Source organism: Streptomyces sp. NPDC059499, assembly GCF_042749285.1.
Taxonomy (GTDB): Bacteria; Actinomycetota; Actinomycetes; order Streptomycetales; family Streptomycetaceae; genus Streptomyces.
In genome coordinates, this window is the sequence record NZ_JBHYTT010000001.1 from 979892 (window position 1) to 1035569 (window position 55678).

Below are 55678 nucleotides of genomic sequence, written 5' to 3' on the forward strand. Positions count from 1 at the left end.
CGGGATCACTCGGCGGGAGGCCCCTACCGGCCCGAGGCGCTGTTTACCCGCCCGCCCCCTGGATCCCCAGCATCTCCAGCCCCAGCTCGGTCAGCTCCGCCGACACCTCTTCCGGCCGGGCCCTGCGGGGGCGGCGGCTGTGGTGGGCCATCAGTTCGTGGACCGTGGCGACCATCACCATCACCACGACCCGGTGGTCCCGCTCCTCCGCCTCGCCGCGCACCGCCGCCCGCTCGGCCTCGCCGGTGAGGAAGTCGGCCCACAGGTCCCGCCACCGCTTGCAGTGCTCGTCCACCGCCGTGCTCACCCCGAGCACCTCGACGAACGTCACCCGCGCCTCACGCAGGTCCCGGGTCACCGCGGTCACGTACGCGTCGAAGAGGATCCGGAACCGTTGCGCCACCGGACAGTCCTCCATGCCCTCCGAGAGCAGGGCGCGCTCCGCCGCCCGCAGACCGTTGGTCGTCACCTGGTTGTGCAGGGCGATCAACACGCCCTCCCGGGAGCCGTACTCCTCCCAGAGCACCTCCTCCGGCACCCCCGCGACCTCGCACAGCGCCTGCTCCGACGTCTCCGCGTAGCCGTAGACGCCGAAGAGCTCCCGCCCCGCGTCGAGGAGATGCCCACGGGCCCGCGTACGCACTCTGTCGACCGTGCCGGTCAGCTGATCCACCGAGACATCCATCACGGGTCCTCCTTCGTCTGCCACTTCTCCGGCTGTAGCGGCGGCGGCTGAGCGGGGTCGCGAGCGCGGGAAAGGGCTTCTTCACCTCTCCATGGCGCCACCGCCATTCTTCTCACCCCACCGGCCGGGTGAGCCCTTCGCCGCGCCATTGCCGACTAAATCAGCTTAAGGACAGGGCTGTTGATCCTACGTTCGGTTCGGATGCGGGGTCACAGCCGCGAAGCGTTCACGCCAGGGCTGGGGGTCCGGGATCGATTCCGCCCACACCCTCCGTGCCGCCCACTCCTTCCGCGCCTGTTCCCGTCGGCACTCGCCGCAGTGCGTCTCGCCCTCCACCGACCTGAAGACGTGCTCATCACCGGGCCCGGCACAGGCGACCGGAGCGGCGACCGGCGGACCCGCCGGCCGCACTTCGGCCTGGGGACGCTCCTCCGGCATCTTGTGCACGAGCCGGTACCGCAGGAAACCGACCGCCGACCGCACTCCGCCCTCCGGCAGTTCACTGGTCAGCACCTGCCTCAGCTGCGCGGCAGTGATCCCGCGCAGCAGCCACTGGGCAGCCAGGCCGGCGAGAGCCCTGGCCTCCCTGACACCGAGATACAGCTCCCGGCGTACGTGCCGCAGCGAGAGCAGCACGCTCTCCCCCTCCGCCGCTTCCGGTGACTCCGGCTCCGGTTTCGGCACCGGCTCCGCTTCGGTGGGTGGGTGGGGATAGTTCTTCTCCTGTTCTTCGTCTACCGGTAGTTGACGACCGACCATCCGATTCGCTGGCGCACCGACCATCGGAGGCCGTACAGCCGGAGGCTCGTCGTCGGGATCACCGTCGGCGCGGAGCCCGGACGCCTCCTCCGGGGTGAGCGGAACGTTGGACAGCAGCTGCGCCGTGGACCAGAGCCCGCGCACGCCCTGCTCCCGCTTCTCGTGCAGGAAGCCGTGCACGACCAGCAGTTCCTTGGATTTCTGGTACGCCCGGCCCGTGATCCCGAGCTGCCGCGCGAGCTCGCTCAGCGGCTTCTCGGTCTGGTCGTCGGGGAGACCCTGCACGTAGAGGAGAAGGATCTTCGCGTCGCTGGTGAGACGCGGATGGCGTACGACGTCGTGCGCGGCCTTCGTGAAGCGCCGAGAGGGCGCGATAGCATGCCGGATCATCTCAGTGGCCGTTTCCACTCGTAGGTGAAGGCCCTCGGGCGGGTGTTCACAGCACCTCCGGGGGCCGCCCTGCGCACGCGTGCGCACAGAGCGTAATGACACGATCACGTTACTGCAGGGCGCCAGCACCCAGTACGCATATGCCGCGGGCACACAGATTCGATCAACCACCCTTCAGGGCAAGGCCCGCCAACTCGTGCAGCAGCCCGGCATCCACGAACGGCGCCTCCCGGGTGGGCAGGGACCGCCAGTCCAGCGGCCACGTCCGCCCGTCCAGCGCGGGCACCCCGACGAACGCGTCGCACCGCACGTCCCGCCCCATCAACCGCACCCCGGCCGGCCACCTGTACGCGGCTCCACTTTGCGGCGGCAACAGGAAGTACATGCTCCGCCCGCCGATCCCGGACCGCACGATCGGGCCCGCCCGGAAATCCGTGAACTGCATGAGCTCGTACGCCACTTGCTCGCCCAGCAACCCGGCGATGCGTACGGCGTCGAAGTGGATACCCGTGAGCCGGAGCGCATGCCCCCGCGCGGGAACCCAGGAAGGCACCGGGCTGATCGGTGAACTTTTCTGTTCCATGCGAAAAGCCTGACCGTCGGCACGTACCGTGACCAGCACCGCAGAACGACTGTGCACTTCTGTGCACTTGGGGGGTGGAGCTGTGCACTCCAGTGAACAAGGAAGCGGTAACGCGGAGATGTTCGGCGCGTTGCTGCGTTTCTTCCGCGAACGGCTGGGGCTGTCCCAGGAGGCCCTGGGGACGAAGATTGGTTTCTCCAAGTCCCAGGTGGCGATGGTGGAACGGGGAGCGAGGCCGCCCAAGGGGGATTTCGTTCCGCTTGCGGATGAGGCACTGGGTGCACAGGGTGCACTGATCGCGGCGGCGAAGGAGCTGCGGTTCAGCCATGTGCCGTCCTGGTTCCGGGCATTCGCCGACGAGGAAGCCAAGGCATCGGCCCTCCACTGGTACGAGAACCATCTGATTCCGGGACTCCTCCAGACCGCGTCCTACGCGCGGGCGGTCTTCAACTGCCATTGCCCACCGCTGGAGGATGACGAGATCGAAGCGCGCGTAGCTACGCGGCTGGCCCGCCAGAAACTTCTCCAGCGCCGACCGGCCCCGGTCATCAGCTTCGTGTTGGAACTGATTACGGTCACGAGGCCCCTGGGAGGCAGCGCAGTCCTCAAGGAACAGTTGGAACATGTACTCGCAGTAGGGCGCAACCGGAACGTCGAGATCCAGGTCATGCCGCCGGACCGCGAGACTCATGCCGCCCTCAATGGGCCGATGATTCTCCTGGACACCGACGAACGCCGCCAACTCGCCTACATCGAAGGCCAGAGCGGCAGCTACTTCGTGGACGCACAGCCCGACTTGGGAGACCTGTTCGCGCGGTATGGCATTCTGCGAGCCCAGGCACTCAGCCCTGAAGAGTCGGCAAGACTGATCGAACAGGTGGCAGAGAAGCTATGAGCATCGACCTCAGGTGGTTCAAGAGCAGCTACAGCGGCGACCAGGGCGGCGCCTGCGTAGAGGTCGCAAGCTCCCCTCACGCCGTCCACGTCCGGGACTCCAAGGACCTCACCGTCCCGCCCCTCGCCCTCTCCCCCGCCGCCTGGTCCGCCTTCCTCGTGCGCGTGACCGGCAATTCGCTCTGACCGCTCAGACGGAGACCGCGATCAGAGCGACGGCCGACCCGGCGAAGACCACCGTGTTGCGGACGTAGGTCTGGGCGCGCACCCAGCCCGGAAACGCGTTCTCGGCCGCCCGGAGGAAGGGCGCGACCTCGACGCGGGCCAGTTCCGGGTCGCCCTTGCGGCGGAAGGCGGCCTCCACGGACCGCACCGCGGTGAGGTTGCTGTAGACGATCACCGCGTTCATCAACAGGACCGCCGAGGAGAATATCCAGGTCAGCAGCTGGGCCAGGTCGGCTCCGGCGAGGTTGAGCCCGGCGGTGGCGATCATCACCGCGGCCACCGCGACCGGCGCCGCGGTCTCGTGGCCGCCGGCGTCGAACCGGAGCTTGTTCTCCTCCAGCACCTCGGGGCGGACGCCCTGGCGGCGGAGTTCGGTGACGGCGGCGGCCTTCGCGGCCGGGCCGAAGCGGTGGCGGACCACGGGGATGCTGACGAAGGCGGCGGCGACGAGCAGTTGCATCCCGGCAGCGAGGGTGTTCATGAGGACTCTCCTTCGACTTGCACTTAGTTCAACTGACTGGTTGACGCCAACCGTAGCGGCGACTTGAACAACGTTCAAGGCCCTTCTTGAACTTTGTTCAAGCGGGTGCGTACCGTAGGGCCATGTCACGCGACACCCTCACCCCGGACCGGATCGTGCGTACCGCTGTCGAGCTCCTGGACGCCGAGGGCCTCGAAGGCCTCAACATGCGCGCCCTGGGCAAACAGCTCGACTCGGCGGCCACGGCCGTCTACTGGCACGTCAAGAACAAGGACAACCTGGTCCTGCTCGCCACCGACCGGGTGTGGGGCGAGCTTTCGCTGCCCGACCTGGACGCCGTCGACTGGCGCACCGCGGCCACGGACATGGCCACCGGCCTGTACGGGATGTTCACCCGGCACCCCTGGCTGGTGCAGGCGTTCGCGGCGCATGTCGTCTACGGCGAGGGCAAGGCCCGTCACGACGACCACAGCCTCGCGGTCTACGAGGCCGCCGGCTTCACGGGCCCACAGGCGGACCGGGCCGCCGCCGCCGTCTTCACCTACGTCCTCGGCAACGCGGCGGGCGCCGCCGCGACGGCCTCGCTCACCCGGAGGCTGAACGGGGACGACGCCGGTGCCGAGCAACAGTTCCAGGACGCCATGGCCAGGGCCCGGGAGATCGGCATGCGCTACCCGCACCTGCGCACCCGCCTCGAAACACCGGCGGCCACCGACTACGCCGCATCCCCCGACAGCGCCTTCGAGTTCGGCCTCCAGGCCCTCCTCGACGGCCTGGAGCAGAGCGCCCGCCGGGCGTAAATCGGTGGGCACCGCCGATGCCCCGCAGTACGGTCGCGCGATGGATGACGAGGACGGCTACTTCGGCGACCGGATCGCCGCGACCTACGACGACCCGACGGACGACATGTTCCAGCCGCATGCCGTGAACACCGCCGTCGACTTCCTGGCGGGACTCGCGAGCGGCGGGCGGGCGCTCGAACTCGGCATCGGGACGGGGCGTATCGCCCTGCCGTTGTCGGAGCGTGGGGTTCCGGTCCACGGGATCGACATGTCGCGGGCGATGGTGGCGCGCTTGCGGGCGAAGCCCGGCGGTGACGCGGAGTCCATCGGCGTGACGATCGGCGACTTCGCGACGACGAAGGTGGACGGTACGTTCTCCGTCGCCTACCTGGTCTTCAACACGATCATGAACCTGACGACGCAGCAGGCTCAGGTCGACTGCTTCCGCAACGTCGCCGCGCACCTCTCGCCCGGGGGCACCTTCGTCATCGAGGTCATGGTGCCCGAGCTGCGGAAACTGCCCGCGGGGCAGACCGTCGTACCGTTCCACGTGAGCCCGACGCGGTGGGCATTCGACTCCTACGACATCGCCACACAGGCGGTGAGTTCGAACTACGTCAGCGTCGAGGACGGCCGCGGCGCGTACCGTTCCATCCCGTTCCGGTACGTGTGGCCCGCGGAGCTCGACCTGATGGCGCAGCTCGCCGGACTGCGCCTGCGTGAGCGGTGGGAGGGCTGGGCGCGGGAGCCGTTCACGAGCGACAGCGGCAAGCACGTCTCGGTGTGGGAGAAGCCTGCCGGCTGACGGAGGATGAGGCATGGAACTCGACATGGCGGCCGACGAGCTGAAGTCGGTCCTCAACCGGCTGCGCCGGGCCCAGGGCCAGATCTCCGGGATCATCAGGATGATCGAGGAGGGCCGGGACTGCGAGGACGTGATCACCCAGCTCGCCGCCGCGTCCCGCGCCCTGGACCGGGCCGGATTCGCGATCATCGCCTCGGGTCTCGAACAGTGCCTGGCCGAGGACGGGCCAACGGGCACCGACAGGGAGCGGATGCGCGCCCGCCTCGAGAAGCTGTTCCTCTCCCTGGCCTGAGACCGCAGGCCTGAGACCGCCTGGCCTGAGACCGCCGGCCGCGTCACGGGGCAGGTGAAGGGGCCCGGGCCATAAGGCGGTTGCGCGGAGCACAGCCCTGCCCTGAAAATTCCGCCCTGTGACGAACATTGACGAGAACCGGACCGCCGCCCGCCCCCTCGCGCTGATCACCGGCGTGGGCCGCACCGTCAGCATCGGTGCGGGCATCGCCCGGCAACTGGCGGCATCGGGCTGGGACATCGCCTTCACCTACTGGACACCGTACGACCGCCGTATGGCCTGGGGCGCCGAGCGCGGAGCCACCGACGCGATCGCCAAGGAGCTCGCGGAGCACGGGGCGGCCTCCGCGGCGATCGAGGCGGACCTCTCGGATCCGGACGCCCCCTCACGTATCTACGACGAGACCGAGGGCCGGATGGGTCCGGTCACCGCCCTCGTGATGTGCCACTGCGAGTCCGTGGACTCCGGGCTGCTCGATACCACCCTCGAGAGTTTCGACCGGCACTTCGCAGTGAACGCACGCGCCACCTGGCTGCTCATCCGCGAGTACGGGCTGCGCTTCCGCGCCACGCCCGGCACCGGCCGGATCGTCGCCCTGACCAGCGACCACACGGTCGGCAACCTGCCCTACGGGGCGAGCAAGGGCGCCCTGGACCGCATCACCCTCGCCGCGGCCCACGAGCTCGCCCACCTCGGGGTGACCGCCAACGTCGTCAACCCCGGTCCGGTGAACACGGGTTGGATGTCCCCCGAGGCGCAGGAGGAAATGGCCGGGGCCACCCCGCTCGGCCGCCTCGGCACCCCGCGGGACACCGCGCACCTGGTGGACTTCCTGTGCTCCCCGCAGGGGCAGTGGGTCAACGGGCAGCTGCTGAAGAGCAACGGGGGCCTCGGCTGAGGCGCGTCGCGGGGGGCACGTCACCGGTGTACGGGCCGGTCCGGGCCGCTGCCGCGCGCCGCACGGTCACAGGCGGACGACGACCAGGGCGGTGTCGTCCGTGTTGCCACCCGGGGGGATCAGGTCTGCCAGCAGGGTGTCCGCGAGGGTGTCCGCGTCCTCCTGTCCGTGGCGGCCGAGGCAGTCGGCGAGCCGGTTCAGGCCGGTGTCGATGTCCTCGTGGCGGCGTTCGATGAGGCCGTCGGTGTAGAGAACGAGGGTCGCTCCCTCCGAGAAGGCCGCTTCGGCCTGGATTCTCGGAACGTGCTCGAAGCGGGCGCCGAGCGGCGGGTCCGTCGCCCGGTCGAGGAACTCGACGGTGCCGTCGGCGTGCAGCAGGGCGGGCGGGGGGTGGCCGGCACTGCTGTAGGTCACGGTGCGGGCGTCGCAGTCGATCACCGTCTGCAGAGCGGTGGTGGACTCGGCGCCCTCCACCGAGCGGGCGTAGAGGCCGAGAGCGTCGAGGGCGGCCGCGGGGCCGTCGGCCACACGGACGGCCGCGCTGAGCGCACTGCGGAGCTGGCCCATGACGCCGGCCGCGGTCAGGCCGTGGCCGACGACGTCACCCACCGCGACCGCGAAACAGCCGCCGGGCAGTTCGGCCAGGTCGTACCAGTCGCCGCACACGTTCAGGGACCCGACTGCGGGCTGGTAGCGCACGGCGCCACGGCGGCGTCCCAGCGGTCCGGGCGCGGGGAGCATCGCGGACTGCAGGCTCAGGGCGACCTCGCGTTCGCGGGCGTGGGCCCGGCGCAGCCGCTCGTTGACCTCCTGCAGCTCCCGGGCGCGGGTGTACAGCTCGGCCTCCAGGGCCCTGGTCCGGTCCCCGCCGAACCGCCCGCCACGGGCGCGGATCAGTTCGGTGACCTCCTCCACCCGGTGCAGCACCAGCGCCACTTGCCCGTCCGCGTCGACGACCGGGGCGTTGACCGGGCTCCAGTACCGCTCCTCCCACCGGCCGGGGCGGTCGGGGTCCTCGACGTCGTAGCGCTGCAGCGCCATGGCGTCGCGCTCCCCGGTGGCCGCCACCCGCAGCAGCGACGCCTGGAGGTTGCTCGTGCCGGTCGCGGCGGGATCGTTGGGGTTGTCGGGGAACACGTCGAACATGTAGCGGCCGACGATCTGGCCTCGGGTGCGCCCCGACGCCCGCAGATACGCCTCGTTGACGTCTGCGTACACCAGGTCGGTGGTGAGCAGGGCCGCCGCGGCCGGCAAGGCCTGGAAAACCGCCTCGTAGTCGATCCCGGAGTGCTTCACGACGCCCTTCGCCTCTTGTGCACCAGCGGTCCGGCGAAACCTGCCGCAGCGGACACCCGCGGGATTCCGACATGACAGCGGCCGAACGCCCACAGCGTGACCCAGCCCGGCAGCCCGGGGGCTCCATTGCGCCATCGGCGGCATGTCACCTGCCGTCGGTCACCTCGGCGAACTCGTGGGCCGGCGTGCGGCGGGTATCCGCGAACCGGTATATCCGGGGCAACTGTTCCGGACCTCCCTGTGGCCTACAACCAAGTGCGTTCCTCACGAGTCTTGATCTTCCGAGGCAGTCGCACGCTGCCCCGCACGATCAAGACCGAAGGAACGCATGAACCGACCCAGAGGAACGACGGTCGCCACCGCGAGCGCCGTCGTACTCGCCACCGCGGGCAGCCTGCTCACCGCGGCAGCCCCCGCGTCCGCCGCCGTGACCTGTGCCTCGCCCGTCTTCACGCGGACGTTCTACGCGAACACCACCTTCACCGGGACCCCCAAGGGCACGGACTGCGACTCCGTGATCGACCAGAACTGGGGCACGGGGGCGCCCGGTTACAAGGGCATGCCCTCCAACAACTTCGGCGTCCGCTGGTCCATGACCCGCGACTTCGGCTCCGGCGGGCCCTTCACCTTCACCGCGTCCTCCCGCGACGGCATCCGCGTGTACGTCGACGGCGTCCGCAAGGTCGACGTGTGGAAGAACGTCGCCAACACCGTCTCCAAGACCGTCAACCTGACCATCCCGTCGGGCAAGCACAGTCTCCGCATCGACTTCGTCAACTGGACGGGCGCCGCGAACGTCAAGTTCGCGTACACGCCGCGCACCACGGCGACCGTCGACAAGGTCAAGCCCCTGGTGCCCACCGGGACCACCGCCGTCTACAGCACGGCGACCACGTCCACCAAGGTCAGCTGGGCGGCGAACAAGGAGATGGACTTCGCCGGGTACCGCGTGTACCGCCGGCTGAAGGGCGCCGACTACCCCACGAAGCCCCTCGCGACCACGACGGCCACCTCGTGGACCGACACGACCGTCCCGAAGGACGGCAACGTCTACTACTACGAGGTCCGCGCCTACGACAAGGCCGGTAACACCTCCTCGGGCACCGCGGACCTCGGCGTCACCACCGTCGACCGCACCGCCCCCGCCGCCCCGAAGGGCGTCGAGGACAACTGGGCCATGGGGAGCCCCACCAAGATCACCCTGTACTGGGACAGCAACAGCGAGCCCGACCTCGCCGAGTACCGGGTCTACCGCTCGACCTCCCTGCCGGTCGCCCTCACCCCGGCCAACCGGCTGGCCTCCACGGGCGGCGGCTACAGCGGACCGCTGCCGCAGACCGGTGACATCTACTACTACGTCGTCACCGCCGTCGACACGCACGGCAACGAGTCCCCGGCCTCGGGCTCCGCCGAGTACTACAGCGACGACCTGACCGGCCCGGTCGACACCCCGCTCGGCACCCGGGTCACGGAGGGCGAGACCGGCGTCACCGTCACCTGGGACGCCTCCGAGGGAACCAGCTCCGACTTCGCGGGCTGGTCGGTCTTCCGGGCGCTCAAGCCGCGCGCCTCCGGAATCACGGTGTGGGAGATCGCCGAGGGACTGAAGGGCACCACCACCTTCGTCGACAACACCGTGAAGCCCGGCACCACCTACTACTACTGGGTGGTCGCCAAGGACTGGGAGGGCAACCCGGGCACTTCGTCCACGGACCTCCGGGTCGACGTGGCGGGCAACACGACCGCGCCCGCCGCGATCGAGGGCGTCACCACGGTCCCGAAGGCGAACGGCGTCACGGTCTCCTGGAAGGCGAGCGGCGACCCGTCACTCGACCACTACCGGGTGCTGCGCGGCACGTTCGCCGACGGGCAGTGGGACTGGACCCCGGTGGGCGACCGCACCAACGAGCGCCCATGGCTCACCGGGACGACCTGGCACGACGTCACGCCCGCCGACGGCCAGCAGGTGCGCTACGCCGTCGTGGGCGTCGACCAGTACGGCAACCAGCTCACCCCGGACACCGGCGCGACCGTCACCGCTGTCACCGAGCTGGACCTCCGTCCGACCGTGGCGCCCGCCACCGGCTCGCCCTTCACCTGGGTCCGCCCCAACGGGCCGAGGGACTTCAACCTGTACCTCGAGGACACCACGAACGAGAACGGCAGCGAGGCCACCGGGTTCAACGTCCGCCGCTGGAACCCGGCGACCGGGACGTTCGACCTCCTCGGCACGGGCCAGATCTCCTACCCCATGTCGTGGCACGACGCCGACCAGCCGACGTCGACCACGCTCTTCTACCGCTTCACCGTCCTGTACGCGGACGGTACGGAGTCGGGAGCGACCGAGATAGCCGGCGCGATCGCCTGAGCCCGTCGCGGGTGGCCATCTGCTCCAGCAGCCCAATGACGTGCTGCTGGAGCAGACCCACGGTGAGCGCGCGCCCCTAACCGCCTACGCTGTCGCGGTCAGTGGATCGGGGTGCGCCGCCACGTAGTCGCAGGCCGCTTCGGAGAAGGCCCGGACGCGGTTGTTGTCCGCTGCGGAAAGCCAGATCAGGCGCCATTCGTACGCCGGGGCGCCCTTGATCGGGACGAACGCGACGTCGGGGCGGGCGTCGTACACACTCGCGTGGGACGGGACGGGGAAGACCCCGTGGCCTCCGCCGACCAGCGCCCACATCTCCTGGATGCTGCCGAATTCCGTGCTCCGCCCGGAGCCCCGGCCCTCCGGCGCTCTGCCGGGGGCGAACGAGGAATCCGCCTGCCCCGGAGCGAACAACCGCTCCGCGCCCTCGGGAGCGGCCCCTCGGGCCGCCTGTCCCGAGGGTGCCCGCGGCCGCAGCACCTCGTACCGGGCGAGCTCCGTCATTTCCACCGCTTCCCGCCGCGCCAGCGGATGCCGAGCCGAGACGGCGAGCATCGGCGCCTCCCGGAACAGCATCGGGCCCGCGCTGTGGTCGGGTGCGAGCGTCGATACCGGTACCGCGAAGTTGTCGATGAGCAGGACGTCGATCACATCGTCGTGCAGTGGCGCCGTCCCGTCGGCGAAGCGGCTCTCGTGCAGCCGTATCTCGCATCCCGGATGCCGGGTCCGCAGCAGCTCCGCCGCGCGCATCACGAACTGTGCGGTGGCCGTCCCCAGGAACCCGACGCGCAGCACGCCGTCCAGGCCCCGGCCCGAGGCCACCGCTCGCGCGAAGGCGTCCAGGAGCTCTTGGTACGCGGGCTTCAGGTCGTCGAAGAGGCGTCGCCCGATCGCGGTGAAGGCCACCCGTCTGCTGGTCCGCTCGAAGAGGGCCGCGCCGACCGACCGTTCCAGCTTCTGGACCGTCTTGCTGACCATGGCCACCGAGACGTGCAGCCGCTCGGCGCTGCGCCCGAAGTGCAACTCCTCGCCGACCGTAAGAAAGATCTCGATCTCACGCCGCTCCACGACTCCCCCTATCGTCAACCCACAGGTCAACGATCCTTGCAGGAATGGCAGTTGATGGCGATCCCCGGGTGGCCGAGGCTTTGAGCACACCGCAGGAACGCGGTCACCGAAGCGCCATCCACGAAAGCCGAGGCGATCACCATGACTTCTCCCGCACTCACCCTGGTCCTGGGCGGGACCGGTAAGACCGGACGCCGTGTCGTACGGGAGCTGACCGGTCGCGGCCACGTGGTCCGGATCGGCTCACGGTCCGGCGGGATCCCCTTCGACTGGAACGACTCCACGACATGGCAGCCCGCCCTTGCCGGTGTGGACGCCGTCTACGTCTCCTACCAGCCGGACCTCGCCGTCCCCGGCGCCCCCGAGGTGATCGGCGCCTTCGCCGAACGTGCGGTACGGACCGGAGCACGCCGTCTGGTGCTGCTCTCCGGGCGCGGCGAGCCGGAGGCCGAGGCCTGCGAGAAGGCGCTGGCGGCCTCGGGCGCGGAGTGGACGGTCCTGCGTGCCGCGTTCTTCGCCCAGAACTTCAGCGAGGGAGACTTCCTCGGTCCGCTCCTCGACGGGGAGCTCGCCCTGCCGGTCGGGGACGTCGAGGAGCCGTTCGTCGATGCCGACGACATCGCCGAGGTCGCCGCCACCGTCCTCGCCGAAGGCGGGCACACCGGCCGCACCTACGACCTGACCGGCCCCCGACTGCTCACCTTCGCGCAGGCCACGGCCGCGATCGGAGCGGCGGCCGGCCGCAAGATCGGCTACGCCACGGTCCCTGCGGACGCCTACGCCGCCGAACTCGCCGCGCACGGCGTCCCCGCCGACGTCACCGGCCTGCTGACCTACCTGTTCACGAGTGTTCTCGACGGCCGTAACGCGTATCTCGGTGACGGCGTCCGGCAGGTTCTCGGCCGGCCGGCCCGCGACTTCACCGACCATGCCGCCAAGGCCGCGACCACCGGTGTCTGGACCCCCGAGGCCACCTCGTGAAGACGCTCCAGACCGGGACCCTGCTCGCTTCCGTCCTCGCTTCCGGCCTGATGGCGGGGCTGTTCGCAGCCTTCGCCTACGCCGTGATGCCGGGGCTGCGCGGTACCTCCGACCACACGCTCGTGGCGACGATGCAAGGCATCAACAAGTCGATCCTCAACCCTGTGTTCATGCTGCCGTTCATGGGGTCGATCCCGCTGATCGCCCTGGCGGTGTTCCTCGCATGGCGCGGTCACGGGCGGCCGGCGTTGCCCTGGCTCGTCGCCGCGCTCGTGCTCTACCTGGCCGCGTTCGCGGTGACCGTCGCGGTCAACGTCCCGCTCAACGACCGGTTGGAGCGGGCCGGCGACCCGGGCTCCATCGGAAACCTGGCCGCCGTCCGCGAGCAGTTCGAGGCGGCCTGGGTCACCTGGAACATCGTGCGCGCGCTGTTGCACTCGGCGGCCTTCGCCTGCCTGGCCTGGGCCCTGGTCCTGTACGGCGCGGACGGGTTCCCCACCGATCGGGCAGCAGCGCCCACCTCCCACGGGACCGGCGCGCTGCTCCGGACAGACCCCGGTCCCCTTGCGCACGACGGGCACGGGGCCGGCCACTGACGCGGTGTGCCTCCCCTGGGAGAACGTCGGCGCTACCCCGGGTACGGTTCCCCGCAGGCACTGCAGAACCTGGGGTTCCGGTCCGCCGAGAGCCGTCCGCACTCCGGGCAGACCAGGTCCAGCATGCACGGGGACTCGCCGCCCTCGTACGCCGCCGCCGGGGCCCGGACGGCCGGCTTGATCGTCAGCCCCGGACGGCGGCGGTGGACCGTCAGGTACGTCATCCCGTCCGGCCCCGCCTCCAGGGCGCGGCGGGAGGTGCGGGGCAGCCAGGTGACCGTGGTCGGGGCGAGGTCCAGGGTGGCGCCGCCCGTGAGCAGGCTCCCACCGCCCGCGAGGACGACCAGCAGCACGTCCAGCACGTCCTCCTGGTGCTCCCCCACTGCGGCGTCCGGCGGCAGGTGCACGACGTTCGCGTCCAACTCCCGCCCCTGCTCGGCGAGGTGCCACAGGGCGCCGCGTTCGCCGGGGGCGGCGGAGGCGAGCAGATCTTCCAGTACGGCAAGCACCCGAGGTGTCGCGTTCACGCCGCGGCCTCCTCGTCGTACCGCTCCCGGGCCTCCTGGACCTGGTCGAAGTTGGTCTCGGCCCAGGTCTTCACCGCGGACAGCAGACCGCTCAGGCTGTGCCCGAGCTCCGTCAGTTCGTAGTCGACGCGGACAGGCACGGACGGTGTCACGGTGCGCGTGAGGAGGCCGTCGCGCTCCAGGGAGCGCAGCGACTGGGTCAGCATCTTCTGGCTCACCCCCGCGATCCTGCGGCCGAGGTCGCTGTAGCGCATCGGGCCCTCACGCAGGGCGCTGACGATCAGGCTGACCCACTTGTCGCCGAGGCGGCCGAGCAGCTGGTTGGTCGGGCATTCCCTGAGGAAGGCGTCGTAGGCGGATCGGGCCTCCTCGCGGCGCTGGGCCGCGGTGCGTGTAGCCATGTGTCTGCTGCCTCCGGTCCTACCTGTGGGTGGCCTACGCACCTCGGAGTACGTACTTACCGAAAGAGAGTAACTCTTCCTAGGTTTGTGGGGCGGGAGAAACCCGCACCGTTCGCGGGCCGTGTGGCCCGGGGGAATCAGGGAGATCGATATGCGCGCAGTGGTGGTCAAGAGGTTCGGCGGACCCGAGGTGGTGGAGGTCGTGGATGCCTCGCTGCCCGAGCCGGGTCCCGGCCAGGTGCGGATCAAGGTGGCCGCGGCAGCCCTCAACCCGGTGGACGCGGCGTACGGCGGGGGATTCCTCGTCCCGCTGCCGGAGGACGGGCTGCTGGGGCTCGGCTGGGATGTGGCGGGGACCGTGGACGCGGCGGGCGCGGGGGCGCCGTTCGCCGCCGGGGCCGAGGTGGTGGCGCTGGCGTACGGGCCGGCTCCGGCCAAGGCCCAGGCCGAGTACGTGGTGGTGGACAGCACGGCGGTCGCGCCCGCCCCGGCATCGGTGGACGCGGCCCACGCGGCGACCGTGCCGCTGAACACCCTGACCGCCGCGCAGGCACTGGACCTGCTGGACCTGTCCCCCGGGTCCACACTGCTGGTCACAGGCGCGGCGGGTGCGGTCGGCGGATACGCGGTCCAGCTCGCCCACCGGGCCGGGATCACGGTCGCCGGGGTGGCAGGAGCCGCCGACGAGGAGCTCGTACGGTCCTTCGGCGCGGACCGGTTCGTGGAACGCGGTGCGGCGGCGGGCCCGTTCGACGCGGTGCTCGACGCGGCCGTGCTGGGCGCCGACGCGCTGGCGTACGTCCGGGACGACGGTGACTACGTGGGCGTCATCCCGCAGGCGGGCCCTCCGGGCGTGCGGGGCATCCGGGTCCAGGTCGTGGAGGTGGCCGCCGACGGCAACCGGCTCGCCGAGCTGGTGAAGCTGGTCGACGCGGGCGTCCTGACACCGCGGGTGGCGCACACCTACCCCCTGGAGCAGGCGGCCGACGCGTACCGCCGTCTCGCGGAGGGCGGTGTACGGGGGCGGCTCGTCCTGGTGCCGCGAACGGGCTGACTACGCTGTCCCCTTCGCACGCCGTCGAGCCGAGGGGACGCCGCCGTGGACCGCGAGCCGGACGAGAAGTACCCGCCGACCGAGCCATACGACCAGGGGATGCTCGACGTCGGCGACGGCAACCTCGTGTACTGGGAGGTCTGCGGCAACCCGGCCGGCAAACCGGCCCTCGTCGTCCACGGCGGTCCGGGCTCGGGGTCCGGCCCCCGGCCCCGGCAGTACTTCGACCCGGACCTGTACCGGGTCGTCCTGTTCGACCAGCGCAACTGCGGCCGCTCCACCCCGCACGCGAGCGACCCGGCCGCCGACATGCGGCACAACACGACACCCCACCTGATCGCCGACATGGAGCTCCTGCGCACCCGCCTCGGCATCGGGAAGTGGCTTCTGTACGGGGGCTCCTGGGGCTCCACGCTGATCCTCGCGTACGCCGAGCAGTACCCGGAACGCGTCTCGGAGATCGTGGTCGCCGCGGTGACGACGACCCGGCGCAGCGAGATCGACTGGCTGTACCGGGGCGCGGGGCAGATCTTCCCCGAGGCCTGGGACCTGTTCCGGGCCGGTGTCCCGGAGGCGGAGGGGCCGGACGGCCTCGTCGCCGCGTACGCCCGCCGGATGGAGAGCCCGGACCCGGACGTACGGGCGAGGGCGACGGCCGACTGGTGTGCCTGGGAGGACGCGGTGCTGTCCATGGAGGCGTACACCGGTCCGGCCCCGTACAGCGGCCGGCCGGACCGTGCCCAGGAGGCCTTCGTCCGGATCTGTTCGCACTACTTCGCCCACGCGGCGTGGCTGGAGGAGGGCCGGCTGATCCGCGACGCGGGCCGCCTCGCCGGTATCCCCGGCGTCCTGGTGCACGGCCGCTTCGACCTGGCCGGGCCGCTGACCACGGCGTGGGAGCTGGCCAAGGCGTGGCCGGACGCCGAGCTGAAGGTGATCGACACGGCGGGCCACCTGGGCGGCCGGGCGACCAGCCGCGCGGTGCTGGCGGCGCTGGACGGCTTCGCGCGGCGGGGGTGAACCGAGTACGCCGCGGGCGTACGAAGGCCGCCGCCCACCGGAGCGGGCGACGGCCTTGATCGTGCCCGGTCGATCACCAGGCGAAGGCCTCCGGAGACGGGCCGGAACCCGGGAAGATCTCGTCCAGGGACGCGAGGAGCTCCTCGCTCAACTCCAGTTCGAGGGCGCGCAGCGCGGAGTCCAGCTGCTCCTGGGTGCGCGGGCCGACGATCGGGCCGGTCACGCCGGGCCTGGTCAGCAGCCACGCGAGGGCGACCTCGCCGGGCTCGAGGCCGTGCTTGTCCAGCAGGTCCTCGTACGCCTTGACCTGCTCACGGACCTCGGTGCGCTCCAGCGCGCTCGCCGAACGGCCGTCCTTGCGGCGCTTGCCCTCGGACTCCTTCTTGAGTACACCGCCGAGCAGGCCGCCGTGCAGCGGCGACCACGGGATGACGCCGAGGCCGTACTCCTGCGCGGCCGGGATGACCTCCATCTCCGCGCGGCGTTCGGCCAGGTTGTACAGGCACTGCTCGCTGACGAGTCCGACGCGGCCGTGCGCCTTCGCCAGCTCGTTGGCCTGGGCGATCTTGTAGCCGGGGAAGTTGGAGGACGCCGCGTAGAGGATCTTGCCCTGCTGGACCAGGACGTCGATGGCCTGCCAGATCTCCTCGAACGGCGTGTGCCTGTCGATGTGGTGGAACTGGTAGATGTCGATGTAGTCGGTCTGCAGGCGCTTGAGGGAAGCGTCCACGGCCCGGCGGATGTTCACCGCGCTGAGCCGGTCGTGGTTGGGCCAGACGGTGGCTCCGTCACCGGCCATGTTCCCGTACACCTTGGTGGCGAGGACCGTCTTGTCGCGGCGTCCGCCGCCCTGGGCGAACCAGGTGCCGACGATCTCCTCGGTACGGCCCTTGTTCTCACCCCACCCGTAGACATTGGCCGTGTCCACGAAGTTCAGACCTGCGGAGAGGGCGGCGTCCAGGATGCCGTGACTGGTCGGTTCGTCTGTCTGCGGACCGAAGTTCATCGTGCCGAGGACGAGTCGGCTGACTTTGAGTCCGGTGCGTCCGAGCTGCGTGTACTTCATGGGTCACAAGCCAACTGCTTCGAGCCCACTCCAGGCAAGTGCCGCCGTGCGCCGGCGCCTCATGGGCGCGGCCCGTCCGGTGGGGGACGGGCCTGCCTGCCGGTCACACACGATCTGCGGATCGTCTACGACCTCTGGCGATCATTCACAACAAGGCGCCTAGGACCAGCCGTTGTCGTCCAGCAGGGCCGCCGGGCCGGGAGCGGACCAGCCGTTGTCGTCCTGCGGGGCCGCCGGGGCGGGGGCCGACCAGCCGTTGTCGTCCAGCAGAACCGCCGGGCCGGGGGTGGACCATCCGTTGTCGGCAACGGTCCGGGAAGGGGTGGACTCCAGGACGGACTGACCGATAATGAGCGCCAGGGCCGCGGCGAAACCAGAGACGATCAGGGCGATACGAGCAGAGAACGACTGCATGTGGAGTGTCCTTTGGTGAGAGTCCTGAAAAAGGGCCGGACGGGGCGTCGCTGTGCTTCGAAGAGCGGCTGTGTCAGGTTTGGCCGAGTTCCGGCTGCCTTCGACAACGTCAGCTTGCCGCGATTGCGGCCTGCTCGGCAGGGCATCTGACCCGGGTTATTCACGCCTGTCGCAAACACGAAGGGTGGAAGGCAATGCAGCATTTCGAGGAGGGAGCTCCCGATGCGGAGCTGACTCCCGACGGCCTGAGGCTCTATGAGTACGCGGCCGGGGTTCCCTCGTTCACCCCGTCCGAAGCCCGGTGCGCGCTCGGCATGGACGAAACGGAGCTGGTCACGGCCGTGAAGCGGCTGGAGGCCCTACGGCTGCTGCGGCGGGACGCCGACTGTCCGGACCGGCTCACCGTGGTCTCGCCCCAGTTCGCGGCCGGCCAGCTGCTGTGGCCGATGGAGCATCAGATACGGCAGCAGTCGGAAAGCGTCGACCGGATACGGACGGCCCTCTCGGCGTTGGGCCCCTGCTACCAGAACGGCCAGCAGCGGCAGCAGGCCAAGGAGGTGGAGCTGCTGACCGACATCGCCGACGTACGGCGGCTCATCGACCAGCTGACGGACAGCTGCCGGACCGAGGCGCTCCATGTGCAGCCGGGAGGCGCCAGGGACCCCGAGGCGCTGCTCAAGGCGCGGGGCAGCATGGAGCGGTTGCTGGAACGCGGAGTCAGCAGCCGCTCGATCTACCAGCACCCGGCCCGCTACAGCCAGCACACGGTGGAGTTCGCCGAGTGGATGATGGAGCGCGGGGCCGAGGTGCGGACCCTGGCGGACGGCCCCGACCGCATGCTGATCTACGACCGCAAGGCGGCCGTGGTCAGTGTGCAGGGCGACTCCGCCCACGCTCTCGTGGTGTACGAGCCCAACCTCGTGGCGTTCATGGTGTCCTCCTTCGAGACCGCCTGGCGGGCAGCCGAGCCCTTCCCGGTCGGCTTCGACCGCGAGTGGGCCAAACAGGTCTCCGAAGACCTGCGCCAGTCGATCGTCCGGCTGCTGACCGAAGGGCTGGACGACAAGGTCATCTCGCGGCGGCTGGGCATGTCGGTGCGGACCGTGCAGCGCCACGTCGCCGAGATCATGCGCTCACTCGACGCGAAGAGCCGTTTCCAGACCGGCTATCTGATCGGTCTGGACAGGGGCGGTTCTCCGCCCGCGTGACCGGGGCGGAGAACGGCGGGCGGCTCACCACGGCGCGGCGGCCCTGCTCGTGGGCCGGCCGACGCCCCGACGGCTGTATCCGACGGTCATCGCGCGGACCACGCTCGGGGTGATCCGCTCCGCGAGCAGCGGCTCCAGGACGGCACCGAGCGCCGTCGCGAGATGCAGGTTCTCGTCGTCCTCGGCGTGTGCCGCGGCCCGGGCGGCCGCCAGTTCCACCCAGGCCAGCCCGGCCGGTGGGTCGCCGGCCAGGGTCATCACGTACTCGTACTCGGTCTCGTAGGGACCGCTGTCCGGCGACCGGATCCACCACGGCGGTGGATACATCGGGGCGGTCACCCCGGCCTGCCCCAGCGGGGGCACCGGCGGGGCGACCAGGCGAGGGGTCCGGCCGGTGAGCCGGGCAACGGCCCGCAGCGCCGCGTCGGCCGGGTCGGTGTTCCCGGGCCAGTCCTCGCCGGGCAGTTCGAGGCCACCGCCGGGCAGGACGCCGAGGAGCCAGGGCTCCTGGCCGTCCGGCCCGGAACCGGGGCCGTCGCTTCGGGCGTAGACGAAACAGCGCAGGCCCTGCGCGAGGGTGGCGGGGTCGACGGGGATCACCGGGTCGGCAGCCGGTCGGAGAGGCCGAGCACCAGGAGGGCCAGATTGACCCCTGGCCTGCCGAGTTCCTCGCTGTAGCGGTCGATGGCCGCGTTCTCCTCGGCGAGTGAGGTCCGGGAGTTTCCGGAACTCACGCGGGCGTGGGTCTGCCTCCGGGCGGCCTCCGCGCGGCGGCCGACGAGGTGGATGATCTGCTGGTCGAGAGTGGCGATGTCGTCGGACATTGAGTGCTCCATTTCCGGTGCGTCGTCTTCGGGTACGTGGTCTTCGCGGTGCGGCCGGTGTCGGTCAGCCGGCGGGTACGAGACCGGGGTCCGTGGGGGCGGAGGTGGTGGTGCGGGTCCTGCGGCGCAAGGTCGTGAGGGCGACGAGCGCGCAGAGCCCGGCGAGCGGCAGCCAGACCCAGGCCGCGTGGTCCAGGGAGATCAGCGCGACGCCGATCGAGGGGCCGAAGAACATGCCGACGCCCATCATCGAGTTGCACAGGGCGCTGGCGCGGGTGAGCTCGCGGTCGGGGACCTTGGAGATCAGCCAGGGGTGGAAGGAGCAGGAGTACGCGCACTCGCCGACGGCGAAGAGGACGGCGTACGCCAGCAGTCCGGTGAGCCGTACGGGGCCCGGGCCGAAGGCCGTGAGACCGGCCACCAGGAGGCCGGCGGCCCACAGCGCGACGGCGATGCGCAGGCCGTGCTCCTCGGGGCGCTTCTCCAGCAGCTTGGTGATCGGCCGCTGGGCGGACACGATGACCACGACGTTCAGGGTGAGCATGACGGAGATCCAGCCGATGCCCGTGTCCATGAGGTGGTCGGCGACCAGGGGGGCGGTGGCCTCGAACTGGCTGTAGCCGATCAGGTAGGCGCCGAACTGGAAGAGTGCGGCGCCGAGGGCGGCCTTGATGAGCATGCCGGTGCCGAAGGCGTGGACGGCCGCTCCGGTGGACTTCCCGGCCGGCTCCCCGTCGTCGGTTCCCGTGGTCCCACCCGCCTCGGCGGTCTCCGTCGGCTCCGCGATCTCGGGGACCTTGCGGGCCAGGCCGAGCGCGAGGGCCACCGGCAGGTACCCGACCGCGTTCGCGACGAGCAGCCAGGTGATGGCGTCGCGGGAGAAGACGGTGAGGACGAGGCCGGCCAGCAGTGAGCCGCCCGCGAGGGTGGCGTTGAGGATCTGGTAGCGGCGGGCGAAGACCTGACGGCGCTCCTCCGGCGGTACCAGGGAGTTGACGATCGGGATGATCGCGGCCATGAAGCAGCCCTGGCCGGCGCCGCCCAGGACGGCCGCGGCCGCGGCGGTGACGAGGTTGTCGCCCTGGGTCAGGAGCAGGAAGCAGCTGAGCCAGAGCAGCAGGCCGGTGATTCCGAGAGCGTGCCGGGGGAAGCGTACGGCCGCCGAGGCGAGCAGCAGCGAGACGGCCAGGTTGGCGAGGCCGGAGACGCCGTAGTAGACGGCGACCCCGGCGGTGCCGATGTCCGGCTGGGCCGCCAGGTGGATGCCGATGAACGGGAAGACCATGCCGTAGCAGAACGACGACAGGCCGTGCAGGACCAGGATGCGGTTGACCGACCTGCGGCGCAGCGCGGTCAGGCCGTCGGGCGTCCGGAGCATGGGCGTACGAACCTTCCTTGGGATCAGCGGGATCGGCGATCAGCGGGACACGAGAGCGAGCACCCGGGCCGGGCTGCCGGAACCGCCGACGATGGGCAGCGGCGCGGTGATCAGCACGGCGCCCCGGGGAGGGAGCCGGTGCAGGTTGCGCAGCTGGGTGATGCCGTACTTGTCCGCGCCGTGGAGGTACCAGTGGCAGGGGTAGGGCTGGTCCCCGAACTCGCCGGCCTGGCCGGCGTCGGTGCCGACGGTCTCCACGCCGACGCCGATGATCCCGGTCTCCTCGGCCAGCCATCGGGCGCACTCGGTGGAGATGCCGGGTGTGTGCCGCCCGTTGAGGAAGTCGTCCTGGGAGCCCTGCCGGGACTCCCAGCCGGTGCGGTAGAGCAGCCAGCCGCCCGGGATGAGCGGGCCGTGCTCCTCCTGCCATGCCTCGACGTGGTGGCGCTGGAGCAGGAAGTCGGAATCGGCGGCGGCCTCGGCGGAGAAGTCCAGTACGCACGCGGGGGCGACCAGACGCTGCGGCGGGACCTGGGACACGTCGTCGAGGTCCTTGCCGGTGACCCAGTGGATGGGGGCGTCGAAATGGGTGCCGGTGTGCTCGGAGAGGCGGATGTTGTTCCAGTAGACGGTGGGTCCGGCCTCGTCGTAGTGGCTGATCACCTCCCGTTCGAAGGCCCACGGCTGACCGCGCTCCGGCGGGAGCTGGATCAGTGGGGTCTCCTCGTTGAGGGGTGACGTGAGGTCGACGACTTCCACGGAGCCGTCGAGCAGGCCGGCGAGCAGGGGGGCCGTCGGGCTGGTGGGCCTGGAGTCCACGGAGACGGAGGAGGTCATGTCACTTCTCCCCGGTGGTGTGGACGATGGTGGACCAGTGCCGGTAGTCGGGGTGCTGGCCCCGGACCACCGAGTCGTACAGGTCCTGGAGCTTGCGGACCATCACGCCCGGGGTCCCGTCGCCGACCGGGATGCGGTCGAGGCTGGTGACGGGGGCGACCTCGGCGAGGGTGCCGGCGACGAAGATCTCGTCGGCGGTGTAGAGCTCGGTGCGGTCGATCTCACGGCGCTCCATGGGGATGCCGAGTTCCTTCCGGGCGAGCTCGCCGACCGTGGCGACGGTGATGCCTTCGAGGACGCCGCTGGTGCCGGGCGGGGTGACGAGCTTGCCCTCGTGCAGCATCGCCACGCAGGAGCCGGGGGCCTCGGAGACACTGCCTCGCTGGTTGAGCAGGAGCGTGGTGTCGTAGCCGTTGCGGATCGCCTCGTGGTGGGCCAGGCGGCTGTTGTGGTAGTTCGCGCCCGCCTTGATGCGCGGCGGCATGGAGTCGTCGCTGATGCGGCGCCAGGAGGAGACGGTGGCGGCCAGACCGCCGTCGAAGCCCCGGCCGCGCGGGGCGCGGGTGGAGGTGATGTGGACGCCGGCGTCGTCGGTGTGGCTGAGCGGATCCGCGTTCGGGCCCATGTTGAAGTACGCGACGACGCAGATGTGTACGTCCTCGTCGAACGCGTTGGCCTTGAGGACGTCGAGTACACCGTCCTTGAGCTCGTCGTCGGTGTACGGGATCTCCATCCGCAGGCTCTTCATCGAACGGCGCAGCCGGGCCAGGTGCTCGTCGATGCGGAAGACCGCGAGACCGCTCTCGCCGGGGCGGCGGTAGGCGCGCAGCCCCTCGAAGACGTTGGCGCCCCAGAACGCGCCCTGGGAACGGGCGTGGACGGTGCACTTGTCCCAGTCGACGACGGCGCCGTTGAGCCACGCGTGAGTGGGGAGTTGGGGTGTGGTCACTTCGTACTCCTGATGCGGGATACGGGAAGAGGGAGGGGTCAGGCAGCGGCTGCGACGCGCTCGCGGGCCGGGGCGGTGGCCGCGGCGCAGCGGGCGAGTGCGGCGGCGAAGAGCTCGGGCCGGGCGGTGTCGGCCAGTGCGCCGATGTGTCCGTCCGGCCGGACGATCAGGCAGGTGCCCTCGGGGGCCAGGTACGCCTCGCGGAGCACGCTGTCGCGGTCGCGGAGCACGGTGACGCCGTCGGGCATGTCGGCGGCGGGGCCGGCGGTCGGGACGGCGAGCTCGCCCTCGCGGAGGACGACGACCAGGTTGGTTTCCAGGCCGCGGGTGTCGGCGAGCGCACGCTCGGCGAAGGCGCGGGCGGCGGCCCGGTCCTGGGCGAAGTGGAGGACGGTGAACCCGGCGCCGTACAGCTGGCGGATACGGGCGGCGCCGGGGGCGGTGATCCGCGCGTCGGGTGCGAAGGCACCCAGCAGGGGGTGCAGTTCGGCGGACTGGATCACGGGTGAGTCGACGTACGTGTGCGGTTCGGCCATCCTGCCGCTGTTGACCTTGTCGCGGGCGCCCTGGAACGGCTGGGAGAGGGACAGCAGCACCTTGCGGGCGAGCCGGCGCACCAGGTTCGGCGGCACCATGAACTTGATGGTCGCCTCGGTGACGGCGAGGTTCTCCCTGGCGGCCGCGTAGCGCTCGTCGTGGTAGGTGTCGAGGAGGGAGTCCTCCGCCTTGCCCTGCATGACCAGGGCCAGCTTCCAGGCGAGGTTGTCGGCGTCCTGGATGCCGCTGTTCATGCCGCGGGAACCGTACGGCGGCAGGGAGTGGGCGGAGTCGCCGGCGAAGAAGATCCGGCCGAGGCGGAACTTCTCGACCACGCGCTGGTGGAAGCGGTAGGTGGACAGCCAGTCGATCTCGTAGTCGACATCGCCGATGACGGCGCGCACCCGCTTGTCGAAGCGGCCGTCCGCGCGCTCGGCCTCGATGTCGGTCTCGGGGGCGAGCTGCCAGTCGATGCGCCAGATGTCGTTGGGCTGCGGGTGCATGACCAGCTGGCGACCCGGGTTGAAGGGCGGGTCGTAGTGGAAGTGGCGCTCCTTGGCGAGCGGCAGCTTCACCTTCAGGTCGGTGATCAGGAACCGGTCGCGGTGGCTGTAACCGGTCCACTCGACGCCGGTGAGCTTGCGCACGGGGCTGCGGACACCGTCGCAGGCGATCACGTACTGGCAGCGGTAGTCGCGCGGGCCGTCCGGGGTGTCCGCGGAGACGGTGACGGCGTCGCCGTCCTGCTCGACCCCGGTGACCTCGTGGGCCCAGCGGACCTCGCAGAGCGGGTCGGCCTCGGCCTTCTCCAGCAGGAGCTGCTCGATGCGGAACTGCGAGATGTTCACGAACGGGCCGTAGCCGATCCGGCGGGTGTACTCGGCGGCCCGTATCTCCTTGCCGCGCACATAGGTGCGGGCGGTGGTCCAGGTGACGCCCTCGGCGCCGATGGTCTCCGCGCAGCCGAACTTGTCGAGGGTCTCCAGCACGTCGCCCTGGATGAGGCACGCCTTGGAGCCCTGCTTGCGCAGCTCGGGGTCGCGCTCGAAGAGGACGCTCGGGATGCCGAAGGAGGCGAGGCGGGCGGCCAGGGTCATACCGACGGGACCGGCGCCGACGATGCCTACGGGGATCAGTTCGCTGTTCATGCTGTCTCTTCGCTCTCTGTGCGGGGCGCGGCGCCGACGAGGGCGTCGGTGCGGGCGACGGTGTCCGTGTCGGGGGTCTCGGTGACGCTGCGGAAGACCGGGATCTTCCGTACCGAGCTGAGGTACGGGGTGCCTTCGGTCGCGCCGGTTCCGGAGCGGGTGCCGAGCATCCGGACGGCGATCCGGTAGTGCGTCTGGCGCCAGCGGCGCAGGGAGCCGGCGAAGCCGAGCATCGAGGCGGTCAGCAGCTGACGGTCGGCGTCGCTGAACCGGCTGTCCGCGAGGGCGGCACCGCAGGCGTCGTCGAGGGTGGGCTGACCGGCCAGGACCCGCTCGTGCACCTCGGGCGTGGAGCGGTAGGCGGGAGACTCCAGCCGCTCCTTGTCCGGCACCCGGCACAGGGACTCGACCAGCTTGTAGTTGCGGGACTGGATGGCGCTCGCGCCGTCGGTGAAGTCCCGGAAGACGCGGAAGGATTCGACCTGCATGGTGGCCAGCAGCGAGAACAGCGGTGCCGACTCGGCGAGAACGGTCTCGGCGACCGCGAGGTGCCCGGTCGCGGAAGGAAGCGAACTGGGCCGGGCGCCGTCCAGGTCGCCGATGGCCGTACGGATGCTCAGGGCCAGCAGCGCGAAGGTGGTCTCGAAGGTCTGCAGCACGCGGATGAACATGTGCTCGTCGTGCGATATGTAGACCGGCAGCATGCTGAGCTTCAGCACCTGGCGCTCACGGGGGTCCAGCAGCTCGCCGTCCACCAACTCCCATAGCTGGGCGGCCTGCTGAGCCGGTTCGGCGGCGTCGAGCCGCTCCCCGTACCCGAGCCTGGCGAGCGCGGGCCTGGCCACCCGGACCGCGAGCCGGCAGCGCTTCTCCACCATCCGGGCGTCGGGCCGCATCTCCGGGAGCCACTCGGTGCGCCCCTCGGCGGCGGCCAGCTCGAACCGCAGGAGGTCGGCCAGGAGCTGGACCGTCAGCCGGTCCCGGGTGACCCGGGCGGCCGCGGCGGCCTCCGGCCCGTCGTCGGCGGTCGGCAGGCCGAGCACGCTGAGGGAGGTGTACGAGGGGTAGTCGTACCGGCCGTCCCACTTGTCGAGCGCGGTGTCCAGGAAACGGTCGAGCAGCAGGCGGTCCGCCGCGTCGGCGCGCGTGGGCGCCTCGGGGGCGAGCCGCTCCCTGGCCAGGGCCAGGGACTTCAGGATCTCGTCCGGTACGAAGTGCTTGCCGACGCGGTGGAACTCGTGGGTCACCGCGGGGTACGGGAAGTGGCCGGGTACGGGATCGGCAAGCCAGTCGGTCAGCTCTTTCACGCGGCGGGTCTCACTTTCGGGAGCGGGACGGAAAGGGCGGGGCCGGTCAGCGCGCGGAACTCGCGCATGGCCTGGCAGAGGGCCTCCACGTCGTCCGTGGAGTTGTAGTAGTGGAAGGACAGGCGCACGACGGGCCCGCGAGGGCTGACGGCGATGCCCTGGCCCGCGAGCCAGCCGGCGAGGGCGCGCGGGTCGGCGTCGTACAGGCCGAGGTGGGCACCCTGCAGTTCCGGCCTCTCGGCCTTGCGGACCCGTTCGCCCTGGGCGACGAGGGTGCGCGCGGTCCGGTCGGTCAGGGCCCCGACGTGGCGCCGTACGTCGGCCATGTCGACGCCCCGGAACAGACCGAGCGCGGCGTTGGCCGCGTACACGGCGGGCACCGCCGGGGTGCCGGTCTCGAACCGCCGGGCGATGGCCGGGAAGTCGAGCCGCAGCGGGTCGAAGGCCATCGGCTCCACCCGCCCGAACCAGCCGGTGAGCTGCGGATCCTGATCGCTGGTCAGACCGGCGCGGGCGTAGAGGAAGGCCAGACCGGGGAGTCCGGCGAGGTACTTCATCGTTCCCGCGACGAGGTAGTCGCAGCCGATGTCCGCGACGTCCACACCCATGACGCCGACGGCCTGGTAGGCGTCGACGAAGGTCAGCGCCCCGGCCGACCGGCCGGCCTCGACGATCTCCGCGACCGGCGGCCGCTCGGCGAACTGGTAGGTGGACATCGGCACCGACACCAGCGCGGTGCTGTCGCCCATGACCGCCGTGTAGTCGGAGGCGCGGACACGGCCGGTGCTCTGGTCGCCCGTGAAGATCACCCGGGCGCCGCGCGGCCGCTGGGCGAGCCAGACGTGCGCGACGGACGGGAATTCCTCGACGGTGGTGACGATGTCGACCCGGGTCTCCAGGGACAGCGTGGAGACCACTTGGTAGGCGCCGACGGAGGCGTTGGGCAGGATCGCGATCTGGTCCGGACCGGCGCCGATCAGGTCCGCGAAGCGCTGCCGGGCCTCCTCGATCTCCTGCTCGAACCGGGCCCAGGGGGCGCCGTGGGCCGAGATGGCCTCCTGCATCCGCTCCAGTGCCTCGTCGACCGCGTCGGACCGGGCGCCGAGACTGCAGCTGGCCAGGTGGACCGTCCGCTCCAGCATCGGGAAGCCTCGGCGGAACGCCGCGGCCGAGACGTCCCCGACGGCACGGCCGGCGGTGGGCGCGGTGGCCGGGACGGGTGCTGTGGCGGGAGCGGGCGCGGTGGCCGGGGCGGGCGCGGTGGCCGCGCTGCCGCGGCTCATGCCGTACTCGTCCCGGCGGGCGGCACGCCGCCGCCTCCGGTCATCGGGCAGGCCGGCGGCGCGGCCTCCGTGGCGTACTCGGGAGCCGGTTCGTCGTCACCCATGGGACCGGAGAGGGTCAACTCGGTCCGCAGTTCCCACAGTTGCGGGAAGAACTTGTGGCTGATCAGCGTGGCCAGGAAGTCGCTGGGCGCACCCTTGGTGCCGACCACGGAGTGGCCGATGACACGGGTGACCATCTTGTAGTGCTGGGTGCGCCACAGCGAGATCCGCTCGTCCCAGTCGATCATCGCCTCGGCCAGCCGGTACTCGGCGGTGTCGTGGCCGCTGAGGTAGACCTCCACGAGGTCCGTGCCGCGGGCCTCGATCAGTCGGCGGAAGGACTTGTCGAGGTCCTGGCTGACCATCCGGACCGCTTTCCAGCCCGGGGACTCGAAGCCCGATCCGTGCCCGAGGACGGTGCGGATGATCTGGAAGTCCGAGGGGGCGAGGTGCCGCATCATCTCCAGCTGGTCGGCGGTCATCCGTACGCCGAGAGAGGCACGGCCGAGCAGCCGGGCCGCTGTGTCCAGCTGCCCCGCGTCGATCTGACGGCCCGCCTCCGCGACCTCGTAGCAGGCGAGTTTGAGCCACAGCTCGGTCGACTGGTGGACGATCTGGAAGAGCATCTCGTCCCGGTGGATCATGTCCTCCGGGCGGCGCTGGATCGACAGCAGCGTGTCGGTCCGCATGTAACGCGTGTAGTCGTTGTCCCCTTCTCCGTCGAGTACGGGAACCGAGTAGTCCTTGGACACGGTGCTCCTGTCAGGCGTTCGTCGTGGACAGGGCGAGCGGCTCGGCGCGTACCCGGAAGTCCGTGGCGGTGGCGGTGATGGCCGCCTCGGTGGCGGCGCCGTCGGCAGCCCGGAAGCGGAACCGGCCGCCGACGTGCTCGTAGTAGGCGTCCGCGTCGGGCAGTACCTCGCCCGGATGCAGGACGACCTCGGCGTACGGGCCTCGGGCACGGCCGGTCATGGAGGTGGACTCCGTGATCCGGCAGGGCCGCTCGGCCGGGGCGGGCATGAGCATCCAGCCGGCCACCTCTTCGGCGGCGGACGGCGCGGCGGCCGCCTGCGGCACCGGCGGCACCGGGCGGTCCAGCTGCAGCTGCCAGGCGGCGTGCATCAGGTCGTAGCCGTGCACCTCGCGCCAGAGGAAGGGGATCTCGGCGCCGCCGACGCGGGCGCCGCACTCCAGGAAGCGGCAGACGGTGCTCCCGTCCGGGGACCGGTCGAGGAACAGTTCGAGGTGGAAGACGGTGGCGCGGCCCGGGGAGAGCGCGCCGAGGTAGGCGGTGGCGGCGAGGTCGATGGCCGCGTTGACCTCGGGGTCGTCGATCTCGACGGAGCCGAGGAACGTACCGCCGCGAAAGCCCAGACAGGTGTTGAGGTAGCGGGAGGCCCGCCAGGCCAGCAGCCGCTGACCGTCGAAGACGCCGTCCACATGGGAGATCGGGGCCTCCACGAAGGCCTGCACCAGCATCGGTTCGCTGTCCAGGTCCAGGCCGGTGACGTCCTCCGGGCCGTCGACCCGGACCACCCCGGCGCTGGAACTGCCGGTGCGCGGCTTGACGATGACCGGCCAGCCGGCGTCCGCGCCGAAGGCGAGTACCGCGGCGGTGTCGGTGGCGGCGGCGAAGGCCGGCACGTCCAGGCCGGCGTCCGCGACGGCCCGGCACATCACGTACTTGTCGCGGAAGACGATCTGCGACGGCTGTCGGGGGCCCGGGACGTCCCACTCCTCGCGGAGTGCGGCGCCGACCAGCAGGTCGTCCTCCTTGAGGGCGACGATCGCGGCGGGCGCGCCGTGCCGGGCGGCGAGGGCGCGGACCTCGGTGCGGACCCGGTCCAGGTCGTCGGTGGCGGGTACCAGCACGACCTCGTGGGCCTGGGACGGCACGGAGCCGGTGCCGACCTCGGTGGTCACATAACTGACCCGGTTCTCGGCGTGGTCGATATAGCTGGTGAATTCTGCGTATCGCTCGCGCCAGCGGTTGATCACGACAATGTGCGGACGGTCGGTCATATGTGGGACTCCTCGAATTCTGCTTCCGGGTAGGTGAATACGCAGGTGCCGCGGGTTCCGGAATTCGCGTACGTGATCACGGCGCCGTCCCGCGGTTGCAGGGCGCGGCAGAATGCGCCACCGAATCCCTGGGGGGTGACGAAGATCCCCCAGTTCGCGACCCATTCACCGGTGCTTCCGGTCTCCGGATCGACGACCGGTTCCAGGGCGGGTACGACCAGTTCCTGCGCGACGTAGTCCCGTACGGCGGTGGCCTCCAGGGCCTCCTCCCACTGGGCGTCGGTGACATCGCGGCCGATCACCACGCCGTCGGCGCTGTACCCGATGCCCGGCTTGAGGACGAGCTCGGCACGGTGCGCGCGGGCGTGGGCGAGTGCGTCGCCGGAGCCTTCGGTGCCGAGCACCCAGGTACGCGGCAGCACGCGGTCGACCAGCTCCCGCTCCGTGTCGGTCAGCGCCGCGCGGACGGCCGGCAGGTGCAGCAGACCGAGTGCGGCCTTGCTGGTGAACAGGGCTCCTTCGAGCGGGGTGAACTGGGCGGTGCGGCCTGCCGCGTGGGCCCGGTTGAGCCGTGTCAGGGCGGCCCGGGCGACCGGGTCGCCGGCGATCTGGCCGGCGGCGAAGTAGCGCAGGACGACATCGACGGGGCGGCCGTGCAGGGCGAGCTTGCCGTCCGCTTCCTCGGTCAGTTCCTGGATCTCGCCGAGCAGCAGCTCGATGCCGTGCCGGCTCATGTCCTCCTGGATGGAGAGGAAGACGCTGTTGTGGTCGCCGAGCGCGTCCGGGCCCTCGATCAGGGCCACCACCGGACTCACCGGGTCGGCGCCCTTCACCCCGGCCGCCGCCGCACGCAGTTCGGCCACGAGGTGGTCCATGGTGTCGGTGTGGCCGAGGCCGTTGGCCTCGGCGAAGGCGCGGAAGGCGGGGACTTCGAGGAAGGCGCGGTTGAGCTGGGCGCTGTCCACACCGCCGAGCTCGCTGCCGACGTTGAGCTCCAGCAGCCGGAAACCGGTGCCGTCGTGGAAGGCGTCGGCGCGGGCGTACAGCAGAGGGTCGCCGGTCGCGCCCTCGCTCATCACCTCGACCAGTTCCGCGGGCAGCCCGATGGCCGCGCCGTAGCGGTCGAGGTCGCCGTCGAAGCAACGGCCCGGGAGGGAGACGAGGATCCGGAAGACCGCCGCGAGGTCGTCGGCGAAGGCCCCGATCTCCCGCTCGGAGACGAAGATCGGGCGGGGCAGCAGGACGTGCCCGTAGGCCTTGCCGTACTCCGCCGGGACGGCGGTCCGCGAGGTCAGGGTGCGTAGTCCGCTGTCCGGATTCGCTGATTCCGTGAGGTAGCGGACGGTGGCTGAATTCTCCATGGGCGGTCTCCTTTTCTTCCGGATCGGGGCGTGCCGGATCGCGGCGGCGCCGGAAAGCCGGGGTATTCCGGGAACGTGAGAAGGGGTGGTGGATCGAAGAATCGAAAGCAGTCGAAGAGCTCGCGCATTCGAAGGAGTTCGCACCTTCGAGAAGGTGCGGGTCCAGAGGCGATGGAGCGATCCGCGGTGACGTGATTTCACTGTGGCACCGCCGTCGGCCGCCGGCGGTGCCGCCCGGGATGCGCGTTTACGGCTGTCGTGAATACGCCAGGGTGATCCCGGAGGCCATAATGGGACGGACCCGGGTGAATCGGCAGGGGCGGGGTTCGGCACGGTTGCGCACCGCTCGGCCTGCTGCTTACCTACTCATCATTCAGGAGGCCTGCGCCCCTCCGGACGATCCGCGGTGACACCGGACCGTCCACAAGGGAGAACACGCCATGCCCCGCCTGCAGTTCATCGTCGCCAGCACCCGCCCCGGCCGCGTCGGCCCCGCCGTCGCCGCCTGGGCCGCCGGGGAGGCCCGCCGGCACGGCGGCTTCGACATCGAGACCGTCGACCTCGCCGAGGTCGCCCTGCCCTTCTTCGACGAGCCGGAGCACCCCTCCGAGGCCGCGTACGTCCACCAGCACACCAAGGACTGGAGCGCCACGGTCTCCCGCGGCGACGCCTACGTCTTCGTGATGCCGATGTACAACGGCACCTTCACCGCGCCGCTGAAGAACGCCATCGACTTCCTCTACCAGGAGTGGCAGGACAAGCCGGTCGCCCTCCTCAGCTACACGGCCGGCCCCTCGGGCGGCGTACCCGCCGTCGAGGCGCTCCGTCCGATCCTCACCCGCATCGGCTTCCGCGCCGCCGAGCGCAGCATCTCCGTCCCCGGCATCGCGGAGCTGACCGGTCCCGACGGGTTCCGGGCCCCGGACGGCCTCACCGGCGAACTGGCGGGCGTGCTCGACGAGGTCGCCAAGCTGCTCGCCGACGCCGACGCCGCCCCCGCGCAGGTCTGAGAGGAAGCAGACATGACCGCACAGTCCCCGCAGTCCGCGTCCGTCCCCGCCGAGCGCCTGGTCGTCGTCGGCAGCGGCGGCCGCCCGTACCGCGAGTACTCCTTCCAGTCCCTGCGCGCGTGCTACAACCTCTCCGCGGTGCTCTCCGCCGAGCCGACCTGGCAGCGTGAGTACCTGGACTCGTACCTCGTCGCCGACCTGTCCGACCCGCTCGCGATCGCCGACGCCGTCCTCTCCCTCGCCGGCCCCGGCAACTCCTCCGTCGCCGTCCTCACCTGGGACGAGACCGCGGTCGAGGCCACCGCCGAGGCCGCCGCCAAGCTCGGACTGCCGCAGCTGTCCGCCGAGGCCGCCCGCAACTGCCGCGACAAGTACGCCACCCGCTCGCTGATGTCCGAGGCCGGCCTCGGCGCCGTCCGCCACCGGCTCGTGACCACCGCGGACCAAGCCGTCGCCGCCGCCGACGAGTTCGGCTACCCCGTCGTCCTCAAGCCCCGCGCCCTCGCCGGCAGCATCGGTGTGACCCGTGCCGACGACGCGAGTGACGTGCGGGAAGCCTTCGCGCTCGCCGACGGCGCCGCCTTCGCCACGCTCCCCACCGGCCACGGCATCCTCGTCGAGGAGTTCCTCGACGGCCCCGAGATCAGCATCGACAGCGCCGTCCACGAAGGCGCCGTCCACATCGTCCACATCGCCCGCAAGCGGCTCGGGTTCACGCCGTACTTCGAGGAGGTCGGCCACCTCGTCACCGCCTCGTACGACGAACCGTGGACGGACGAGGTGCACGCCCTGGTGACCGGCGCCCACCGGGTACTGGGCGTCACCACGGGCGTGACCCACGCCGAGGTCCGTCTCACCTCGCGCGGCCCGCGCCTCATCGAGCTCAATGCCCGGCTCGGCGGCGACCTCATTCCCTTCATCAGCTCCTTCGCCACCGGCATCGACCTGGTGAGGGCCGCCGCGGAGCTGTCCTTCGGCCGCCTTCCCGACCTCACCCCGGCCCGCGATCTCACCGCGGAGATCCGGTTCGTCTACTCCGACACCGACGGCCACGCCCGCGCGCTCGACCTCACCGAGGCCGCGGCCGTACCCGGCATCGCACACACCGCCGTCCTCGCCGAGCCCGGCGACCGGCTGCTGCTGCCGCCCCGTCAGGCCATCCCGCGGCTGGCCGCACTCGTCGCCGCGGGACCGGACGAGGCCGCCTGCGGGCAGGCCCTGGACCGTGCCGAAGCCGTCGTGGACCGCACGACGGACCCACTCCCCGGGACGGAGGCCGACGCATGACCGCTCCCGTCGACATTCCCGTCCCGGTCGTCGCGGGCGTCGTCCCCGGCCCGGACGCGGCACGTGAACTGGCCGCCGAACACGCCTACGTCCCGCTCTACATCGAACTGCTCGCCGACACCCTCTCCCCGGTCACCGCGTTCGCCCGGCTCTGCGGCCCCGGCCTGGAGGAGCCCGGTCTGCTGCTGGAGAGTGTCATCGGGACCGACAACAGCATCGCGGTCGGCCGCTACTCGTACATCGCGCACCGGACCCGTCCCGTCCCGCTCGGCGACGGCGACCCGCTCGTCGCACTGCGGCCGCTGGCCGACCGTGACGTCGCGCCCGTCCCCGGGCTGCCGCCCTTCCACGGCGGTGCCGTCGGCTACCTCGGCTACGAGAGCGCCCGCCACTTCGAGAGCCTCCCCACGGCCCCCGGACCAGGTCCGGGCATGCCCGAATCGGTGTTCCTGCAGGCCGACGACCTGGTCGTGTTCGACCACGCCACGCGCCGGCTGCTGATCACCACGTTCCACGACACCGCCGCCGAGACGTACGAGGACGCCGTCGGCCGGCTCACCGCCACCCGCGACCACCTGTTCGGTGACCAGCCGCACCGCCACCACGGTCCGGGCGGCGCCGGAACGCGGCCGCTCGCACCGGCCCGTACCGCCGAACAGCAGGACCGGTCCGCCTGGCAGGCACACACCAGCGAGGAGCGATTCCTCGACATGGTCGACACCGCCCGCGAGTACATCCGGGCCGGCGACATCTTCCAGGTCGTCCTCTCCCAGCGGTTCAGCAAGCCGCTCGCCGCCGAACCCCTCGACGTCTACCGCCACCTGCGCGCCGTCAACCCGTCGCCGTACATGTTCCACCTCGCCCTCGGCGGCGGCAGGCACGTCATCGGCGCCTCACCGGAACTGCTGGTGAAGGTCGAGGACGGCCGGGCGCAGACCCGCCCGCTCGCCGGCACCCGCTGGCGCGGCACCGACGCCGCGACCGACGCCGCGCTCGAAGCCGAACTCCTCGCCGACGAGAAGGAACGCGCCGAGCACGTCATGCTCGTGGACCTCGGCCGCAACGACATCGGCCGGGTCGCGGCGCCCGGCACCGTACGGGTGGACCGGCTGATGGAGGTCGAGCGCTACTCGCACGTCATGCACCTGTCCTCGACCGTCAGCGGAGACCTCGCCGACGGCCGCACCCCGCTCGACGCGCTGCGCTCCACCTTCCCGGCGGGCACCGTCTCCGGCGCCCCGAAGATCCGGGCCATGGAGATCATCGCCGAGCTGGAGGACGAGCGGCGCGGCGTGTACGGCGGCGCCCTCGGCTTCATCGGCACCGGCGGCAGCCTGGACACGGCGATCGCCCTGCGCACCCTGGTCATCGCCGACGGGAAGGCCTGGGTCCAGGCCGGTGCGGGGGTGGTCGCCGATTCCGACCCGGCCGCCGAGTACCGCGAGACCCTCAACAAGGCGCAGGCCCTGTTCGCCGCCGTGGAACGGGCGGAGGCGTCCGCATGAGCCGACCGAGCGGTGTCCCGGTCCGCGTCGCCGTCGTCGACAACTACGACTCCTTCACCTACAACCTCGTCCAGTACCTCGCACAGGCCGGGGCCGAACCCGTCGTCCACCGCAACGACAGCGTCACCACCGGGCAACTCGCCTCCCACGACGCCGTCCTGATCTCGCCCGGCCCCGGCACTCCCGCCCAGGCCGGCATCAGTCTCGACGCCGTCCGCGACCTCAGCGGCCGGCTCCCCCTGCTCGGCGTGTGCCTCGGCCACCAGTCCATCGCGGAGGCGTTCGGCGCCGAGGTGGTCCGGGTGGGCCCGGTGCACGGCAAGACGGAACGCGTACGGCACGACGGCACCGGCGTCCTCGCCGCCCTGCCCGACCCGTTCACCGCGACCCGCTACCACTCGCTCGCCGTCGACCTCGTGACCATGCCCGACGAGCTCCTCGCCAACGCCTGGGCCCAGGACGGCACGGTCATGGGTCTGCGCCACCGCACCCATCCCACGTACGGGGTGCAGTTCCACCCCGAGTCCGTCCTCACCGAGCAGGGCATGCGCATCGTCGTCAACTTCGTCGAGTCCGTCGAACAGTTCCACTCACACCCACTTGAGGGGGTCCGGTGAAAACCGCTCTGCGCACCCTGGCCGAGGGCGGCCGGCTGACCCGTGAACAGGCCGGCCGAGCCATGGCCGCCGTACTCGGAGGAGAAGCGACTCCCGGCCAGATAGCCGGCTTCGCCATGGCGCTGTCCGCCCGGCGCGCCGACATCGAGGAGATCGTCGGACTGGTCTCCACCGCCCGCGCCTTCGGCGCCCGGCTGACCGGCGACGGCCGGGTCCTGGACACCTGCGGCACCGGTGGCGACGGCCACGACACCTTCAACATCTCCACGACCGCGGCCGTCGTCGCCGCTGCCTGCGGGGTCCCGGTCGCGAAGCACGGGAACCGCAGTGCCTCCTCCGCGTGCGGCAGCGCCGACGTCCTCGAAGCGCTGGGCGTACGCATCGACCTGGGTCCGGCGCAGGCCGCGGCCTGCCTGGAGGAGGTCGGCATCACCTTCCTGTTCGCGCCGGTCTTCCAACCCGCCTTCAGGTACGCGGCCGGACCCCGCCGGGAGTTGGGCGTACGGACCGTCTTCAACGTGCTCGGACCGCTCTGCAACCCGGCGGGCGCCCGCTACCAGACCCTCGGGGTGTCCGACCCGGCCCTGCTCGACGTGATGGCCGAGGTCCTGCACCGGCTCGATACCGAGCGCGCCCTCGTGTTCTGCGCCGACGACGGCCTGGACGAACTGAGCACCTGTTCCCCGTCACGCGTGGTGGAACTGACCGACGGCCGCACGACCTCCTACCGGCTCGACCCCGCCGACCTGGGCCTCGCCCCCACCACCCTGGCGGACCTGCGGGGCGGCGACGCCGCCGCCAACGCGGAGACCGTCCGCCGGATCCTGGCGGGCGAACCCGGCCCGCGCCGGGACATCGTCCTGCTCAACACCGCCGCCGCCCTGCGCGCGGCCGGCCGGTGCGAGGACTGGCGGGCGGGCATCGCCCGGGCCGCCGAGGCCATCGACAGCGGCCGCGCGGCCGCCGTCCTGGACAACTGGGTGGCGGCGGGCGCCCGGACGGCCGAGCGGGCCGCCGCATGACACCGCGACACGGACAAGGAGCACCACGTTGACCAGTACCGTCATGCCCGGCCTGCTCGGGGAGCTGATCGAGGCCGCGCACCGCCAGACGGCGGCCCGCCGGGCCGAGGTCTCCCTGGCCGAGGTGGAGAGCAGGGCCCAGGCCGCCCCCGCCGTACGGGACTTCGGTGCCGCCCTGCGGGCCCCGGGCCTGGGCGTCATCGCCGAGCTCAAGCCTCGCAGTCCGCTGAAGGGCCCGCTCACCGACGACTACCGGCCCGCCGAACTGGCCCGGCTCTACGAGGCCGGCGGGGCCTGCGCGCTCTCCGTCCTCGCGCACACCGAGGGCTTCGGCGGCCGCCCCGAGGACCTCGCGACCGTACGGGAGGCCGTCGGCCTGCCCGTCATGCGCAAGGACTTCATCGTCGACGAGTACCAGATCGCCGAGGCCCGCGCGTACGGGGCGGACGCCGTCCTGCTCGTGGTCGCCGCCCTCACCGAGCAGCGGCTCGCCGAGCTGTACACGTACGCCCAGGGCCAGGGCCTGCACATCCTGGTGGAGGTGCACAGCGAGACGGAGGCACACACCGCGCTCGCCCTGGGCGCCCTCAACATCGGGGTCAACCACCGCGATCTGCGGGACTTCCGGATCGACCTGGGCCTCACCGGCCGGCTCCGCGCGCAGGTGCCGGCGGACCGGGTTCTGGTCGCTGAGAGCGGCGTACGGGGCCCGGCGGACGCCGGGCGGCTGCGCGCCGACGGGGCGGACGCGGTGCTGGTGGGAGAGACCCTGATGCGATCGGCCGACCCGGCTGCGGCGGTGGCGGAACTGAAGAACCCGCATGCCCACGGAACCACTCAGGAGAGGTCATGACGACCACGACCGGCACGCCGGCCACCTCGTTCATTCCCGCCCCGGCGGGGCATGTCCCCAGCGCCGAGGGCTACTTCGGCGCGTACGGCGGCAAGTTCATCCCCGAGGCGCTCGTCGCCGCGGTCGACGAGGTAGCCGTCGAGTACGACAAGGCGAAGTCCGACCCGGCGTTCGCCGACGAGCTGAACGACCTGCTGGTCAACTACACGGGCCGGCCGAATCCGCTCACCGAGGTGTCACGGTTCGCCGAACACGCGGGCGGGGCAAGGATCTTCCTCAAGCGGGAAGACCTGAACCACACCGGCTCGCACAAGATCAACAACGTGCTGGGCCAGGCGCTGCTCACCAAGCGCATGGGCAAGACGCGCGTGATCGCGGAGACCGGCGCCGGCCAGCACGGCGTCGCCACCGCCACCGCGTGCGCCCTCTTCGGCCTCGAATGCACCATCTACATGGGCGAGATCGACACACAGCGCCAGGCGCTCAACGTGGCCCGGATGCGCATGCTCGGCGCCGAGGTCATCGCCGTGAAGTCGGGCAGCCGGACGCTGAAGGACGCCATCAACGAGGCGTTCCGCGACTGGGTCGCCAACGTCGACCGTACGCACTACCTCTTCGGCACGGTCGCGGGTCCGCACCCCTTCCCCGCCATGGTCCGCGACTTCCACCGGGTCATCGGGGTCGAGGCGCGCCGCCAGATCCTGGAGCACGCGGGCCGGCTGCCCGACGCGGCCGTGGCCTGCGTGGGCGGCGGCTCCAACGCCATCGGCCTCTTCCACGCCTTCATCCCGGACGAGAGCGTCCGGCTGATCGGCTGCGAGCCCGCCGGGCACGGCATCGAGACCGGCGAGCACGCGGCCACCCTGTCCGCGGGCGAGCCGGGAATCCTGCACGGCTCACGCAGTTACGTCCTCCAGGACGAGGAAGGCCAGATCACCGAGCCCTACTCGATCTCGGCCGGCCTCGACTATCCGGGCATCGGCCCCGAGCACTCCTACCTCAAGGACATCGGCCGCGGCGAGTACCGGGCGGTCACCGACGACCAGGCGATGCAGGCCCTGCTCCTGCTGTCGCGCACCGAGGGCATCATCCCGGCGATCGAGTCCGCGCACGCGCTGGCAGGCGCCCTCGACCTGGGCAGGGAACTGGGCAGGGACGGCCTGATCGTGGTCAACCTGTCCGGCCGCGGCGACAAGGACATGGACACGGCCGCCCGCTACTTCGGCCTGTACGACTCCGAGGGGGAGAACACGTGAGTACCGCCTGCGCCACCACGGGACGCGTCCAGCTGCTGAGCGACACACTCGCCAGGGCCAGGTCCGAGGACCGGGCAGCCCTCATCGCCTACCTCCCGGCGGGGTTCCCGACCGTCGACGGCGGTATCGAGGCGGTCAAGGCCGTCGTCGCGGGCGGCGCGGACGTGGTCGAGGTCGGGCTGCCGCACAGCGACCCGGTGCTCGACGGCCCGGTCATCCAGACCGCCGACGACATCGCGCTGCGGGGCGGGGTGAAGATCGCCGACGTGATGCGCACGGTCCGCGAGGCGCACGGGGCGACGGGTGCCCCGGTGCTCGTCATGACGTACTGGAACCCGATCGACCGGTACGGCGTCGAGCGCTTCACCCAGGAGCTGGCCGACGCCGGCGGCGCGGGCTGCATCCTGCCCGACCTGCCGGTGCAGGAGTCCGCCCTGTGGCGGGCGTGCGCGGAGAAGCACGGTCTCGCGACCGTCTTCGTCGTGGCCCCCAGCAGCAAGGACGAACGTCTGGCGACCATCACCGAGGCCGGTTCCGGCTTCGTGTACGCCGCCTCGCTGATGGGTGTCACGGGCACCCGCGCCTCCGTGGGCGCGCAGGCCGAGGAGCTGGTGCGGCGCACCCGGGCCACCACCGAGCTGCCCGTCTGCGTCGGTCTCGGCGTCTCCGACGCCGGACAGGCCAAGGAGGTCGCGGGCTTCGCGGACGGAGTGATCGTCGGCTCGGCGTTCGTGAAGCTGCTGCTCGACGCACCGGACCTGCCGGCCGGGCTCGCCGCCGTACGGTCGCTGGCCGGCGAGCTCGCGGAAGGCGTCCGCAGGGGCTGACACAGGCGGACGCCGGAGACTTCGCCCGGTGGGGCGCAGCTCCGGTACGGCCGTCCTCGCCGGGCTCAGCCCCCGAGGGCGGCCGCCGCCGCGACAACGACGAACATCAGCACGAGCACGGCCGCCATGATGCGGTTTCTGGTCTTCGGGTCCACCCGAAGAGCGTAACCGGCCCGCTCACCTCCCGAGCGGCCAGGCCTGGACCACCTCGTACCTGGGCTGCTCCCCCACCACCCCGTCCACGGGCAGGTTGCTGCGTACGAGACTGAGCTCACCGGCCTCCCAGTGGACGCCCTCGAAGCCGTCGAGCGCCGCGGTGAACGGGGTCAGGTCGGCCTGGACGCGGCTGCGGGCCAGAGTGAGGTGCGGGGTGTAGCGGCGGTGCTCCTCCATCGGCACCCCGGCCCGGCGGGCGGCGGCGTCGGCCCGCTCGGCCAGCAGCCGCAGCGTGTCGAGCCCGCCCGCGGCCCCCGCCCACAGGGCCCGCCCGTCGAACCTGCCGCCGCCGTGGATGCGCAGCGGGAAGGGCTCGGTCCGGTGCGCGGCACGCTCCAGCCGGATGTACAGCTCCGGCAGCAGCTCCTCGTCCACAGTGCCGAGGAAGGCGAGGGTGTAGTGCCAGCCCGCCTCGGCCGTCCAGCGCAGGTTCACGGCGCCGGGCAGGGCGTGCAGAGCGGCGACCGCGGTGGCCAGCTCCCGCACGGCGGGCGCGGGCGGCAGGACGGCGGCGAAGAGTCTCTGGCTGCTCATGCGGCGAGTGTCCCAGCGTCCCGGCGTGTCCCGGGTACCGGACCCACGAAGAACGCCGCCCTCCCGGCGGGGAGAGCGGCGTGTCCGGGCCGGCTCAGGCCGCCGTGGCCAACTGCTCACGGGGGACGAACCGCACGTGCGGGTGGCCCGGGCGCAGGTCGACCTTCAGGCGCAGGCCGCCGACGCGGGCCAGCATGATGCCGACGCCGATCGCGGCCGTCATCGAGAGTGCCCCGCCGGCCATCATGCCGGTCCTGACGCCGTGCGCGTCGCTGATCCAGCCGACGATCGGGGCGCCCACCGGCGTACCACCGGCGAAGACCATCATGTAGAGGCTCATCACCCGGCCCCGCATCTCCGGATCGGCGGCCATCTGCACGCTGGTGTTGGCGATGATGTTGGTCGTCAGACCGATCATGCCGATCGGGACCAGCAGCAGGGCGAACAGCCAGACGGACGGCGAGAGTGCCGCCGCGATCTCCAGGAGTCCGAACGCCGTGCCCGCGGCGACCAGCATCCGCAGCCGCGAGGAGCGGCGGCGGGCGGCGAGCAGCGCTCCGGCCAGGGAGCCGGCCGCCATCAGGATGTTGAAGAACGAGTACATCCCGGCACCGCCGTGGAAGATCTCGTCCGCGAAGGCCGTCAGGAAGATCGGGAAGTTGAAACCGAACGTTCCGACGAACCCGACCAGGACGATGGGCCAGATCAGATCGGGACGGCCCGAGACGTAGCGCAGGCCCTCGCGCAGCTGGCCCTTGGCACGCTTCACGGTCACCGACGCGTGCATCTCGCTCGTCCGCATCATCAGCAGGCCGATGAGCGGGGCGAGGAACGACAGCCCGTTGAACATGAAGGCCCAGCCGCTGCCGACCGTGGTGATCAGGACACCGGCGACGGCGGGGCCGATCAGCCGGGCGGACTGGAAGTTCGCCGAGTTCAGGCTGACCGCGTTGCGCAGCTGCGCGGGGCCGACCATCTCGGAGACGAACGACTGGCGCGCCGGGTTGTCGACGACGGTCACCATGCCGAGCAGGAACGCGATCAGGTAGACGTGCCAGACCTGGACGACGCCGGAGAGGGTCAGCACGGCGAGTGCGATACCGCACAGCCCGAGCGCGGCCTGGCTGATGAGCAGCAGACGCCGCTTCGGGAGCCGGTCGGCGATGACGCCGCCGTACAGGCCGAAGAGCAGCATCGGGAGGAACTGGAGGGCCGTGGTGATACCGACGGCGGCGGCGGACCCGGTGAGGCTCAGGACGAGCCAGTCCTGCGTGATGCGGGACATCCAGGTACCGGTGTTGGAGATCACGGCGCCCGTGGCGAACAGGCGGTAGTTACGGATCTTCAGCGACGAGAAGGTCCCGCCGGTCTTGCTCTCGTGGGTGGAAGTCGGTGCGGGGGCGGAGTCTGCTCCGGATCCCGTACTCAAAAGGGTTCGCCTCCTCGGGCGTATACGACGTACGGACTGACGGGGACGTGACAGCGGGCGCGCGGGTCTGCCGGCCTGCGCGCCCGATCGGGGTCAGAGGTGGGCGAGCTTCTCCAGCACGGGCGCGGCGGCCCGCAGCTTCTCCCACTCGTCCTCGTCCAGGCCTTCGGCGAGGTTGGCCAGCCAGGCGTTCCGCTTGGAGCGGCTCTCCGCGAGCATGGCTTCCGCCTGCTCGGTCCGGCTGACCATCTTCTGCCGACGGTCATCGGGGTGCGGTTCCAGTCTGACCAGTCCCTTCGCTTCCAGCAGCGCGACGATGCGGGTCATCGACGGCGGCTGCACGTGCTCCTTGCGGGCCAGCTCACCGGGGGTGGCCGAACCGCAACGGGCGAGAGTGGCGAGCACCGACATCTCTGTGGGGCTCAGCGACTCGTCGACGCGCTGGTGCTTGAGGCGCCGGCCCAGCAGCATCACGGCGGAGCGAATGGAGCTCACGGCGGCGGCACTGTCGCCGTCGTGGATCAGGTCAGGCATGTTTATTAGCCTAACTCATTAGCTACACTAAAGACCACTCGGTGGTACGCGCGCGAGAAATTGATCACCCAAACGAGTGAGTATGGGGCGGAAAGCACCTCGAAATGGCCACACGTGCCGCGACCCTGCTTGGCATGGGATCGACAGTGCTCAGCCTGCGCATAGACGGTGAGCTGCTCGACCGGCTCCGCCAGCACGCCGCCAGACGCGGAATGAGCGTCCAGGACTATGTGGTCCAGACGCTCATCCGCAACGATTTCGACGAGCGCTTCAACGCGGCCGTCGACGAGACGCAAAAGTTCTACGGGGCGGAGCCCCGTCACGCGGACCCGGCCGACCGGGTCACATGACGGAGATCCGCCCCGTAGGGGTGGACACTCCCGCCGAGGGCTACGTGAGGCCGAGCGCCGGCATCGCGTAGTAGAAGACGAAGACCGCCGAGACCACGTACATGGCCACCGGGACCTCACGGCCGCGGCCGGCCACCAGGCGCAGCACGCAGAACGTGATGAAGCCGATGCCGATGCCGTTGGTGATCGAGTAGGTGAGCGGCATCATCAGCATCGCGAGGAAGGCCGGGATCGCGAGCGTGTAGTCGTTCCAGTCGATGTCCCGGACCGAGCCCGCGAGGATCAGGAACCCGACCGCGACCAGTGCCGGGGTGGCGGCCTGCGAGGGGACCATCGTCGCCAGGGGCGTGAGGAACAGCGCCACCGTGAAGAGCAGACCGCTCACCACGCTCGCGAGTCCGGTGCGGGCTCCCTCACCGACGCCCGCCGTGGACTCCACGAAGCAGGTCGATGCGGAGGAGGAGCTCACACCGCCCGCGGCGACGGCGACGCCGTCGATGAACAGCACCTTGTTGATGCCCGGGAAGTGGCCGTCCTTGTCCATCAGCTTCGCCTCGTCGCCGACGCCGAGGATGGTGCCCATCGCGTCGAAGAAGCAGGACAGCAGCACGGTGAAGACGAAGAGGATGCCGGTCAGGTAGCCGACCTTCCCGAAGCCGCCGAACAGGCTGACCTGGCCGATCAGCCCGAAGTCCGGGGAGGCCACCGGGTTGCCCGGCCACTCCGGGACGGTCAGACCCCACGCACCGGCCGGGAGACCGGCCACGGCGTCGATGAACAGCGCGACGAGGGTCATGGCGACGATGGAGATCAGGATCGCGCCCGGCACCTTGCGGACGATCAGCGCGAGGGTCAGCAGCGTGCCGAGGATGAAGACCAGGACCGGCCAGCCGTTGAGGTGGCCGTCGTTGCCGAGCTGGAGCGGCACGGTGGTGTGCGCGGCGTCCGGGATGCGGGAGACGAAGCCCGAGTCGACCAGGCCGATCAGCAGGATGAACAGGCCGATGCCGATCGCGATGCCCTTGCGGAGCGACTTCGGCACCGCGTTCATCACGCGTTCGCGCAGACCGGTCGCGACGAGCAGCATCACGACGATGCCCGCGAGGACGACCATGCCCATCGCGTCCGCCCAGCTCATCCGGGGGGCGAGCTGGAGGGCGACGACGGTGTTGACGCCGAGACCGGCCGCGAGAGCGATCGGCACATTGCCGATGACGCCCATCAGGAGCGTGGAGAACGCGGCGGTGAGCACGGTGGCGGTGACGAGCTGGCCGCCGTCGAGCTGGTGCCCGTACATGTCCTTCGCGCTGCCGAGGATGATCGGGTTGAGCACGATGATGTACGCCATCGCGAAGAACGTGGCGAATCCGCCACGGATCTCGCGCGCGACCGACGACCCCCGCTCGGAGATCTTGAAATAGCGGTCCAGGCCGCCGTGCGGCTGCTGCGGAGCCGGAGGCTGCTCGGGGTCGACCTGAGCGGTGGCCGAGGGGGACATGTATGACCTTCAGTCGTGCATCGGGGGTGGGGAACAGGGGGTGAAACCAGTCAGACTTGGATGTTCATACGAATAATACGAGACATCCGTAAGCAGATTCAGTATGAATACATAAACGGAATATCGCTATCTCCGCGCGTAGACCCTTGGGCCGACTGCCCGGCCGACCGCTCCGACCGGGTGGGGACGGCAGGGCCCTAGACTGTGGCCATGGCGAAGTGGACACCGAAGCACGAGGCACCCGAACCCCTTGAGGGGCCTGTCGTCGCCACCGTCACCGGGGGCACGATCCTCTGGTTCGTCCTCTTCCTCGTACAGCTCCCCTTCTACGGGTGGTTCGACGACCGCGGAAGCGTCTGGTGGGTGTGGACCTGCCTCGCCGGGGCCGGTCTCGGGCTCATCGGCATCTGGTACGTCCGGGGACGGGACGCCGCGATCAAGCGGGCTGCGGCCCAGGCGTCCTCGCCGGCCGCCCGGGACACCCCGGACAGCGGCGTTCAGGACTGACGCACTCCGGCGTCCGTCGCCGGCGTACTACCGGGGGACCATCCGTCTCGTACCCCGGTCGGATCTTCCCGCCTCCGGCGGGTGAATCAGTCCTTCCGCCCGTACGGTCGGAACCATGACTCAGCGGGCACTCGAACCCTCCGGGGAGCAGCCGGAAACCGGCCTCGCACAACCTCTGCGCCCCGGCGGACTGACCACCGCCGAGGTCGCCGAACGCGTCGCGCGCGGCGAGGTCAACGACGTGCCGGTGCGCTCGTCCCGCTCCGTCACCGAGATCGTCCGGGCCAACGTCCTCACCCGGTTCAACCTGATCATCGGCGTGCTCTGGGTGATCATGCTGCTCGTCGCGCCGATCCAGGACAGCCTCTTCGGCTTCGTGATCATCGCCAACACCGGCATCGGCATCGTCCAGGAGTGGCGCGCCAAGAAGACCCTGGACAGCCTCGCCGTCATCGGCGAGGCGAAGCCCACGGTGCGGCGGGACGGGGTCGCCGCCGAGGTCTCCGTCTCCGAGATCGTCCTCGGCGACCTGGTCGAGCTGGGTCCCGGGGACAAGGCCGTCGTGGACGGCGTGGTCGCCGAGGCCGACAGCCTGGAGATCGACGAGTCGCTCCTGACCGGCGAGGCCGACCCCGTCGTCAAGCGCCCCGGGGACCCCGTGATGTCCGGCAGCTTCGTCGTCGCGGGCGGCGGGGCCTTCACCGCCACCAAGGTCGGCCGCGAGGCGTACGCCGCTCAGCTCGCCGAGGAGGCGTCCCGCTTCACCCTCGTCCAGTCCGAGCTCCGCAGCGGCATCAGCACCATCCTCAAGTACGTGACCTGGATGATGGTGCCGACCGCGATCGGGCTGATCATCAGCCAGCTCGTCGTCAAGGACAACAACTTCAAGGACTCCGTCGCCCGGACCGTCGGCGGCATCGTCCCGATGATCCCCGAGGGTCTCGTCCTGCTCACGTCGGTGGCCTTCGCCATCGGCGTCATCAGGCTCGGCCGCAAGCAGTGCCTCGTGCAGGAGCTCCCCGCCATCGAGGGGCTGGCCCGCGTCGACATCGTCTGCCTCGACAAGACCGGAACCCTCACCGAGGGCGGCATGGACGTCACCGGGGTACGTCCGCTGAACGGCTCCGACGAGGGGTACGTCCACCGCGTCCTCGGCGCCCTCGGCGCCTCCGATCCCCGGCCCAACGCCAGCCTCCAGGCGATCATCGACGCGTACCCGGACGGCGAGGGCTGGAAGGTCACCCAGGCGATGCCGTTCTCCTCGGCCCGCAAGTACAGCGGCGCCTCGTTCGCCGAAGGCAACGGGGACGCCTCCGCCTGGCTCCTCGGCGCCCCCGACGTGCTGCTCCCCGCCGACGACCCCGCGCTCACCGAGACGGGGCACCTCAACGAACAGGGCCTGCGCGTCCTGCTCCTGGCCCGGGTGCCCGGTGAGCTGGACGCACCGGACGCCGCCGCCGGCGCCGTACCCACCGCACTGGTCGTCCTCGAACAGCGGCTGCGGCCGGACGCCGGGGAGACCCTCGCCTACTTCGCCGACCAGAACGTCGCGGCGAAGGTCATCTCCGGCGACAACGCCGTGTCCGTCGGCGCGGTCGCGAAGAAGCTGGGCCTCCCCGGCGCCGAGCACACCCTGGACGCCCGCCGGCTGCCCGCCGAACGGGACGACATGGCCACCGCCATCGAGCAGAACGCGGTCTTCGGCCGGGTCACCCCGCAGCAGAAGCGGGACATGGTCGCGGCCCTCCAGTCGCGCGGCCACACGGTCGCGATGACGGGTGACGGCGTCAACGACGTCCTCGCGCTGAAGGACGCCGACATCGGGGTCGCCATGGGCTCGGGCTCGGAAGCGACCCGCGCCGTGGCCCAGATCGTGCTGCTCAACAACAGCTTCGCGACCCTGCCGTCCGTGGTGGCCGAGGGCCGCCGGGTCATCGGCAACATCACCCGGGTCGCCACCCTGTTCCTGACGAAGACCGTCTACTCGGTGCTGCTGGCGATCCTGGTGGTCTGCTTCCAGGTGGAGTACCCGTTCCTGCCGCGCCACCTCACGCTGCTCTCCACGCTGACGATCGGCGTCCCGGCGTTCTTCCTGGCGCTCGCGCCCAACAAGGAGAGGGCCCGGCCCAACTTCGTACGCCGTGTCATGCGGTACGCGATTCCGTCCGGGACCATCGCCGCGGCGGCCACCTTCACCACGTATCTGGTGGCCCGGCACGCGTACACCGGCCCGGACGCCCTCGACGCCGAGACGAGCGCGGCGACACTCACGCTGTTCCTGGTCTCGATGTGGGTCCTGGTGATCATCGCCCGCCCCTACACCTGGTGGCGGGTCGCCCTCGTCGCGACGATGGGGCTCTGCTTCCTGATCGTGCTGGTGGTTCCGTGGCTCCAGCACTTCTTCGCGCTGAAGCTGGTGGGAGCGTCGATGCCGTGGACGGCGGTCGCGATCGCGGCGGTGGCGGCGGCCGCCCTGGAGCTGGCCTGGAGGCTGGTCGGCCGCCGCTTCCCCGCGTAGAACCGCGAGGGTGTCGCCCCTCGACTACTTCACGTCGACGAAGTCACCCGCGGCCGTGACGGTCGGGGTGGTGGACGTACCGGCGAAGCTGTAGCGCCAGTAGCCGTCCACGGACGCCTTGACGGTGGTCTTCAGCTCACCGGTGCTGCTCGTCTTGATGGTCTTGACGGTGGTGTAGGTGCTGCTGGTCTTCTTGCGGAACTGCAGCTTGACGGCCTGGGTGGCGTAGCCCTTGTACGTGCCGGTCTCCCAGTTCGCACGCGAGAGCTTGCCGGTGACCGTGATGGTCTTGCCCTTCTTGACGGGCTCCGGGGCGGCGTTGACGGTCACCTTGGAGAGGCGCTGGAGATTCGTCTTGCCGAAGGCGTCGTCCTGGACGATCTGGCCGTCCTTGCTGAGCACCGCGGCGCCGACGTGCCAGTTGGTCGCGTCGGAGTTGATCAGCCATGCCGGGTCGACCGTGACCGTGAGCGTGCAGGTGGACGTCGTGGCGCTGGCCGCCGTGCACTTGGCGGTTTCCTCGTTCTGCGAGAAGCCGAAGCTGTCCTCGGACTCCAGGTCGTCGCCGATCCACAGGATCGTTCCGGCGTCCGCGATGCCCGAGTCGTCCGTGGCCGTGATGGCGACGGTGACCTTCTTCGGTGCGGTGGTGCCCACGATGATGGGCTTGCCACCGTTCACGACCGCCTTGGTGATCCTGAGGTCGTCGTCGGCGGTGACCGCACGTGCGGCCATGCGCTCGGACGGCCGCTCCGGGGCGGAGAGTCCGAAGTCGGGCGTCCAGGTGCGGCCGTCGTCGGCCGTCGCGGCCGGGAGGCCGAGAGCGGACAGAGCCAGGGCGCCGGTGGCAACGGCAACAGTGGCACGAATACGCATGTGTTCCCCAGTGGAGAAGGGGGGCCGTGGCTAGTCGTGAGGCCGACGGTCCCCATGTGGTCTGCGAGTCTGGTGACTCAACAGATCAGACGGGGTCCGCATGTGAATGGTTGTACGACAAAACGACTTTCTGGTGAAGATCACATGGTTCAGTCGAACCAGCGGTCCCGGGCCAGCTCCTCCGTGCGGGACGGGTCCTCGATCAGCGCGGCCACCTCGAAACGGCGCGGCCACTGTCCGGCCGCCCAGGCGAGACCGGCCGCCACGCCCTCCAGTGTGGAGGCGTGGACCACCCCGTCCGGGGTGCGGCGCCAGTCCAGCTCGACGCCGCCCGCACGCAGTTCGCCGTGCTCGACGTACGTGTCCGGGGTCCCCGCCCCGAGCAGGATCCGCACCGACTCGGGCACCTGGTGCTCCTCGCCCTCCGTCGTCACCTCCGCCTCGATGCTCTCGCCGAGCCGCCGTACCTGCAGCAGCTCCGCCAGCTCGGCCGCACGGGCCGGAGCGACCGGCAGCAGCGGGAGCCCCCCGGTCAGCGGCAGCACATCCGGCGCGTCGGCGATCACGGCGTCCGCCGCGTCGACCACCCGCACGTCGTCGTCGACGACCGCCCTCAACTCGTCGGGCAGCGTCACCTGTTCGGGGTCCAACTCGGCGAGGGCCGTGTAGAGCGAGTGCAGCTGTACGGGGCCGACGGGACGCTCCTCCTCCGCGAGCCGGCCCAGCAGCTCGGCCGCACCGCCCGGCTCGTCCAGGAGCGCGGCCACCGAGGTCCGTACGCCCAGCGCGCGCAGCACCTGCGCGTCGTCGAAGCCCGTCGCGTCGACGGCGTCGTACAGGCCCGCGAGGCGCGGGTCGCCGCCCGCCGCGCGCAGACCCGCCGGACGGCGGCCGTCGAGCACGGGGTGGTCGCGCAGCCACCAGGCGGTGTAGGGGCGCACGGACTGCGTCGTACCGTCCGGGAGCAGGACGCGCACCGGCTGGGTCAAAGCGTCGCGCAGCGGCGGGCGGGCGAGCATCGCGAGCGCCTGCGGCCAGGCGTCGTCGTCCACGAGGTCCAGATCGCGTACGGCGACGAGTTCGGTGGCGACGGGCGGCACCGGGGTGTCGGGCAGCTGGTCCAGGACGTCCTCGCACCACACGTCGACGGCGTCGAGGAGCCCGGCGTCGTCCGGCTCCGCGAAGTCGCTGTCGCGGGGCTCGAGTTCGTCGGGGTCCAGGACGACGTCGGCGGCCCGTACGAGGGCGAACGTGGCCAGCACACCGCAGGCCGTGAGGGGCTGTTCGCCCCACCGTTCGGCCAGCTCCCCGTCGCACAGGGCCAGCTCACCCTCGCGCATGACCTGGGCGAACGGGCTGCCGGGCAGCACGAGTTCGCCGGCCGGCGAGGTCTCGCCGTCCTCGTCGGGCAGGGCGAGAGCCCCCAGCCACGGTTCGTCACCGGGTTCCAGGTCCGCGTCGCGCACGAGCGTGAGGACGGTCTCGGTGAGCTCGTCGCCGTCCAAGGCGTCCTCGTCCCAGATCTCTCCCGCGTCCAGCGAGCCGGCCACGGCGGCCCGGACCTGCGGGGTCGTCAGGACGGCCCGGGGGGTGGCGGGCAGGGCGCCCAGCTTCTCCAGCAGCGGATGGGCGGCGTCCGGGTGGGCGACCTTCAGCCCGAGCCTGGCCAGCCGGGCGAGGACGGGCGCGGTCAGCGCGTCGGGGAGCGGGAGGAGGACCTGGCGGGGGCCGATGGTCGTGCGGGGCGCGTCGTCGGTCGAGCCCTCCCCGGCGAGCGGTACCGGAAGGCCGGAGAGCCGGTCGGGGTCGACCCCGGCCAGGCTGTCGTACAGCCGCCGCCACCAGTCCGGGGCACGTTCCAGACCGGCCAGGCGGTCGATGGCCTCGGTCAGCGGGACGCGGGCGACGCCGAGCGTACGGAGCTCGACGCGGCGCTCGAGCCCGGCGGGCAGCAGACAGGGCAGCACCTCGGCGAGGACCTTCACGGTCTCGGCACCCACCCCTTCGACCACCTCCGCCTCGATGGGCCGCAGCGCGGCCGTCGCCCTGCCGGGCGCATCCGTGCCGGCGGTCTCCCAGTCCGCCCACCGGTCGGGCTCGGCGGCCGGGTCCCGGGGAGCGGCGGGCTCCAGGAACGCGATCCGGGGCAGCCGCTCCAGAATCGCGGCCCGCAGCGCACCGTCCAGCTGCCCCTTGCCGAGCGGGCCGGGCACGAGGGCGATCGTGGCGACCGACACGGGCTCCCACGCGGCGAGCAGCTCCGCGTACGCGTCGGCCGCGCGCTGCACCAGGAAGTCCGTCAGCGGACCCGGCGCGGGGTGCCTGCGGGTGGTGTCGAGCGGCAACGAGGCGATGAGCAGCGCGGGCACGCCGAGGGGCTCTTCCGTGGGCGTCGGCGCGTGCACGACGGGGGCGGTACGGGGGTTCTCGGGCGCCCCGTCCGCATCGACCGGCACCGCCCAGGTGACCGACCAGTGCGGGCGCAGCCGCTCCTCGACGGGGCGGTCGGCGAGCAGGGCGGGCTCGACCGGGCCGTGGTGGGCGACGGTGCGCCAGCGGTGGGTGCCGTGCGTGGAGTCGTCGATGTGGGTGTACGGGCCGTGCTGCGAGCGACGCAACGTCCGTACGCCGTCCGGGACTTCGATGACGATCTCATCGAGTCCGGGGAGGGTGAGCAGGAGTGCGTCGTCGACGCCGGAGAGCAGCCGCGCGACGAGGTCCTCGGCGACGCCGTCGCGCAGCGGCAGGACGACGACGGTGTCGTACCCGTCGGGGGCGGTGCCCTCGGCGGGCAGCGGAAGCCGGAGCAGCGGTACGTGACCGTCGCGGCGGCGCAGCTCGTCCCCGAGGCCTGGGCTGCCCACGGCGGCCTGCCGTGCGAGGTCGCGGGCCTCGGCGAGGGACCAGCGGACGCCTCCGTGCCGGCCGATGACCGCGGGCTCGTCACTGACGGCGAGCACGGCGGCGAACCCCACGCCGAACCGCCCGACGGACGACTCGTGGCCCTCGCGCTTCGCGGAGGCCCGCAGCGTGCTCAGGGACTCGACACCGGTCGCGTCCAGCGGCGCGCCGGTGTTGGCGGCGGCCAGGACGGCCGGGGTGTCACCGGCCTCGTGCAGGGTGAGACGGAGCCGGCCGGGCACGCCCGCGCGGGCGGCGGCGTCGGCGGCGTTCTGGGCCAGCTCGATGACGAGGCGGTCGCGGTAGCCGCCGAGGACGAGGTCCTCCTCGGCGTTGGCGTCCTCCCGGAAGCGTGCGGGGCCCGCCCCCCAGGCGTCGAGCACGCCGCGCCGCAGCCGTGCCGTCCCGAACGGATCGGCCCCCTCGGTCGCATTCATGCCCACGCTCGTAACTCCGCTCTTCCGGTGACCCGTGACGCCCAGTGTGCGCCCGAAGGTACCGCGAGCGGAGCCGCCCCCACGGGCAAGGGTTCCGTCCTCAAACGCCGGACGGGCTGGGTTTGCCCACGTGAACGCCCCACCCCTTGGCCTCCCGCCCCGGAGGAAGGGTTCCGTCCTCAAACGCCGGACGGGCTGAATTCAGGCGCCCAGGAAGTGACTTTCGGCCGCAGCCCCCGACCTCACGGACCGGGGCAGCCACATCAAGCCCGTCCGGCGCTTGAGGACAAACCCGCGACCCGCACACCCCGAACCACGCGACACCCGGACACCACAAACCCGGACCGGACAGCCACATCAAGCCCGTCCGGCGCTTGAGGACAAAGCCCTGACCCGCACACCCCGGACCACGCGACACCCGGGCACCGCAAGCCCGGACCCCGAAGCGGCCAGGAGCGTCAGGAGTGGCCCAGATCCTCCGTGGGGCCGTCCGCCTGGGCCGGCACCGAGCCGGTGTCGTCCACAGGGCGCAACGGATAGTCGTCCACCTGCAACGTGTCCAGCGCGTGCGGCGCCGGCTTCACCGGCTTCGGCATCACCGCGGCCTCGGAGTGGCCTCCGCAGCCGTACGACAGCGAGACCACCCGGCCGTCCGCCGGAGCGAACTCGTTGGCGCACACACCGAAGGCCTGCCGCAGCGAGCCGGCCATCGGAACGAGGAACGCGCACGTGACACAGGACGCCGGCGCGGCCTGCGCCATCGGTGTCTTCGCGCCGAACTCCTCGTCCCACCGGTCGGCCGCCATCCGCAGCCCGTACCGGGACAGCACCCGTGCCCGCCGCGTGCCGAGCTCCTCCGCGACCGAGGCGATCGAGCCGCGGCTCGTCCCCCCGGGACGCGTCATCAGCTCCGCGTCCTCCGCGTCGACGAGGGCCGCCAGCTCCTGGGACACGTCGGAGACCGGGGAGTTCGGCAGGGGCTCGTCCTCGCCGGTGTAACCCGGCTCCAGGCGCGGGTCCTCCGCCTCGGTCGGCAGCAGGTCGCCGGGGCCCATGTCACCGGGCCGCAGCCGCTCACTCCACGGCACCCACTCGGGGGCCAGCAGCGCGTCGGAGCCCGGCAGCAGCACCGTTTCGTCAAGGGTGACGTTCTTCGCCCGGGAGGCCCTGGCGACCGTCACCGCCCAGCGCCAGCCCCGGTAGCCGGGTTCCTTGCACTCGAAGTAGTGGGTGACGACCCGGTCCCCTTCGGAGACCAGGGCCACGTGTTCACCGACCACTCCGGGCGCGGCGGCCTCCTCGGCCGCGGTGCGGGCGAGGTCTACCGCCTCGGCGCACAGACGGTCAGGGGCGGGGGTACGGGCCGTACGGCTTCGCGTCGTCGCAGCACTCACAGGTCTCGCTTCTCTCCATACGCCGTCTCGAGCGCGCCAGCAGCTCCATCGATGTCCGATTTCGGCCATGACAGTTGTGGGCGGAGCGGACCTGGGGGCCGCGTCGACGTCCACACCCGTTGTGCCTGCCTCGGGCGCGCCTTCTGCCACCCATTCTGCGGGATCGCGGACAGGCGCGCGGCCAAGAACAACCGCCGGTGGCGCGTTACGCACGCTACCCTCTCCGCCGCCCCGAGCCCACCTGCCCACCCCAAACAGCACCGGATCCACAGCTGAGCAGGGACGGAGAGGGACAGAACCCGTGCGAATCCGGCACGGATCGACCGCGACTCCCGGCCAGAATTTCCCTCGGGGGCACCCCATGGAGCACTCACCCGACAGGGGCGTCCCGCGCCGCGCCCCGCCCGATCATGGTTCGCAACGCCGGGGGGTGGGGCACTATGGCCAGGTGGCTGCCGCCAGGTCGTCCGACGGGTCCGGTCCGCTCCGCAGGGCGGGCCGGGCGATGGGTCATGCCCTGCACACCCCGTTCACCGGCACCGCCAAGGGAATCCGGAAGGCGACGCACGCGCACGGTGCCGGGGAGTCCGGTCTCGGCAAGCTGATCGAGCTGCACGCGGTCAACGGCGCGGGCGATGTGATGATCACCATCGCGCTCGCCTCCACGGTGTTCTTCTCCGTTCCCACGGACGAGGCACGCGGCCGTGTCGCTCTCTACCTCGCCGTCACGATGCTTCCGTTCACCCTGCTCGCCCCGGTGATCGGTCCGCTCCTGGACCGGCTGCCGCACGGCCGACGCGCGGCGATGGCCGGCGCGATGTTCGCGAGGGCGGTGCTGGCGCTGACGATGTCCGGCGCCGTCGCGACGGGCGGCCTGGAGCTCTATCCCGCCGCGCTGGGAGTCCTGGTCTGCTCGAAGGCGTACGGAGTCGTGCGCAGCGCCGTCGTGCCCCGGCTGCTGCCACCCCGCTTCTCGCTGGTGAAGGCCAATTCCCGGGTCACCCTCGCCGGCCTGCTGGCCACGGGCGTGGCGGCCCCGATCGGAGCGGGACTCCAGAGCATCGGGTCGGTATGGCCGCTCTACGGCGCCTGCACGATCTTCATCGGCGGGACCGTCCTGGCCTTCACCCTCCCGCACAAGGTCGACTCGGCGAAGGGCGAGCGCAAGGCCCGCCTCGTCGTCCCGCACGGCGAGGAGCGCCCGGCCGACCCGCGCCCGGGGGGAAGCACCAGGAAGAACGGCGGCACGAAGAGCGGCAACACGAAGAGCGGCGCCAAGAAGGAGAAGCCCCCGGGGCTGCGGTCCGTCGGGCCGTCCGTCCTGCACGGCCTCCAGGCGAACGCCTCGCACCGGGCGCTCTCCGGCTTCCTGATCTTCTTCCTGGCGTTTCTGCTGCGCGAGCACCCGCTCGCCGGGCAGAGCGCCGCCGTGTCGCTCGGCATCGTCGGCGTGGCGGCCGGGACCGGCAACGCCTGCGGTACGGCGGTGGGCTCCTGGCTCAAGGCACGCGGCCCCGAGGTGATCGTCGCGACCGTGCTGGGGCTGGCCCTCGGAGTCGCCGTGCTCGCCGCGGTGTTCTTCAGCACCCTGATGGTCGCCGCGCTGGGGGCGGTCGCCGGATTCACCCAGGCGCTGTCGAAGCTGTCGCTGGACGCCATGATCCAGCGTGATGTCCCGGAGGAGGTGCGTACGTCGGCCTTCGCCCGGTCCGAGACCCTGCTCCAGATGGCCTGGGTGGTCGGCGGCGCCATCGGTATCGCGCTCCCCCTCAACGGAGTACTCGGCATGTCCGTCGCGGCCGGCATCCTCGCCCTCGGCGCCGGCGCCTCCGTACGGGGTCTCCTGGGTGCCGCGCGGCGCGGCTCGCCGCACCCCCGCGTGGCGTGAGCTCGGCCGACCGATAGCCTTCGGCCCATGACCGTTGCGTTCTTCTCAGGTAAGGGCCGTCGAATCGGCGTCGCTCTTGGTGCCGTGTCCGCGGGACTCCTTGTCCTGTCCGCCTGCGACAAGCCGACGCCGCTCGCCACCGTGACGGTCGGCGACAACTCGGTGAGCACCGAGGCGGCCTGCTACAACGACGGCAAGCCCCTCAAGGAGTCCGAGATCCAGGGCTGCCTCAACAAGAAGGCGGAGAAGTCCGTCAAGGTCGCGATGGACGACAAGGTCCGCTTCGGCGTCGACCCCGAGATCGCGGACGTCGGCTGGACCCTGTTCATCAACGGCCAGCAGGCCGAGCAGGAGCCGTACAAGAAGACCTACCGGTCCATCCCGGGCAGCGCGTTCTTCGCCAGCCAGACGGGCGAGACGCCGTCGGACAAGACGCAGATCAGCATCGTGGAGGCGAAGGGTCAGAAGCTCACGGGCGTCTGGCACTTCCAGCTCGTGAAGACGTCCTGACCCCCCTGAACACCCCTGGATCTCCGAGGACCACCGCTGTGCGGGTGCTTGTCGTGACCGCCGTCCCTGCCGAACGGGACGCGGTCACGCGCGCGTTCGGGGGTCAGGCACAGGTACGTGAGGTGCCGGGCGCCGAGGTGCACCGCGCCGGTCCTTTCGACGTCCTGGCGGGCGGTGTCGGTCCGGGCGCCGCGGCGGCCGCCGCGGCCTTCGCCCTGGCCGCCGCGCCCGAGCCGTACGGCCTCGTCGTCTCGGCGGGCATCGGCGGCGGCTTCGCTCCCGCCGCCCCGGTGGGCTCCCTCGTCGTGGCGACCGGCATCGTCGCCGCCGATCTGGGCGCCGAGACCCCGGACGGCTTCGTGCCCGTCACCGGTCTCGGCTTCGGCAGGGACGTCCTCCTGCCGCCGGACACCCTCGTGCGGGAGGTGGCGGCCGCCACCGGCGCCGTCCCGGGTCCCGTGCTCACCGTCTCGACCGTGACCGGCAGCGCGGCCCGCACCGCCGCACTGCTGGCCGCACATCCCGGAGCCGTCGCCGAGGCCATGGAGGGCTTCGGTGTCGCGGAGGCGGCCGACCGGGTCGGCGTACCCGTGCTCGAACTCCGGGCCATCTCGAACACCGTGGGACCGCGCGACCGGGACGCCTGGCGCATCGGCGAGGCCCTGGCCGCGCTCACCGGGGCGTTCGGGAAGCTCGCACCCGTAGTGGAAGGTTGGACCCCCCATGACCGACGTGACCGAAACCGTGACTGACCCCGCCGGCGAGGCACAGCCCGCGAAGCTGCGCATCGCCTTCTCGCCGTGCCCGAACGACACCTTCGTCTTCGACGCCTGGGCGCACGGAAGGGTCCCCGGCGCGCCCGCCCTCGACATCACCTTCGCCGACATCGACCTCACCAACGGGATGGCCGAGCGCGGCGAACTGGACGTCCTGAAGGTCTCGTACGCCGTCCTGCCGTGGGTGCTCGACGAGTACGCGCTGCTGCCGTGCGGCGGTGCGCTGGGGCGCGGCTGCGGGCCGCTCGTCCTCACGAAGGAGCCGGGTACCGACCTGACCGGGAAGACCGTCGCCGTCCCGAGCGAGCGCTCCACCGCGTACCTGCTGTTCAGGCTCTGGGCGGCGGAGGTGGTGCCGGGCGGCGTGGGCAAGATCGTCGTGCTGCCGTTCGACGAGATCATGCCCGCGGTGCGCGACGGCCGGGTGGACGCCGGGCTCGTGATCCACGAGGCCC

Annotated in this window: 55 protein-coding genes (1 of these 55 only partly in view); 27 read left to right on the plus strand and 28 right to left on the minus strand. The window is 71.3% G+C overall.

Annotated elements, in window-relative coordinates:
* Nucleotides 1–43: 43 nt before the first annotated feature.
* The 3 genes from ACFW9O_RS04640 to ACFW9O_RS04650 all read right to left on the minus strand — a co-directional run bounded on the left by ACFW9O_RS04640 (nt 44) and on the right by ACFW9O_RS04650 (nt 2417).
* Nucleotides 44–685, minus strand: a complete 642-nt coding sequence (locus tag ACFW9O_RS04640) for a TetR/AcrR family transcriptional regulator (RefSeq protein ID WP_384605264.1) — start codon at nt 683–685, stop codon at nt 44–46.
* Between the two features lie 186 nt (nt 686–871).
* Complete coding sequence (locus ACFW9O_RS04645) at nt 872–1834, minus strand: hypothetical protein (RefSeq protein ID WP_384604935.1); 963 nt, start codon at nt 1832–1834, stop codon at nt 872–874.
* Nucleotides 1835–1997: 163 nt separating this feature from the next.
* Nucleotides 1998–2417 carry a hypothetical protein gene (locus ACFW9O_RS04650; RefSeq protein WP_384604936.1) on the minus strand — a complete coding sequence of 140 codons (420 nt, stop codon included), beginning with the start codon at nt 2415–2417 and terminating at the stop codon, nt 1998–2000.
* Between the two features lie 82 nt (nt 2418–2499).
* Between ACFW9O_RS04650 and ACFW9O_RS04655 the strand changes: the two genes are divergently transcribed.
* Nucleotides 2500–3312, plus strand: coding sequence for a helix-turn-helix domain-containing protein (locus tag ACFW9O_RS04655; protein WP_384604939.1), 813 nt, complete (start codon nt 2500–2502; stop codon nt 3310–3312).
* Nucleotides 3309–3497: a DUF397 domain-containing protein gene (locus tag ACFW9O_RS04660; protein WP_384604942.1), complete on the plus strand. Its 189-nt coding sequence runs from the start codon at nt 3309–3311 to the stop codon at nt 3495–3497. Before ACFW9O_RS04655 ends, ACFW9O_RS04660 begins: the two co-directional genes overlap by 4 nt.
* 4 nt (nt 3498–3501) lie before the next feature.
* On the opposite strand, the gene ACFW9O_RS04665 is transcribed toward ACFW9O_RS04660, so the two are convergent.
* Nucleotides 3502–4017: a hypothetical protein gene (locus ACFW9O_RS04665; protein WP_384604945.1), complete on the minus strand. Its 516-nt coding sequence runs from the start codon at nt 4015–4017 to the stop codon at nt 3502–3504.
* Between the two features lie 122 nt (nt 4018–4139).
* Between ACFW9O_RS04665 and ACFW9O_RS04670 the strand changes: the two genes are divergently transcribed.
* The 4 genes from ACFW9O_RS04670 (at nt 4140) to ACFW9O_RS04685 (ending at nt 6794) form a co-directional block, all read left to right on the plus strand.
* Nucleotides 4140–4817 carry a TetR/AcrR family transcriptional regulator C-terminal domain-containing protein gene (locus ACFW9O_RS04670; protein ID WP_384604948.1) on the plus strand — a complete coding sequence of 226 codons (678 nt, stop codon included), beginning with the start codon at nt 4140–4142 and terminating at the stop codon, nt 4815–4817.
* Nucleotides 4818–4857: 40 nt separating this feature from the next.
* Nucleotides 4858–5604, plus strand: coding sequence for a class I SAM-dependent DNA methyltransferase (locus tag ACFW9O_RS04675; RefSeq protein WP_384604950.1), 747 nt, complete (start codon nt 4858–4860; stop codon nt 5602–5604).
* A 13-nt stretch (nt 5605–5617) separates the two neighbouring features.
* Nucleotides 5618–5896, plus strand: coding sequence for a metal-sensitive transcriptional regulator (locus ACFW9O_RS04680; protein ID WP_384604953.1), 279 nt, complete (start codon nt 5618–5620; stop codon nt 5894–5896).
* 118 nt (nt 5897–6014) lie between these two features.
* On the plus strand, nt 6015–6794 hold the full coding sequence (locus ACFW9O_RS04685; RefSeq protein ID WP_384604956.1) for an SDR family oxidoreductase: 780 nt from the start codon (nt 6015–6017) through the stop codon (nt 6792–6794).
* 66 nt (nt 6795–6860) lie between these two features.
* Here the strand turns inward: ACFW9O_RS04685 and ACFW9O_RS04690 are convergent, their stop codons facing one another.
* Nucleotides 6861–8090, minus strand: coding sequence for a PP2C family protein-serine/threonine phosphatase (locus ACFW9O_RS04690; protein ID WP_384604959.1), 1230 nt, complete (start codon nt 8088–8090; stop codon nt 6861–6863).
* Between the two features lie 328 nt (nt 8091–8418).
* On the opposite strand from ACFW9O_RS04690, the gene ACFW9O_RS04695 reads away from it, so the two are divergent.
* Nucleotides 8419–10458 carry a fibronectin type III domain-containing protein gene (locus tag ACFW9O_RS04695; protein ID WP_384604961.1) on the plus strand — a complete coding sequence of 680 codons (2040 nt, stop codon included), beginning with the start codon at nt 8419–8421 and terminating at the stop codon, nt 10456–10458.
* Nucleotides 10459–10542: 84 nt separating this feature from the next.
* Here ACFW9O_RS04695 and ACFW9O_RS04700 read toward each other — a convergent pair whose 3' ends face one another.
* A complete protein-coding gene (locus ACFW9O_RS04700) occupies nt 10543–11523 on the minus strand; it encodes a LysR family transcriptional regulator (RefSeq protein ID WP_384604964.1) in 981 nt (326 codons plus the stop codon).
* 141 nt (nt 11524–11664) lie between these two features.
* Between ACFW9O_RS04700 and ACFW9O_RS04705 the strand changes: the two genes are divergently transcribed.
* Both ACFW9O_RS04705 and ACFW9O_RS04710 read left to right on the plus strand, forming a co-directional pair.
* Entirely contained in the window at nt 11665–12504 is an 840-nt protein-coding gene (locus ACFW9O_RS04705; RefSeq protein WP_384604967.1) for an SDR family oxidoreductase, read from the plus strand.
* The gene (locus ACFW9O_RS04710) at nt 12501–13100 is read left to right on the plus strand and encodes a DUF1772 domain-containing protein (protein WP_384604969.1); all 600 of its coding nucleotides are present in this window, start codon (nt 12501–12503) and stop codon (nt 13098–13100) included. The genes ACFW9O_RS04705 and ACFW9O_RS04710 overlap by 4 nt, the downstream gene beginning before the upstream one ends.
* Nucleotides 13101–13132: 32 nt before the next feature.
* Here ACFW9O_RS04710 and ACFW9O_RS04715 read toward each other — a convergent pair whose 3' ends face one another.
* Together ACFW9O_RS04715 and ACFW9O_RS04720 are read right to left on the minus strand one after the other, a co-directional pair.
* Nucleotides 13133–13627, minus strand: coding sequence for a hypothetical protein (locus tag ACFW9O_RS04715; protein ID WP_384604971.1), 495 nt, complete (start codon nt 13625–13627; stop codon nt 13133–13135).
* Nucleotides 13624–14028 carry a helix-turn-helix domain-containing protein gene (locus ACFW9O_RS04720; RefSeq protein WP_351165440.1) on the minus strand — a complete coding sequence of 135 codons (405 nt, stop codon included), beginning with the start codon at nt 14026–14028 and terminating at the stop codon, nt 13624–13626. Before ACFW9O_RS04720 ends, ACFW9O_RS04715 begins: the two co-directional genes overlap by 4 nt.
* A gap of 151 nt (nt 14029–14179) precedes the next feature.
* Here ACFW9O_RS04720 and ACFW9O_RS04725 point away from each other — a divergent pair, with 151 nt between their 5' ends.
* Together ACFW9O_RS04725 and pip are read left to right on the plus strand one after the other, a co-directional pair.
* Nucleotides 14180–15082 (plus strand): NADP-dependent oxidoreductase, encoded by a 903-nt coding sequence (locus ACFW9O_RS04725; RefSeq protein WP_384604974.1) that lies wholly within the window; start codon nt 14180–14182, stop codon nt 15080–15082.
* Between the two features lie 45 nt (nt 15083–15127).
* Nucleotides 15128–16102 carry a prolyl aminopeptidase gene (gene pip / locus ACFW9O_RS04730; RefSeq protein ID WP_384604977.1) on the plus strand — a complete coding sequence of 325 codons (975 nt, stop codon included), beginning with the start codon at nt 15128–15130 and terminating at the stop codon, nt 16100–16102.
* A gap of 73 nt (nt 16103–16175) precedes the next feature.
* Here pip and ACFW9O_RS04735 read toward each other — a convergent pair whose 3' ends face one another.
* Both ACFW9O_RS04735 and ACFW9O_RS04740 read right to left on the minus strand, forming a co-directional pair.
* Entirely contained in the window at nt 16176–17168 is a 993-nt protein-coding gene (locus ACFW9O_RS04735; protein ID WP_384604979.1) for an aldo/keto reductase, read from the minus strand.
* A gap of 159 nt (nt 17169–17327) precedes the next feature.
* Nucleotides 17328–17582: a hypothetical protein gene (locus tag ACFW9O_RS04740; protein WP_384604982.1), complete on the minus strand. Its 255-nt coding sequence runs from the start codon at nt 17580–17582 to the stop codon at nt 17328–17330.
* Between the two features lie 194 nt (nt 17583–17776).
* Here ACFW9O_RS04740 and ACFW9O_RS04745 point away from each other — a divergent pair, with 194 nt between their 5' ends.
* Entirely contained in the window at nt 17777–18790 is a 1014-nt protein-coding gene (locus tag ACFW9O_RS04745) for a LuxR C-terminal-related transcriptional regulator (protein ID WP_384604984.1), read from the plus strand.
* 24 nt (nt 18791–18814) lie between these two features.
* On the opposite strand, the gene ACFW9O_RS04750 is transcribed toward ACFW9O_RS04745, so the two are convergent.
* From ACFW9O_RS04750 to ACFW9O_RS04800, 11 genes are all read right to left on the minus strand, one after another.
* The gene (locus tag ACFW9O_RS04750; RefSeq protein WP_384604987.1) at nt 18815–19390 is read right to left on the minus strand and encodes a hypothetical protein; all 576 of its coding nucleotides are present in this window, start codon (nt 19388–19390) and stop codon (nt 18815–18817) included.
* The gene (locus ACFW9O_RS04755; protein ID WP_351165456.1) at nt 19387–19614 is read right to left on the minus strand and encodes a chorismate mutase; all 228 of its coding nucleotides are present in this window, start codon (nt 19612–19614) and stop codon (nt 19387–19389) included. Before ACFW9O_RS04755 ends, ACFW9O_RS04750 begins: the two co-directional genes overlap by 4 nt.
* 64 nt (nt 19615–19678) lie before the next feature.
* The gene (locus tag ACFW9O_RS04760) at nt 19679–20992 is read right to left on the minus strand and encodes an MFS transporter (RefSeq protein WP_384604990.1); all 1314 of its coding nucleotides are present in this window, start codon (nt 20990–20992) and stop codon (nt 19679–19681) included.
* A 39-nt stretch (nt 20993–21031) separates the two neighbouring features.
* Nucleotides 21032–21829 carry a cyclase family protein gene (locus tag ACFW9O_RS04765; protein WP_351165460.1) on the minus strand — a complete coding sequence of 266 codons (798 nt, stop codon included), beginning with the start codon at nt 21827–21829 and terminating at the stop codon, nt 21032–21034.
* Nucleotide 21830: 1 nt separating this feature from the next.
* Nucleotides 21831–22778 carry a branched-chain-amino-acid transaminase gene (gene ilvE, locus ACFW9O_RS04770; RefSeq protein WP_384604993.1) on the minus strand — a complete coding sequence of 316 codons (948 nt, stop codon included), beginning with the start codon at nt 22776–22778 and terminating at the stop codon, nt 21831–21833.
* A 38-nt stretch (nt 22779–22816) separates the two neighbouring features.
* Nucleotides 22817–24463, minus strand: a complete 1647-nt coding sequence (locus ACFW9O_RS04775; RefSeq protein WP_384604996.1) for an FAD-dependent monooxygenase — start codon at nt 24461–24463, stop codon at nt 22817–22819.
* Entirely contained in the window at nt 24460–25770 is a 1311-nt protein-coding gene (locus ACFW9O_RS04780) for a tryptophan 2,3-dioxygenase (RefSeq protein ID WP_384604999.1), read from the minus strand. The genes ACFW9O_RS04775 and ACFW9O_RS04780 overlap by 4 nt, the downstream gene beginning before the upstream one ends.
* Nucleotides 25767–27053 carry an aminotransferase class V-fold PLP-dependent enzyme gene (locus ACFW9O_RS04785; RefSeq protein WP_384605001.1) on the minus strand — a complete coding sequence of 429 codons (1287 nt, stop codon included), beginning with the start codon at nt 27051–27053 and terminating at the stop codon, nt 25767–25769. Before ACFW9O_RS04785 ends, ACFW9O_RS04780 begins: the two co-directional genes overlap by 4 nt.
* On the minus strand, nt 27050–27847 hold the full coding sequence (locus ACFW9O_RS04790) for a tryptophan 2,3-dioxygenase family protein (RefSeq protein WP_384605003.1): 798 nt from the start codon (nt 27845–27847) through the stop codon (nt 27050–27052). Before ACFW9O_RS04790 ends, ACFW9O_RS04785 begins: the two co-directional genes overlap by 4 nt.
* A gap of 10 nt (nt 27848–27857) precedes the next feature.
* Nucleotides 27858–29117, minus strand: coding sequence for an acetyl-CoA carboxylase biotin carboxylase subunit family protein (locus ACFW9O_RS04795; protein WP_384605006.1), 1260 nt, complete (start codon nt 29115–29117; stop codon nt 27858–27860).
* Nucleotides 29114–30478 carry a hypothetical protein gene (locus ACFW9O_RS04800; RefSeq protein WP_384605009.1) on the minus strand — a complete coding sequence of 455 codons (1365 nt, stop codon included), beginning with the start codon at nt 30476–30478 and terminating at the stop codon, nt 29114–29116. The genes ACFW9O_RS04795 and ACFW9O_RS04800 overlap by 4 nt, the downstream gene beginning before the upstream one ends.
* Nucleotides 30479–30918: 440 nt before the next feature.
* Here ACFW9O_RS04800 and ACFW9O_RS04805 point away from each other — a divergent pair, with 440 nt between their 5' ends.
* Genes ACFW9O_RS04805 through trpA form a run of 8 tightly spaced genes read left to right on the plus strand, consistent with a single transcriptional unit; the run spans nt 30919 to nt 38855 of the window.
* Nucleotides 30919–31488, plus strand: a complete 570-nt coding sequence (locus ACFW9O_RS04805; RefSeq protein ID WP_384605012.1) for an NADPH-dependent FMN reductase — start codon at nt 30919–30921, stop codon at nt 31486–31488.
* Between the two features lie 12 nt (nt 31489–31500).
* Nucleotides 31501–32775, plus strand: a complete 1275-nt coding sequence (locus tag ACFW9O_RS04810) for an ATP-grasp domain-containing protein (protein WP_384605014.1) — start codon at nt 31501–31503, stop codon at nt 32773–32775.
* The gene (locus ACFW9O_RS04815) at nt 32772–34280 is read left to right on the plus strand and encodes an anthranilate synthase component I family protein (protein ID WP_384605017.1); all 1509 of its coding nucleotides are present in this window, start codon (nt 32772–32774) and stop codon (nt 34278–34280) included. Before ACFW9O_RS04810 ends, ACFW9O_RS04815 begins: the two co-directional genes overlap by 4 nt.
* The gene (locus ACFW9O_RS04820; protein WP_384605020.1) at nt 34277–34897 is read left to right on the plus strand and encodes an anthranilate synthase component II; all 621 of its coding nucleotides are present in this window, start codon (nt 34277–34279) and stop codon (nt 34895–34897) included. The genes ACFW9O_RS04815 and ACFW9O_RS04820 overlap by 4 nt, the downstream gene beginning before the upstream one ends.
* The gene (gene trpD, locus ACFW9O_RS04825) at nt 34894–35919 is read left to right on the plus strand and encodes an anthranilate phosphoribosyltransferase (protein ID WP_384605023.1); all 1026 of its coding nucleotides are present in this window, start codon (nt 34894–34896) and stop codon (nt 35917–35919) included. Before ACFW9O_RS04820 ends, trpD begins: the two co-directional genes overlap by 4 nt.
* Before the next feature lie 28 nt (nt 35920–35947).
* The gene (trpC, locus tag ACFW9O_RS04830; protein WP_384605025.1) at nt 35948–36772 is read left to right on the plus strand and encodes an indole-3-glycerol phosphate synthase TrpC; all 825 of its coding nucleotides are present in this window, start codon (nt 35948–35950) and stop codon (nt 36770–36772) included.
* A complete protein-coding gene (gene trpB, locus ACFW9O_RS04835; RefSeq protein WP_351165489.1) occupies nt 36769–38028 on the plus strand; it encodes a tryptophan synthase subunit beta in 1260 nt (419 codons plus the stop codon). The genes trpC and trpB overlap by 4 nt, the downstream gene beginning before the upstream one ends.
* Nucleotides 38025–38855, plus strand: a complete 831-nt coding sequence (gene trpA / locus ACFW9O_RS04840; protein WP_384605028.1) for a tryptophan synthase subunit alpha — start codon at nt 38025–38027, stop codon at nt 38853–38855. The genes trpB and trpA overlap by 4 nt, the downstream gene beginning before the upstream one ends.
* Nucleotides 38856–39032: 177 nt before the next feature.
* Here trpA and thpR read toward each other — a convergent pair whose 3' ends face one another.
* The 3 genes from thpR to ACFW9O_RS04855 form a co-directional block, all read right to left on the minus strand.
* Nucleotides 39033–39605, minus strand: coding sequence for an RNA 2',3'-cyclic phosphodiesterase (gene thpR / locus ACFW9O_RS04845; RefSeq protein WP_384605031.1), 573 nt, complete (start codon nt 39603–39605; stop codon nt 39033–39035).
* A gap of 94 nt (nt 39606–39699) precedes the next feature.
* The gene (locus ACFW9O_RS04850; protein WP_351165495.1) at nt 39700–41034 is read right to left on the minus strand and encodes an MFS transporter; all 1335 of its coding nucleotides are present in this window, start codon (nt 41032–41034) and stop codon (nt 39700–39702) included.
* Nucleotides 41035–41127: 93 nt separating this feature from the next.
* On the minus strand, nt 41128–41568 hold the full coding sequence (locus tag ACFW9O_RS04855; RefSeq protein WP_351165498.1) for a MarR family transcriptional regulator: 441 nt from the start codon (nt 41566–41568) through the stop codon (nt 41128–41130).
* 134 nt (nt 41569–41702) lie between these two features.
* Here ACFW9O_RS04855 and ACFW9O_RS04860 point away from each other — a divergent pair, with 134 nt between their 5' ends.
* A complete protein-coding gene (locus tag ACFW9O_RS04860) occupies nt 41703–41918 on the plus strand; it encodes a hypothetical protein (RefSeq protein WP_351165500.1) in 216 nt (71 codons plus the stop codon).
* 40 nt (nt 41919–41958) lie between these two features.
* On the opposite strand, the gene ACFW9O_RS04865 is transcribed toward ACFW9O_RS04860, so the two are convergent.
* The gene (locus tag ACFW9O_RS04865; RefSeq protein WP_384605035.1) at nt 41959–43416 is read right to left on the minus strand and encodes an NCS2 family permease; all 1458 of its coding nucleotides are present in this window, start codon (nt 43414–43416) and stop codon (nt 41959–41961) included.
* 210 nt (nt 43417–43626) lie between these two features.
* Here ACFW9O_RS04865 and ACFW9O_RS04870 point away from each other — a divergent pair, with 210 nt between their 5' ends.
* Both ACFW9O_RS04870 and ACFW9O_RS04875 read left to right on the plus strand, forming a co-directional pair.
* Entirely contained in the window at nt 43627–43923 is a 297-nt protein-coding gene (locus tag ACFW9O_RS04870) for a DUF2530 domain-containing protein (protein ID WP_384605038.1), read from the plus strand.
* Nucleotides 43924–44038: 115 nt separating this feature from the next.
* Entirely contained in the window at nt 44039–46441 is a 2403-nt protein-coding gene (locus ACFW9O_RS04875) for an HAD-IC family P-type ATPase (RefSeq protein WP_384605040.1), read from the plus strand.
* Between the two features lie 24 nt (nt 46442–46465).
* On the opposite strand, the gene ACFW9O_RS04880 is transcribed toward ACFW9O_RS04875, so the two are convergent.
* From ACFW9O_RS04880 to ACFW9O_RS04890, 3 genes are all read right to left on the minus strand, one after another.
* Complete coding sequence (locus tag ACFW9O_RS04880; RefSeq protein ID WP_384605043.1) at nt 46466–47317, minus strand: DUF5707 domain-containing protein; 852 nt, start codon at nt 47315–47317, stop codon at nt 46466–46468.
* Nucleotides 47318–47466: 149 nt separating this feature from the next.
* Entirely contained in the window at nt 47467–50655 is a 3189-nt protein-coding gene (locus ACFW9O_RS04885; RefSeq protein ID WP_384605046.1) for a sacsin N-terminal ATP-binding-like domain-containing protein, read from the minus strand.
* 458 nt (nt 50656–51113) lie between these two features.
* Complete coding sequence (locus tag ACFW9O_RS04890) at nt 51114–52049, minus strand: DUF3027 domain-containing protein (protein ID WP_384605048.1); 936 nt, start codon at nt 52047–52049, stop codon at nt 51114–51116.
* A 448-nt stretch (nt 52050–52497) separates the two neighbouring features.
* Between ACFW9O_RS04890 and ACFW9O_RS04895 the strand changes: the two genes are divergently transcribed.
* The 4 genes in view from ACFW9O_RS04895 to ACFW9O_RS04910 are tightly spaced (at most 38 nt apart) and all read left to right on the plus strand, a layout consistent with a single transcriptional unit that may run on beyond the window.
* Entirely contained in the window at nt 52498–53937 is a 1440-nt protein-coding gene (locus tag ACFW9O_RS04895; protein ID WP_384605051.1) for an MFS transporter, read from the plus strand.
* Nucleotides 53938–53964: 27 nt separating this feature from the next.
* Entirely contained in the window at nt 53965–54447 is a 483-nt protein-coding gene (locus ACFW9O_RS04900; protein WP_351165517.1) for a DUF2771 domain-containing protein, read from the plus strand.
* Between the two features lie 38 nt (nt 54448–54485).
* A complete protein-coding gene (locus tag ACFW9O_RS04905) occupies nt 54486–55199 on the plus strand; it encodes a futalosine hydrolase (RefSeq protein ID WP_384605054.1) in 714 nt (237 codons plus the stop codon).
* Nucleotides 55171–55678 carry the 5' portion of a 1,4-dihydroxy-6-naphthoate synthase gene (locus ACFW9O_RS04910; RefSeq protein ID WP_384605057.1) on the plus strand. 389 nt of this gene lie beyond the right edge of the window, so 508 of the gene's 897 nt are visible here — the first part of the coding sequence; the start codon lies at nt 55171–55173; the stop codon falls past the right edge of the window. The genes ACFW9O_RS04905 and ACFW9O_RS04910 overlap by 29 nt, the downstream gene beginning before the upstream one ends.

Coding starts and splice junctions, on each gene's coding strand:
- ACFW9O_RS04640 (WP_384605264.1), bottom strand. CDS start 685: ATGGATGTCTCGGTGGATCAGCTGACCGGCACGGTCGACAGAGTGCGT.
- ACFW9O_RS04645 (WP_384604935.1), bottom strand. CDS start 1,834: ATGATCCGGCATGCTATCGCGCCCTCTCGGCGCTTCACGAAGGCCGCG.
- ACFW9O_RS04650 (WP_384604936.1), bottom strand. CDS start 2,417: ATGGAACAGAAAAGTTCACCGATCAGCCCGGTGCCTTCCTGGGTTCCC.
- ACFW9O_RS04660 (WP_384604942.1), top strand. CDS start 3,309: ATGAGCATCGACCTCAGGTGGTTCAAGAGCAGCTACAGCGGCGACCAG.
- ACFW9O_RS04665 (WP_384604945.1), bottom strand. CDS start 4,017: ATGAACACCCTCGCTGCCGGGATGCAACTGCTCGTCGCCGCCGCCTTC.
- ACFW9O_RS04670 (WP_384604948.1), top strand. CDS start 4,140: ATGTCACGCGACACCCTCACCCCGGACCGGATCGTGCGTACCGCTGTC.
- ACFW9O_RS04675 (WP_384604950.1), top strand. CDS start 4,858: ATGGATGACGAGGACGGCTACTTCGGCGACCGGATCGCCGCGACCTAC.
- ACFW9O_RS04680 (WP_384604953.1), top strand. CDS start 5,618: ATGGAACTCGACATGGCGGCCGACGAGCTGAAGTCGGTCCTCAACCGG.
- ACFW9O_RS04695 (WP_384604961.1), top strand. CDS start 8,419: ATGAACCGACCCAGAGGAACGACGGTCGCCACCGCGAGCGCCGTCGTA.
- ACFW9O_RS04705 (WP_384604967.1), top strand. CDS start 11,665: ATGACTTCTCCCGCACTCACCCTGGTCCTGGGCGGGACCGGTAAGACC.
- ACFW9O_RS04720 (WP_351165440.1), bottom strand. CDS start 14,028: ATGGCTACACGCACCGCGGCCCAGCGCCGCGAGGAGGCCCGATCCGCC.
- ACFW9O_RS04725 (WP_384604974.1), top strand. CDS start 14,180: ATGCGCGCAGTGGTGGTCAAGAGGTTCGGCGGACCCGAGGTGGTGGAG.
- ACFW9O_RS04735 (WP_384604979.1), bottom strand. CDS start 17,168: ATGAAGTACACGCAGCTCGGACGCACCGGACTCAAAGTCAGCCGACTC.
- ACFW9O_RS04740 (WP_384604982.1), bottom strand. CDS start 17,582: ATGCAGTCGTTCTCTGCTCGTATCGCCCTGATCGTCTCTGGTTTCGCC.
- ACFW9O_RS04745 (WP_384604984.1), top strand. CDS start 17,777: ATGCAGCATTTCGAGGAGGGAGCTCCCGATGCGGAGCTGACTCCCGAC.
- ACFW9O_RS04755 (WP_351165456.1), bottom strand. CDS start 19,614: ATGTCCGACGACATCGCCACTCTCGACCAGCAGATCATCCACCTCGTC.
- ACFW9O_RS04760 (WP_384604990.1), bottom strand. CDS start 20,992: ATGCTCCGGACGCCCGACGGCCTGACCGCGCTGCGCCGCAGGTCGGTC.
- ACFW9O_RS04765 (WP_351165460.1), bottom strand. CDS start 21,829: ATGACCTCCTCCGTCTCCGTGGACTCCAGGCCCACCAGCCCGACGGCC.
- ACFW9O_RS04775 (WP_384604996.1), bottom strand. CDS start 24,463: ATGAACAGCGAACTGATCCCCGTAGGCATCGTCGGCGCCGGTCCCGTC.
- ACFW9O_RS04785 (WP_384605001.1), bottom strand. CDS start 27,053: ATGAGCCGCGGCAGCGCGGCCACCGCGCCCGCCCCGGCCACCGCGCCC.
- ACFW9O_RS04795 (WP_384605006.1), bottom strand. CDS start 29,117: ATGACCGACCGTCCGCACATTGTCGTGATCAACCGCTGGCGCGAGCGA.
- ACFW9O_RS04800 (WP_384605009.1), bottom strand. CDS start 30,478: ATGGAGAATTCAGCCACCGTCCGCTACCTCACGGAATCAGCGAATCCG.
- ACFW9O_RS04805 (WP_384605012.1), top strand. CDS start 30,919: ATGCCCCGCCTGCAGTTCATCGTCGCCAGCACCCGCCCCGGCCGCGTC.
- ACFW9O_RS04810 (WP_384605014.1), top strand. CDS start 31,501: ATGACCGCACAGTCCCCGCAGTCCGCGTCCGTCCCCGCCGAGCGCCTG.
- ACFW9O_RS04815 (WP_384605017.1), top strand. CDS start 32,772: ATGACCGCTCCCGTCGACATTCCCGTCCCGGTCGTCGCGGGCGTCGTC.
- ACFW9O_RS04820 (WP_384605020.1), top strand. CDS start 34,277: ATGAGCCGACCGAGCGGTGTCCCGGTCCGCGTCGCCGTCGTCGACAAC.
- trpB (WP_351165489.1), top strand. CDS start 36,769: ATGACGACCACGACCGGCACGCCGGCCACCTCGTTCATTCCCGCCCCG.
- thpR (WP_384605031.1), bottom strand. CDS start 39,605: ATGAGCAGCCAGAGACTCTTCGCCGCCGTCCTGCCGCCCGCGCCCGCC.
- ACFW9O_RS04855 (WP_351165498.1), bottom strand. CDS start 41,568: ATGCCTGACCTGATCCACGACGGCGACAGTGCCGCCGCCGTGAGCTCC.
- ACFW9O_RS04860 (WP_351165500.1), top strand. CDS start 41,703: ATGGGATCGACAGTGCTCAGCCTGCGCATAGACGGTGAGCTGCTCGAC.
- ACFW9O_RS04865 (WP_384605035.1), bottom strand. CDS start 43,416: ATGTCCCCCTCGGCCACCGCTCAGGTCGACCCCGAGCAGCCTCCGGCT.
- ACFW9O_RS04870 (WP_384605038.1), top strand. CDS start 43,627: ATGGCGAAGTGGACACCGAAGCACGAGGCACCCGAACCCCTTGAGGGG.
- ACFW9O_RS04875 (WP_384605040.1), top strand. CDS start 44,039: ATGACTCAGCGGGCACTCGAACCCTCCGGGGAGCAGCCGGAAACCGGC.
- ACFW9O_RS04880 (WP_384605043.1), bottom strand. CDS start 47,317: ATGCGTATTCGTGCCACTGTTGCCGTTGCCACCGGCGCCCTGGCTCTG.
- ACFW9O_RS04885 (WP_384605046.1), bottom strand. CDS start 50,655: ATGAATGCGACCGAGGGGGCCGATCCGTTCGGGACGGCACGGCTGCGG.
- ACFW9O_RS04900 (WP_351165517.1), top strand. CDS start 53,965: ATGACCGTTGCGTTCTTCTCAGGTAAGGGCCGTCGAATCGGCGTCGCT.